The organism is Methylobacterium sp. 37f, assembly GCF_023093475.1.
Classification (GTDB): Bacteria; Pseudomonadota; Alphaproteobacteria; order Rhizobiales; family Beijerinckiaceae; genus Methylobacterium.
In genome coordinates this window covers 1-56414 of sequence record NZ_JAGHKN010000005.1, presented here as the reverse complement: position 1 = coordinate 56414, position 56414 = coordinate 1, and the positions used below count along the sequence as shown (strand labels likewise).

Sequence of the window (56414 nt, the reverse complement as noted above, 5' to 3'; positions counted from 1 at the left end):
CGCGCTCGATGATGTCGAGGATTTCGTTCCAGAGGTCGTCGATCGCCGCCCCGAGCCCGCGGGCTTCGAGCTGCGGCACGATGGTGCGCTCGGCGAAATAGGCGCGTTCCCGCTCCCATCCATCGCTGATCAGATTGCCATAGGCATCGACGAAGCATTCCTGCCGCCGGCGGAGGGCAAGCGTCGGCGCGTGCCCGCGCGCGATCCGCCGGATCAGTCGACGGATGCGCCGGGGACGGTCGAGATGGTGGAGAAGGATCGCGACGAGCGCGAGACCCGCACCGATGGCGCCGGGCTGGCCGAACCAGAGGGCGAAGCCCCCTCCCAAGACCGAAGTCCAGAACAGGCGCGCCACGAGACGCGATCGGTCCGACATGATGTGGTTTCAACCCCCGAAGGCGCCGGGGTCATCCGACCGCCGGCCTCATCGAGCCGGACCGTGCCAGCCGCGGGTTGCGCGTTCTCTAACGGAGTCGGATTGGCCGCCAGGAATTCCGTCCCGGCGTCTGAAGATGCGGTGCCCGAATACAGGGCGATGAGGTACAGAGCGTGCCCTTTTGCTTCGAAGATCGGTCTGGTCCAAGAGAAAAGCAACATTTCACGCGAGCCTGGACGCTCCATCGCCCGATTGGTCACTCGCTGTGGATAACGCCGCAAAGGCGGGAGCGTGATGCTCCGGCCTCTGCGCTGCGCCTTTCCGGCGTGGTCGCTTGCGATCCGGCTCAGGCCTGAGCGGCGAGGCGCGGACGACGTCCGCGCGGGAGCGGTGCGGACTTGGCTTCGATGTCGACGAGGACGTTGTCCTGCTTCCGGCGCTGCTGGCCCAGACCCATGTTCTTGGCCAGTTCCGAACGGGCGGCGGCATAGTTCGGCGCAACCATCGGATAGTCGCTCGGGAGACTCCACCGGGTGCGATACTGCTCGGGCGTCATCTCGTAGCGCGTCCGAAGATGGCGCTTCAGCGACTTGAACTTCTTACCGTCTTCCAGACAGACGATGTAGTCCGGGGTGATGGACCGCTTGACCGAAACGGCCGGGGTCAGCGGCTCGACCTTCTCTTCGACGCCGGACTGATTCAGCTTGCCGAGGGTCGCGTGAATAGACGCGATCAGGGCCGGCAGGTCCGCAATCGGAACCGAGTTGTTGCTTACGAACGCAGACACGATGTCTGCCGCAAGTTCGATGTAGTCGGGCAGGATTTCCGTCTCAGCACTCATTACCTGATCTCTCAATGCGCTTGTGAAGGTTGCGGACCCCGGTGGGAAGCTGCCGCCGGGGAGGTTTGGCAAGGGGCGTCATGGTTGTGACTTGCTTCTAGCTATGATGAAGCAAAGAAAAAGGCAAGAGGCTGTTTAGGTCTCGCATGGATAGACCGCGGCGTTTGCTAGTGAACTGGAATAGACCACCAACTGCATGCATTCTGAGAAACCGGCCTGGATTGGTCCAAAATTCTGCAGAACTACACAGATGCCCGTTGAGGGCTGTGAACGGTTCTGACGGGCGGGCATTTCGCTCGCAACGAATTTTGACGGGGTCGTTGATAGCGATCTGTTACAGATCAAAAGCGGGGTTCGATCTGACCGCAAACGGACCTTTAGAGCCGATATCGAGCAAAACCCGCCGGATGGCCTAAATTAGTCCTTGAATACAAAATCCAGACCCAAAATGGTTGGTCTCGCGGCCGGAAAAAGCCGCGATGCGCCGGCAGCGAGAATCCATCGCTCGAAGAAAAATCTACGTAGGTGTCATCGGGCCCGCACCGGCAGGTTTGGAATACTCTTGCAGGTGGCCGTAAGGTCTAGGCCTTATAACTCTAAGTTGCGCGGTCCGTAAGACTTGAACCGTTCCACGGTCCGCCAGATCTCATCGTCCTCGAGGAGGATCGGGCGCCCGACCTGCAGGGCGATCGCGTATTGCTGGCACAGCGCCTCGATCTCGACCGCGAGCCAGAGGGTCTTCTTCAGGTCAGGTCCGATGGCGATCATGCCGTGATTGGCCAGCAGGCAGGCTGTCCGGTCCTTCAGGGCGGCAAGAGCCAGGGCCGACAGGGCTTCCGTTCCATAAGGCGCATAGGGCGCGCATCGCACCGTCGGGCCGCCCGCTGCCGCGATCATGTAATGAACCGCCGGGATGTCCTGCCCGCACATCGCGAAAGCGGTGCAATGGGTCGGGTGGGCATGGACCACGGCGTTGATCTCCGGCCGCGCCACCAGGATATCGCGATGGAAGCGCCATTCCGACGACGGCGCGAGGCCGGGCGAAGCTTCTCCGGTGAAGGTCATGGCCACGATATGCTCCGGCTGCAGCACCTCGGCGGGGATGCCGGAGGGCGTGACCAGGAAGCCATCGGCGGACCGCACGGAGATGTTGCCGGAAGTGCCCTGACTTAAGCCGAGGGCGAGAAGGTCGCGCATCGCGGACACGAGACCGGCGCGCGCCGCGTTGTCGTTGGACTCGGGGAGGGGGGTCGGCATGCGGATCTCCAGGATGGGACGCCCTACCGTGCGGGCGCCGGCGGTCTATAACACCGGCTGCCGGGTGCGCCCGGCACCAGGCCGGGTCGGCCCGGTCCGTGGCGTCCTCCGGTTTCGGAGCGACGCGAGAATAGCCGTCCGATTCCCCGAGCAGAGGCAGTTCGGCCGATGAGTACCTACCGCTTCGAGGCTCTGGTCGCGCCCCGTGCGATCGCCCTTGCGGGCCTGGAGGATGGGCCCGACGGCTTGGCCGAGGCGGTCCTGGCGAATCTCCTGCGCGCGCAGTTCCTCGGCTCGATTCTCCGGATCGGCTCCGATGCGGCGTCCGGCGCATTTCCATCGTTCGCCGACCTGCCGGACGCCCCCGATCTCGTCATCCTGGCGACCCCCGCCGGTTCGATTCCCGAGCACATCGCGGATGCCGGCCGGCGGGGCGCGGCGGCCGCCGTCATCGTGACGCCGGATGTCGGCGCCGATCTCTGCGAGACGGCCAGGACGGAAGCCCGCCGGCACGGCCTGCGCCTGCTCGGTCCGGGCAGCATCGGTCTCTCGGTTCCCGGCGCCCGGTTGGATGCGAGCCTGCTGTCGCGCGCACCGAAGGCGGGGGACCTCGCCCTGGTCTCGCAATCGGGCACGGTCGCGGCCGGCATCGTCGAGTGGGCGGCGCGGCGTGACGTCGGCTTCTCCGCCGTGATGTCCCTCGGCTTGGCCTGCGATATCGACGTGGCCGACTGCCTCGATTACTTCGCCGCCGACATCCGCACCCGTGCGATCCTGCTTTCCCTCGATGGGGTAGTGGACGCGCGCAAGTTCATGTCCGCGGCGCGGGCCGCAGCGCGGGCCAAGCCCGTGGTCGTCCTGCGCGCGGGCCGCCACCGGGCGCCGCCGCGCCACGCGACGACGCATACCGGCGCGCTCGCCCGGCCCGATACGGTCTACGAGGCGGCGTTTCGACGGGCGGGCCTGCTCTCGGTCGATGGCCTCGACGCGATGTTCTCCGCGGTGGAAACTCTTGGGCGGCAGCGGCCCTTCCCCGGCCACCGCTTGGCGATCGTCGGCAATGGGCGGGGTATCGGTGCCCTGGCCGCCGACCGGCTCGCCGACCGGGGCGGCATCCTGGCTGCGGCGGGACGCCTAGGCAATCCGGTGGATCTCGGCGTCGCGGCGGGACCGGAGGCCTATGCGGATGCCCTGGCGCCGTTGCTGACCGACCCCGACAACGACGCGGTGCTGGCGGTCCACGTGCCGACGGCGCGCTCCGACGGCACCGCGGTGGCGACGGCCATCGCCGAGACGGTGAGTCGGGTCCGTCGCAGCGGGGCGCGCCGGAAGCCCGTCTTCGCCGTGACGATCGGCGAGGAGGCCGAAGCCGCGAGCCGGCTCGCGGCGGCCGGCATCCCGCGCTTTTCCACCGACGATGCCGCCGTCGAGGGGTTCCTGCACCTCGTCCGCTACCGCGAGGCGCAGGATGACCTGATGCGCACGCCGGATTCACTGCCGCGCGACTTCTCGCCGGATGTCGAGGCGGCCCGCGCCATCGTCGCCCGCGCCGTGGCCCAGGGCCAGACCTGGCTCGATCCCGTGGCGGTCGCCGACCTGCTGGCGGCCTACCGCATCGACAGCGTGCCCCTGACGCTGGCGCCCGACATCGATGCCGCCGCGACCGCAGCCTGGAGCATCATCGCGGCGGGCGGCGCCGTCGCGCTGAAGGTCGTCTCGCCCGACATCGTGCACAAGTCCGACGTGGGCGGCGTCCGCCTCGATCTCACCAGCGAGGCCGATGTGCGCACGGCGGCCGCCGATATCCTGGCGCGGGCCCGGCGGCTGGCGCCGGACGCACGGATCACCGGCTTCGCGGTTCAGCCGATGATCCGGCGCGGCAAGCAGCGGGAGCTGATCGCAGGCCTCGCCGAAGATCCGACCTTCGGGCCGGTGGTGGTGTTCGGGCGCGGCGGCACGGCGGTGGAGGTCATCGACGACCGGGCCCTCGGCCTGCCGCCCCTCGACCTGCGGCTCGCCTCCGAATTGATCGACCGCACCCGCGTCGCCCGGCGCCTCGCCGCTTATCGCGACGTCCCGGCGGTGGACCGCCACGCGGTGGCCCTGGTGCTGGTCAAGCTCGCGCAGATGGCCGCCGATTGCCCGGAGGTCCGCGAACTCGACATCAACCCGCTCCTGGCCGACGAGACCGGCGCCCTGGCTCTCGATGCTCGCGTGATGGTGGCGCCCGAGGCTCCGACGGGCCGCCGCGCGCGGGGCACCTATCATCCGCGCTTCGCGATCCGGCCCTACCCGGTCGAGTGGGAGCGCGTGCTGCACCTGAAGGGCGAGACCATCCGGGTGCGGCCGGTTCGACCCGAAGACGAGGCGCTGTTCCTCGCCTTCTTCCAATCGGTTAGTGCCGAGGATCTGCGCCTGCGCTTCTTCGCCCCGGTGCGCGACTTCAACCACGCCTTCCTGGCCAAGCTCACCCAGCTCGACTACGCCCGCGCCATCGCCTTCGTGGCCATCGATGACGCCACCGGGGCGATGCTCGGCGCCGTGCGGCTTCATGCCGACGCCAATCACGAGAGTGGCGAATACGCCATCCTGATCCACGGGGATCGCAAGGGCACGGGCCTCGGCCATGCCCTGATGAGCCTGATGATCGACTGGGCTCGCATCGAGGGATTGTCCCGGGTCGAGGGAACGGTTCTGCGGGAGAATCGGCCGATGCTCGCGGTGTGCAGGCAGCTCGGGTTCACCACGCGGCCCGACAGGGAGGATGCCGGCGTGGTCAAGGTCTCGCTGGCCCTGTAGGGCGTCTCAGGCTTGCGCGATCTGGCCTCCGATCAGGCCCGTTCCGAGATCCGGCGCACGCCGCCCGGGTCGGCGCTGGCGCTGAATTGCGACGGCGTCATTCCGTAATGCTGCCGGAACAGGCGGCTCATCTGGGCGGCGCTGCGAAACCCGGCCTCCTCGGCGAGCCGGGCGATGGGATGCGGCTGAGCCGGCGCGCTGAGAGCCGCCTTGACCTGCGCGAGGCGGGCCGAACGGATGTAGGATTCGACCCCGCCCACCGGCTGGAACATGGCGAACAGGCGTGAACGCGACGCGCCGATGCTGCGCGCCACATCGGTGGCGCTGAGATTGGGATCGGCCAGGGATGCCTCGATGTACAGGCAGGCCTTGCGGAACGACCGGGCCGGATCGGCATGCGACGTCCCGTGCCCGAGGGCGCCGGTGATGGCCTGGGCCATCAGGGTCGCAGTGTGCCCGAGGGTCTCGGCATCGAGGGCATCGCGATTCGGCAGGCGCTCGCGGAGGCGCAGCAGTTGCGCCGTGTAGGGCGCGGCGATCTCGGGTGGGATCACCAGGCCGTGCAGCTGATCCAGCCGGCCGAACCATCGTTTTGCGAAGGGGCGCGGCATGCTGACGAAGTTGCGTCGCTGCCGGGGAATGCCCTGGGCATCGCGGATGATCGTCGGTCGCGAGAAATCGATGACATAGACCGACCCCGTGCCGGCGCGGACTTCGCGCCCGTCGAAATTGCCGATGATGTCACCGGTCTCGATGTGCTGGAACACGATGACGTCGAGACCGTCATAGCCAAGCTTCTGCGCCGGACGGTGAAAGACGAAGGGCACCCCATCCATGAAATGGAAACGCAGGTGTTCAGTCCAGAAGCTCGTAATCTCCACCTGGAATGGAGCCACCAGCGGTGTGACCAGGGCCGAACTGGCGAACATGACCTGATAGACGTGAGCGGCTTCGTCCGGCGGATAATCGCGGCTGGAGAAATGCACGCGCCGCAACGGAAAGAGACCGTCTTTGGCCTGATGGTCCGGGGACAATGCGTGCAAGGCGGCGTTCACCACTGCGAGGCTTGGCGCTGACGACAACAATAGCGGATTCGCCGTTCAGTTCCCTCCCAGCAAGATAGGTGATTCCTCAAAACGGCGTCCCGGAGCGGCCTCCTCGAGGGGCGTCCCGGAGAGACCGGACGAATGGGAACGCACGGCCTTTCCACCGGTGCCGCGACGGCGGCAACGATTCGGCCCCAGCCGATGCGACAGGCCAGATCAGTCGGGGAAAAGATCGCGATAATCCGCAAAACAGCGCATCCAGATCGACCGCGCCCGGCACATCATTTGACTTTCGATTTGCTAATTGTCGCCTAAGCGCGTACAAAACCGCCATCAACCCAACGGCAGGACTTCTGCGGCGCGGTTTCGAAGCGGAACCGGGCTTACCCTTATTGGGCGTCGGATTGGTGATGGAGACGGCCGCGCATGATCGCGTGGATCTCCGGAAGATAAGCCCGCAAGGGCGAAGGAATACGATGGCTGTCGGTACTGTTAAGTGGTTCAACGAAACAAAGGGTTTCGGTTTCATTCAGCCGGATAACGGCGGAAGCGACGTGTTCGTGCACATCTCGGCTGTCGAGCGCGCTGGCCTTCGTGGCCTCGCCGAAGGCCAGAAGATCTCCTACGAGATGGAAACCGATAAGCGCAGCGGCAAGCAGTCCGCCGGTAGCCTCCAGACCGTCTGAATAAGGCGGGCCCCACGCGGAGCCCGACCTGTTTCGAGAGCCGCCTCCCGCATGGGAGGCGGCTCGCTTGTGTTCTAAGACCCTTTCCGAGGGGAGCGCGCCCAGCGCGGCCTCCCGCATAACAGGATCCTGTGTGAGCCAATTCAACCCGAACTCGATGACCGATCGCCTCAAGGCCGCGACGGAAGCCCGCGCCGCAGCGCTGGCCCGCTTCCGCGATCGTCCGCCTGCGGATGATCCGGCCGTGGTCGCCCGCAAGGCGGAGCGAGCCCAGATCGCCCGGGAGCGGGAGGTCCGCGTCGCGGCCCGCGAGCAGGCCCGCATCGAGGCCGAGGCCCAGCGCGCCGCCGAAGCCGAGGCAGAGCGGGAGCGTCTCGCTGCGGAAGAGATCCTTGCTGCCGAGGAGAAGGTCGCCCAGGCCGCAGCAGCCCGCCTCGAGCAGAAGGCGCAGCGCGATGCCCGTTATGCAGCCCGCAAGGCCAAGGCTCGTCGCTGAAGACAAGGCTTTTCGCTAAGGCCAAGGCATTTCGATAAGGCCAAGGCATTTCGATAAGGCGAAGTGTCGTTGCTAGGGCCAAGGCTCTTGAGAAAGGCCACGGCGCGTCGCCGATTTCAGCGCGTCGCCGAAAATCGTCCGACCGTGAGATCGATCTCGCGGTCGACGGCGGGTTCGCCCCGAACCTGCCGGCAATGATCTGTCCTCCTGGACCGGTCCGCATCACCGGGTCCGCCGAAGCCGGCGCACCCCCTTCGGCGTGACCTCTGTCCGCCGAGCCGCGATCGAGGAGATCCGCGCCATGTCCCACAAGTTCAAACTCGGCCAGCGCGTGCGCCGGGCCCAGATCGGCTACGCCTCCCCCAAGACCGACGTGTCCGACATCTTCGAGATCGTCCGTCTGGTGCCCGAGGACCAGACCGGCGAGCCATTCTACCGGATCAAGTCCGGGGCGAGCGAGCGCGCCGTCCGCGAAGGCGAGATCACCGAGGTCTGACGCCTGTTCCGCCCGGCGACTGTTCCCCGGTTGGGGAGGCGTCTCCGGGACTCTGCAGCATCGACGGGATGACCACCGGGACAGCTTCCGCTGTCCCGGTTTCCGTGGAACAGACTTCCCACCGCGTCAGGTCAGCACCACCACGCGGCTGCCGATCTCGACGCGGCCGTACAGGTCGATCACGTCCTGATTGATCATGCGGATGCAGCCCGACGACACGCTCTTGCCGATCGAATCCGGCTCCAGCGTACCGTGGATGCGATAGAGCGTGTCCTTGTTGCCCTGCCAGAGATAATGCGCCCGAGCCCCGAGCGGGTTGTGCGCGCCGCCCGGCACGCCGAGGCCGCTCTGGAGCTGTGACACCGACTTGGCGAGCTTCGGCGTGCGCGCGATCATCTCCTTCGGGGGATACCAGTCCGGCCACATCTGCTTCGAGTTCACCGTCGAGGCCCCGGACCACGAAAAGCCCTGCTTGCCGACGCCAACGCCGTAGCGACGCGCCCGGCCGTTCGGCTGCACCAGGATAAGGTGGTGCGCCCGCGGGTCGACCACGATGGTGCCGGGCGTTTCGGGGCCCGTATAGGCGATCTCCTGGCGCAGGAACGAGGGGTTCGTTTTGCGCCAGTTGAAGGCGTAGACTGGGAACGGCTCGTCGGTGATCGCCGCATAGGCGCGGTTGTAGTCGATCGGGCCATTGTCCACGGGCTTGGCCGGCGCGGCCTGTTGCGGCGAGGCCGGCGGAACCTGGCGCGGGGCGTAGAGATCCGCATCCGGATCGTCGACCACTGCGGCACGGCCCCGCTGCCCCCCCATCCGGTCGAGAGTGCGGTCCTGGCCGCGATCCGAATAGGGCACGTACTGGCCGCCCCGTCGGCGATAGAGCCGTCCCTCCTCGTCGCGATAGAGACGCTCGTCGTCATACGGGCCATTGCCGTCGAGGCCGTCGCCGAAGAGGCCACGGCTCTGGGCGAGGGCGGACCCGACGGGTGTGAGGAGCGCGAGGCTCGTCGTCGCCCCGGTGAGAAGCGTGCGGCGGGTCGTGTGGGACATGGAGGTCGCTCGGGCGGTCGTCGTTAAAATGGTTCGCTCGACGCCGGGCCTAGCAAGTCGTCACGCGCGCGTCACGTCACCTTGAGGATGGGCAGCCTTGCGTGACTACCAAAGGTCGTCGGCGATGCAAACCGAGCACAATGCCCACGGCTCGGCATCGATCTGGAGTTCTTCGAACAACCGCGTGAAGACTCTCCACGCGGCGACCGGCGGGAGACTTTCACCATGTCTTCAAAAAAGCCGTGGTCATCAGGTCCGACGCCGCGGGCAGCGGTTGTCAAAAGCGTGGCCGTGTCGCCATAGGAAGTGACCCGAAAGGGCCCCCCCTCAAAATCATGGAACGCGACCCGTGCCGGTCCCTCCGCATCACACCTTCCGCGCGCGTCCAGCGCTGCTCGCGGCGTTTCTGCTCGTCGCTCTGGTACCGGGGGAGGCTTCGGCGAACCGCACGCCGACGCCGACGCCGGCCGACGCGCGAGCCCCGGCGACCACCTGGACGTCGAGCGAGCCCGACAACGCCGCCTGTCAGCGCACGCGCCGCAAGTTGTGGCAAGCAGGCGAGGGCTGGATCGTCCGCGGCGTCACCGTGTGCCGTTGAGGCGGCTGGAGCGCCGCGGCGCCGTATCGGGACATGCGCAGGCTCGACCTCGCCGCCGCGACGACGTTCGGCCAAGGGGATGTCTCGACGATGGCTCTCGCCTCTCCGCATCTGGTCACGGCAGGACAGGTCGCGTTCCAGGGCCTCGTGGGCCATGATGATCGGCACGCCGAACCGTCAGTGCGCCGTCACGCGGGTGGTGGCGCACCACAAGGACGGCGGCTCGCCGCGGCGCGATCGAAGCGAAATCAACGTCGTTCGACGCCGCCCCGCAGGGATCGACCGGATTTCGTATGAACGGCCCTGCCGGATATAGGTGTTCGGGCATTGGCCTCGGCGAATTTTACGGTCTGCGCGTCGTTCTACGTAGGAAGATCGGCGGCACGCAGGTAAAGCTGCAGCGGCCACGCGTTCGCTCGTCGGATCGTCCGTGTCTGTCATGGGCGGCAACGCGTCTGTGCGACCGCGACCGGAGGGGCGATTGAGTAGGACCGGCGACGCGCCCGAGACCAGGTCCGCGGCCCTTGCGCGCTACGGCATCCTCGATACCGCCCCCGAGGCGGCGTTCGAGGACGTCGTCAGGCTGGCCTCGATGCTTCTCGAGATGCCGGTGTCCCTGGTTTCGCTGGTCGAGTCCGATCGGCAATGGTTCAAGGCCCGGATCGGCTTCGATCGCGCCGAGACCACGCTGGCGGAATCGATCTGCGCCCACGCCGTGCAGCAGGACGGCCTCTTCGTGATCCCGGACACCACCCGGGACCCGCGCACGGCGAACAACCCCCTGGTCACGGGCACGCCGCACGTTCGGTTCTACGCCGGCATGCCCCTGCACGCGCCCGAGGGGACGGCGCTCGGCACGCTCTGCGTGCTCGACGTGAAGCCGCGGGAACTCACCGAGGCGCAAGCCTTCATCCTGCGGACGCTGGCCGGGCAGGTGATGACCGAGCTGAACCTGCGGCGCGCGCTGCGGGAGCGCCGCGCGAGCGACCGGCACAACGCGGCGATCATCGAGAGCGCCATCGATTACGGCATCATCACCCTCGATCTCACCGGCCTCGTGACAAGCTGGAACGTCGGCGCCGAGCGCATCCTCGGCTGGACCGAGGCCGAGATCGTGGGGCGTCCGGCCGAACTCTTCTTCGCGGAGGAGGACCGCCTGCGCGGCCTGGCGGAGCACGAGATGCGGGTCGCGCGCGAGCTCGGACGGGCCAACGACGAGCGCTGGCACGTCCGCAAGGATGGAACGCGCTTCTGGGCGATGGGCGAGATGATGGCCCTGAAGGACGAGGATGGCAGCCATATCGGCTACCTCAAGATCCTGCGCGACCGCACCGCCCAGCGGCAGGCCGAGGACGCCCTGATCAAGCAGACGACGCTGCTCCAGACGGTCACCGACCATCTCAGCGAGGCCGTGATCCGCCTGACCCGCGACGACGTCGTCACCTTCGCCAACCCGGCGGCGGAAGCCATGCTCGGCTGGCCGAACGGCAGTCTGATCGGGCGCAACCTGCACGACACCGCGCATCACCACCACGCCGACGGCCGACCGTATCCGCGCGAGACCTGCGAGGTCGTGCGCTCGCTGAAGAGCGGGGAGGCCCTGCGCGAACGCGAGACCACGTTCTTCCGCCAGGACGGAACCCCCATCGACGTCGTCACCAACAACGCACCGATCATCGAGGATGGGCTGGTGCAGGGCGCGGTGCTGACCCTGACCGACATCACGGAGCGCAAGGCGGCGGGCGCCCGCCTGAGCCGGAGCGAGGAGCGCCTGGCGCTCGCCCTCAACGCCTCCGGCATGATCGGGACCTGGGACTGGGATCTGCGTGAGGACGTCATCTACGCGGACGCCAACTTCGCCCGGATCTACACCGTCGATCCGGAGCGCGCCGCCCTCGGTGCGCCGTTGGCGGACTACATCCGCAACTTCCATCCCGACGACATGGGCCGGTTCCAGGCGGAGCTGGATCGGCTCTTCGCGGGGGCAAGGGAATTCGCCTGCGAATATCGGATCGTCCAGCCCGACGGTTCGCATCGCTGGGTCATCGCGCGCGGAAGCCTGGTGCGGGCCGCCGACGGAACGCCGCTGCGCTTCCCCGGTGCCTCCGTCGACATCACCGAGCGTAAGCGTGCCGAGGAGCGCCAGGCCGCCCTGGTCGAACTGGGCGAGCGCCTGCGCGAATCGCAGGACCCGGCCGAGATCGCCTTCGTGGCCGCCGAGATTGCGGGACGCACCCTCGGTCTGACCCGAGCCGCCTACGGCACCCTCGATCCGTCCGGCGTTTATCTCGACGTTATCCGGGACTGGACGTTGCCGGGGGTGGCCAGCCTCGTGGGGCGGCATCGCTACGACGATTACGGCTCCTATCTGCCCGAGCTGCGCCAGGGCCGGGACGTGGTCATCGCGGATGTGGAGCAGGACCCGCGCACGGCCGGCTATCCCGAAGGGTTCCGCGCCCTCGACGTCCGCACCGTGATCAACCTGCCCCTGATGGAGCGCGGGCAACTGGTGGCGGTGTTCTGCCTGCATGATTCGAAGCGGCGCGACTGGACCCCGGACATCCTCGACTTCGTGCGCAACGTCGTCGACCGGACCCGTGCCGCCGTGGCCCGCCTCCGCGCCGAGGAGCAGCAGGAACTCGTCAATCGTGAACTCAGCCACCGCATGAAGAACCTGCTGGCGATGGTGCAGTCCATCGCCACCCAGACCATGCGGACGGCGGTCGACGTCGATACCGCCAAGGAAGTTCTGGCCGGCCGCCTGATCGCCCTGGGCCAAGCGCATGACCTCCTGATGGGCGGCGCTCTCGGCAGCACGCTGATCGGCCCGGTGGTGCGCGGCGCCCTGAAACTGCACGAGGACCAGGCCGGCCGCTTCCGCCTCGATGGCCCGGATCTCGAGATCGGCGCCAAGCCCGCCCTCTCGCTGGCGCTGATGCTGCACGAACTCGCCACCAACGCGGCCAAGTACGGGGCGCTCTCGCAGGAGACCGGGCATGTCTCCATCCGCTGGGAGGTCCGCGACGAAGCCGGCGAGCCGCACCTCGCCCTGTCCTGGACGGAGGTCGGCGGTCCGCCGGTGACGAAGCCGGCGCGCAAGGGCTTCGGGTCGCGCTTCATCGAGCGCGGGCTCGCCGGGCAGGTGGGCGGGACCATCGCGCTGGACTTCCCACCCGATGGCGTCACCTGCGCCATCGCGGCGCCACTCTCGGCCTTCCAGGCCGACAGCTGATCCCGGCGTCCATCGGCTTCCGACCCCGTCAGGCCCATTTCCTGGGCAGTGCCGCCTGACGCGCCATCGCACGACGGCGATCGATCACCGATGGGAGACCGTGAAGCCCTCGCGTCTGGCCTGGCACGTTCGGTGCTTCTGGGAGCCCGTTGCCGATCGGCGACGCGCGGGGCAACGGCGCTCCGCATGCGGACGGCGTGAGTCCGGATCCCTTGGCATGAGCGGTCGCCCGGCGGCCGTGAACCTCGAGACGCACTCCATGGCCAGCTTCAAGACCGTGATGAAATCCGGTCATCCCCCGACCCTGTTCGCCGCCTTCCTCTACTTCGATTTCTGCTTCGCCATCTGGGTGCTCAACGGCGCCATGGGCCCGTTCATCACCGAGACCTACAAGCTCACTCCGGCCCAGACCGGGTTCATGATCTCGCTGCCGATCCTGGCCGGTGCGATCATGCGTTTCCCGCTCGGTATCCTCGCCCAGTATATCGGGCGCAAGAACGCCGCCATCACTGAGATGAGCGTCATCATGCTGGCGATGGCCTTCGGCTTCTTCTACGTGGACACCTACGACGAAGTGCTGGCCATGGGCGTCCTTCTCGGTATCGCTGGGGCCTCGTTCGGCGTCGCCCTGTCCCTCGGCTCGGGTTGGTTTCCGAAGGAACACAAGGGCCTCGCCATGGGCATCGCCGGCGCCGGCAATTCCGGCACCGTGCTGGCCGTGCTGTTCGCGCCGCCGCTGGCCCAGGCCTATGGCTGGCAGGCCGTGTACGGCTTCGCCGGCTGCGTGATGGCGATCCCGCTGATCGTCATGATTGTCTTTGCCAAGGAGCCGCCGGACGCCGAGCACCAGTCCTTCAAGGAGCACATCTCCTGCCTGTTCCAGAAGGACGGCTGGGCCTTCAACCTCATCTACATCATTACCTTCGGCGGTTTCATCGGACTGTCGAACTTCTTGCCGACCTTCTTCTACGAGCAGTTCGCCGTCACCAAGGTCGAGGCCGGCCGCCTCACCATGCTGGCGGCCCTGATGGGCTCCGGCATCCGCGTCGCCGGCGGATACTTCGCCGATCGGCTCGGCGGTATCCTGGTCCTGTCCGTCGTGCTGATCGCCGCCGTCGGGTCGTTCCTGCTCCTGACCGCGACCCCGTCGCTGGCGCTGACCACGGCCCTGTTCATGCTGTGCTTCGCCGCGCTCGGGGCTGGCAACGGCGCCCTGTTCCAACTCGTGCCTCTGCGCTGGCCGGCGAACACGGCGGTGGCCGGTTCGATGATCGGCGAGGTGGGTGCCCTCGGTGGCGCGATCCTGCCCAACGTCATGGGCCTGTCGAAGCAGTATACCGGCTCTTTCGCCCTCGGCTTCGTCGGCTACGCCCTCTTCGCCGCGGTCGTGCTGGTCTGCCTCCTCGTGTGGCAGCGCAAGTGGGTCGGCACCTGGGTCGGCCCGCGCGGCAAGGTCCTGGAGCCGGCGGCTTCCGGACCGGCCGAGGCCGGACGCTTCGGCCAAGTGACTGCTTGAAGACCGTCACCGCTTGAGGATGGTCACGGCCTGAAGACCGTCAGCGCACGCGTGGGGCGGCTCAGCCGACCTCGCCCGAGACCAGCGCGAAGGTCAGGACATCGACCGACGCCGCGCCGCCGCGCAGCAACACCCGCGCGGCGGCATTGGCCGTCGCGCCCGTGGTCATGACATCGTCGATGAGAAGAACGCGTCGCCCTTGTAGCAGCGGCTGCTTGGCCTCGGGGACGCGAAAGGCGCCCTGAAGGTTGGTCGCCCGGGCGACCCGGCTCAGGCCCACCTGCGGGCGGGTCGCCTTCACCCGGGCGAGGTATCCGCATTCCACCGGTCGATTCGCGATCCGCCCGATCCTCTGCGCCAGGAGGGCGGACTGGTTGAAGCGGCGTCGCCATAGGCGCCAGCGATGCAGCGGCACCGGCACGAGGCAATCCGCCCGGGCGAGCAGGTCGGAGCCCGCACCTGCCATCATCCGCGCCAGCACGGCGGCGAGGTCCAGGCGGTCCTCGTATTTCAGGCGATGGACGAGGTCGCGGGCGACACCCTCGTAGAGCGCCACCGCACGGGCCTGAGCGAAGACCGGAGGCTCCGCGATGGCGCGGGGCGACAATAGGGTTCCGGTACCGTGGTCGACGGCGAAGGGTGTGCCGAACCGGTCGCAGAAGGGCCGTTCGATCAACCTCAGTCCCGCCCAGCAGCGGGCACACAGCGCATGCGGATCGGCGATGGCGCCGCCGCAGCCGGGGCAGGTCGGCGGGTAGACCAGGGCGAGGGCACCGCTCCAGGCGGCGCGCAGGCCTACGACGAACGGGCGAGCGGCAGGGGCCATGACGGCGACCCTACCGCCCGCATAGGAGGAATGCGACTCTCGGTTGTGATCAGTTGTTCTGTTGCGGCTGCGCCTGGTTCTGCTGGCGGTCGCGTTTGTTGGCCTGGTGGCGCCCGACCGCGCAACCCGCTGCCGCACCGAGGACGCCATGGCCTGCGACGTGCCCGGCGAGACCGCCGACCGCGGCGCCCTTCAGGCACCCCTTGGCGTCGGCTCCGGTGGTGGCGAGGCTGAGTCCCGCAAGAGCGAGGGTCGCGCCGAACAGGATAGACTTCATGGCGTCACGTCTCCTCGATTCGTCATCGAATCGTATCGCTTCAACGAGGAAGGCCCTACGGGCGTTCCGGTGTCGGCGCGGGTGGCGGTCGGAGCCTCGCCGCGCCATCTAAGATCGCGATGACCGCACCACCCCTCTTCGATACGGGCCTGGCCCGCCACCGCCTCGCCCGCGCCCACCGCGAGGGCTACGCCGATTTCCTGCTGCGGCGGGTGGTCGAGGATCTCGACGATCGTCTCGGAGCGGTGCTCCGAACCTTTCCCGAGGCTCTCGACCTCGCCACGCCGTCGCCCCTCGCCGCCGAGCACCTGCGCGCGGGCGGCCGGGTCGAGCGGATCACGCGTCTGGCGGCCCGGCCTGAGCCCGGCAGCGTCGTGGCCGATCCCGAGCTGCTGCCGCTGGCGCCCGGGCGCTTCGATCTCGCCGTCTCGCTCCTGGCTCTTCAGCACGTGAACGACCTTCCGGGCGCCCTGGCGCAGCTGCGCCGGAGCCTAAGGCCGGATGGGCTGTTCATCGGCTGCCTGCTCGGCGGCCGGACCCTGACCGAACTGCGGCAGGTGTTCGGACAGGCCGAGAGCGAGGTCGAGGGCGGCGTCAGCCCGCGCGTCGCTCCCTTCGCCGAGGTTCGCGAGATGGGAAGCCTGCTCCAGCGCGCCGGCTTCGCCCTGCCGGTGACCGATGTCGAGACCGTCACGGTCCGCTACCGGGACCTGTTCGCGCTCATGCGCGACCTGCGGGCGATGGGGCTGACCAACGTCCTGACCGAGCGTCGCCGGACGCCCCTGCGGCGCGAGACGCTCCTGCGGGCGGCCGCCCTCTACGCGGAGCGCTTCGCCGATCCGGATGGCCGCGTCCGCGCCAGTTTCGAGATCCTGTGGCTGTCCGGGTGGGCGCCGCACGAGAGCCAGCAGAAGCCGCTGAAACCCGGGACCGCCCAGGCCCGGCTCGCCGAAGCCCTGGGCACCACCGAACGCACAGCCGAGGAACCCGACGCATGAGACAGCCCGGCGCCGATCATCCGATCACCATCCTGCCGCATCCGGGGCGCATCCGTATCCGCCTCGCCGGCACCCTCCTGGCCGAGACCGACGCGGCCCTGATGCTCACGGAAGCGAATTATCCGCCCGTGGTCTACGTCCCGCGAGCCGATGCCCGCTGGGCGCATTTCACCCCCACGGCCCGCCGCACGCACTGCCCCTACAAGGGCGACGCCAGCTATTTCAGCCTGACCACCCCGGACGCCTCCCGTGCCGATGCGGTGTGGAGCTACGAGGCGCCCTATCCGGCCGTCGCCGCCATCGCGGGGCATCTCGCCTTCTATACCGACAAGATCGACCCGATCGAGCTGGCGTGAGGAACCCCGTCAGTCCCGCACCTGGGCCCAGAACGCGGACTTGCGGCCGTGCAGGCGGCGCAGCGAGGCCCGATACGCCTCCGGATCGGGGGTCAGGCGCCCTTCCTCGACCTGGGCCGCGAGGCTGTCGAGAGCGGTGAGATAGCGGGCGGCATGGCCGTAGGCCGCGCTGCGGCCATGCTCCAGGATGCTGTCGATGAGCAGGCGATAGAGTTCGCTCGCCACCGCCGGCTGCGTCCGCTCCAGCGCTTCGGCGGCCGGCACCAGGATTTCATAGCGGCTGCCGTCCCAGCTGCCGCGATGCTGCATCACCAGGCGGGCGGCGCGGTCGGGGTTCGGCCAGTGGATGAGGAAGGCCAGCGCGCGGTAGCGGTCCGCGAAGGCCTCGGCATGGTCGAAGGCCCGCTCCAGCGCCGCGTCGTCCTCGAAGTCCGGCAGCTTGGCGAGATAGGCCCGCAGCATCGCCGGATCGAGGCTGCGCTCGAATTCCTGCCAGCGCAGGGCCTGTGCGCCAGCCTTGTCCCCGAGGGTGTCGAGGATGCGGATCTCGACGGCCTGCCGCGCCCGCTCCGGGGCATGGTGATCGAACTGCCCCGTCAACAGCGCTTCGCGGGTGACGATGACCGGCCCGCGCTTCTGTGACCTGCGGATCCACTCGAGCGCTTCGGCCGCCCGATCCGCCGCCAGGAGCCGTTCGGCGATCCGGACCCGGTCCGGCTGTTCGGGCGACGCCTCCTTCTCGAAGGCGATGAAGGCGTCGACGTCGCCCGCCCGGTCCGCCAGGGCCTGCCGCATCCGGATGAAGCGGTTACGCCCCCATTGGGCCGTCCAGGCCTTCTCGCCGCCGGTTCGGGCCGGCGGCGCGGCGGGCGTCGCTACTTTCAAAGCCATGTCGAGGGCGGTGTGCGCCGTCTCGGGCAAGCGGGGGATCAGGTCGTGCATCAGGGTCTCGACGAAGCCATGACCGTCCGCGCCGAGCCGTGGCACCAGCCGTGCCGCGAAGGCGGCCGCCTCGTCGCCCGGGAGGTCGACGATCAGGCTCGCGGCCGCGTCGGCCGCGCGTTCATAGACGCCGTGGAGGCGCCCGCTCGAATCGTCCGCCCGCCCCAGGACATCGTCGGCGCCACCGAGAAAGCGGATCAGCCGGTCGAGGGCCGCCCGCGGGTCGAGGGCCGCGAGTTCGCTCACCACCGTCGTCAGCATGGCATCGAGATCGGCGGAGAAGGCGCGCTGCTTCTGCCAGTCGATATAACCCTGGCCGCGTTCGAGAGCGGTCAGGCGCCGGTCGACCAGGGCCGCGATGGCGTCCGGTCCCTGGAGGCTGGCGACCGCCGCCGTCACCAGCTTCTTGAAGGTCGGATTGCGCGCGGTCTCGGACAGAACGAGCTGGATCAGCCGCTCCAGCCCGAGTTCGGTCAGGGTCTCGGGACAGGGCGTGGTTTTTCGCGAGGCCCGCTTCGGCTTGCTGGGAACCGCTTTCGCGTGAGAGCCTTTCGCCGAAGCGCCTTTGGCGCTCGGTTTCCGCTGCCGGGACGCCTCGGGGGCTGGGGTGGCCTTGCGTGCCATGGTGCGCTGTCCTCCTCCCGGCGAGGCGGCGCGGGCCGCCGGAATGTCCTCAGGGCAAGTGGATCACGGTCCGAGCAGGTCCAGCAGGAAGGGAATCAGCGGTGCATCGGCCGGCGGCATCGGCTGGTCCTTCAGATCGCGCGGCCGCACCCACTTGAGCGCCTGCCCCTCCATCGCGCGCGGCAGGCCTTCCCAGCGCCGGCAGATGTAGAGCGGCATCAGCAGGTGGAAATCCGGGTAGGCGTGGCTCGCGAAGGTCAGGGGTGCCAGGCAGGCCTCCTGCACGGTGATGCCGAGTTCCTCGGCCAGTTCGCGGATCAGGGTCTCCTCCGGCCGCTCGCCCGGGTCGACCTTGCCGCCCGGGAACTCCCACAGGCCGGCGAGCTGCTTGCCCGGTGGCCGCTGGGCCAGGAGGACCCGCCCATCGACATCGACCAGCGCCACGGCGACCACCAGCAGGATGCGCAGGGGGGTGGCAGGATTCGCCCCGCTCATCGGGCGATCGCGAAGGTCGCCGAGACGTCGGCCGCGGTCTCGATGGTGCCGGCGACGAGGGGGACCGGAGCGCCGCCGCGCTTGGCCCGCATCGGCGCGGGCGCCGCGAAGGCCATCGGCGGGGGAGCGCCCGTGGCCGGGGACTGAATCGACACGACCCGTCCGAGGGTGACGCCCGCCGCTTCGGCCAGCCGCTCGGCCTGGAGGCGCGCATCCTTCATCGCCGCACTGCGCACGGCGCTCTCGGCGGCATCCGGATCGCGCAGGCCGAAGCCGACGCTGTCGATTCGGTTCGCGCCACCATCGAGAGCCCGGCGCATCAGATCGCCGAGGCGCCCCATGTCGGCGAGACGCACACGCACGGTGTTGCTGGCGCGGTAGCCGTCGGGTTTCTCGGCGAAGCTCCCGTCCGGCTGGCGCATCGAGCGGGTGGCCGGCTGCAGCGTCACCGCCGAGGTGCCGAGATCCGCTTCCGCGACCTTGAACTCGGCGGCGAGCGCCAGGATCGCCCTGGCGGCGGTGCTGGCGCCGTCGAGGGCGGCGGCCGGGGTCGCACCCCGGCTCTCGACGCCGATCTCGACCGAGGCGAAGTCCGGCGCCACCTCCGAGCGGGCGCGGCCGACGACGCTGATCTGCCCTTCCGTCGCGACGGGCCGGTCCTCGGCCCGGGCCTCAGTGCCAGGTCCGAAAAGCGCCAGGGCGAGAAGGAGCGCGGTGCGGCTGCGCCTCACGAGCGGTAATCCCCGTTGATCTCGATGTAGAGCTTGGTCAGGTCGCAGGTCCAGACACGGGCGCCGCCGTCGCCGAGGCCGAGGTCGACCCGCACGGTGACGTTCGGTTCGCGCATGACGGCGCTCGCGGCGTCCTCGCTGTAGTCGGGATCGCGCGCCCCCTCCCGGGCGACGCGCACGTCGCCGAACCAGATCGCCAGACGGTCGCGGTCGGCCGGCTCGCCGGCCTTGCCCACCGCCATGACCACACGGCCCCAATTGGCGTCCTCGCCCGCGATGGCGGTCTTCACCAGGGGCGAGTTGGCGATCGACATCGCAATGCGGTGGGCCGAGGCGTCGCTGCTGGCGCCAGACACCTGCACGGTGACGAACTTGCGCGCACCCTCGCCGTCCCTGGCGACGAGCTGGGCCAACTCCACCAGGAGGTCGTCGAGGGCGGTGCGGAAGTCGGCGAGTCGCGGATCGTCGGCGCCCGAGACGGCGGCATTGCCGGCCGCGCCGGTGGCGAACAGCATCAGCGTGTCGGAGGTCGAGGTGTCGCCGTCCACCGTCACGCAGTTGAAGCTGGTGGCGGTGCCGGCGGAGAGGAGCGTCTGCAGTACGTCCTGCGGCAGGGCGGCGTCGGTGAAGACGAAGCTCAGCATCGTCGCCATATCGGGGGCGATCATGCCCGCGCCCTTGGCGATGCCGTTGATCGTGATGGGGACGCCGTCGATGTTCGCCCGGCGCGTGGCGAGCTTCGGGAAGGTGTCGGTGGTCATGATCGCCTGGGCGGCCGCGGCCCAGGCGCTCGGCCCATCCTCGGTCCGCTGGGCGCAATCGGCCAGCACGCCCTCGAACTTGGTGGCGTCGAGGGGCTCGCCGATGACGCCGGTCGAAGCGATGAAGATCTCCTCCGGCCGGCACCGCGCGGCCTCGGCGGCAATACGTGCCGTGAGCGCCACGGCGTCGCGTCCCCGAAGGCCCGTGAAGGCGTTGGCGTTGCCGGAATTCACCACCAGCGTACGGGCGCCCGCACTGCCCAGGGCTTCGCGGCACCAATCCACCGGGGCGGACGGACACTTGGAACGGGTGAACACGCCGGCGGCCTGCGTGCCCTCGGCCAGCGCCACGTAGAGCACGTCGGTGCGGCCGGAATAGCGGATGCCGGCCTGCGCGGTGGCAATGCCGACGCCGCGGATCGGCGGCAGGTCCGGGTTCGACGTCGGCGCGAGTGGCGAGACGGGCGGGGATTTGGCGGATGACATGATGGAAGCTCCGGCTCTCGTCTCTACGGTCCCGCGCAGGCGTCGCGCGCGGTGTTGCCCCGTGGGCGCAGGTCCCGTCAACCGCGACGGTGGCTCTCGTGCCACGGTTTGGGCGGACGGCGAAGCGGGGCGGTTCGGATGGGAACGCCTCGGCGGTCGAAGACTTGAGGGAGGGCGCCGAGCCTCCCGGATGCGTCCGTCGCTAGACTTCGCCTGTCGGCAGGGCTTGTCTGTTCGAGCGAACGTGACATAGCATGCTGCGACGCACAGTTTCCGGGGTGATCGGCACGGATGTCCAGGCGCGAGTGGGGAGTCTCGACTATGGAACTACCAGCCTCGCCAGGTGGCGCCTACGGCGTCCAGGTTCTGATCGCGGGTCGGCAAAAGCATTGGCGTGACGAAGTCACGTCGCAGATCCGGCGCGCTGGCTATGCTGCCACCACGGTGGATTGCGGTGTCGACGCGATGACGGTGCTGGCCCTCGGTCTTCCGGTGGATGTCCTCGTGACGGATGTCAGCCTTCAGGGCGAGCTGTGTTGCCAGAAGCTGGTCCAGGAGGCCCGTGCCCTGCGGCCTCATCTGCGCATCGTGTTCGCGAGCGATCTGGAATCGCTGGAGAGCGACGTCGAACCGACCCGGCTGCTCGAGGAATTGTTCGACGGCGACCGCCCCGAAGCCCGCGCCGGCATCCTCGCGGTCCGGCGCATCGACAACGTCGCGAGCACGGTTCGTGACGCTCTGCGCAACTCCGCCTGATCGAATCGTCGCCACGTCGATTCACCATCCCGACCGTCGGACCCGCGCCCCGACCGCGTTTCCCGGGCGCCTTACTCCGGTTTCGTGACGGATCCCTGACAAGCCGCGTCGGAGGATTCCGGTCGCAGTGCGGAAATGCCCTCTTCATAAGAAAAAAACCCCCGGCGCCGAGGCCGAGGGCTTTCCTAACGGGTGGGGATCGCCGGAGCGGCGGTTACGGAGCCTTGTTCGTGTCCACAGGCTTGGAGTCCACAGGCCTCGAATCTGCAGGCTTGGTCTCCGCGTTGGCCTTGGCCTTGCCGAGATAGATGTATTCCGGCGCGGCGCGCAGTTGGTCCTTGTTGGTGTCGATGGTCGCCTTCAGGGTGGTGTCGTCGACGCGGGAGAGCTTGAGGGCACTCGGATCGATGGCGACGTACTTCGTGCCGATGCCGAGGAAGCCGCCGACGCCGACCACCCAGGACTTCACCGTGTTCTTGTCGTCGAGGACCACGTCGGCGATCTCGCCGATGGTCTCGCTGGCCCCGTTCTGGATGGTGAGGCCGATCAGCTTCGAGGTGACCATGTCGCTCTTGTTCTGCACCACGAAGGTGGGGCGCAGATCGTTGGCGAGGGTGGCGGGCGCAGCCTGCATCGGCGCCGAGGACGAGGTCGCCGGCGTCGTGGCGTCCGGCGATTGGGCGAGGGCAAAGGTGGCGCTGGCAGCGAGAAGGGTCGTGCCGAGCAACAGGCTGCGCATGGGCGAAGTCTCTCCGAGGGTCGAGTGTGGGGTCCGTAATGGCACACGCTCAAGTTCGAGCCTCCGTAAAAGGTTCCCGTCCGGCGGCACTGCCGATGGACGAACCCCGCGCCGGCGTTAGGTTGTCAGCGACGGGTGCGGTGGAACGGGTCCTCCGCCCAGACGGGTGTGGCGCGATGTCGAGCTTCCTGCCTTCCAATCTCAGCCGCCCCGGGACCGGGCGAACCCTGTCGCGGCGCCACGCCCTGGCGATCCTCGGCGGAGCGCTCGCCTGGGGCGTTCGGCCGGTGCTCGCCGGTGACCTCCGCGCCGGGGCCTTCGCGTTCGAGACGCCCGAGGGCGGCACCCTGCCGCTGTCGGCCTATGCCGGTCGGCCGATCCTGATCGTGAACACCGCCACCGCCTGCGGCTATGCCGGCCAGTTCTCCGGCCTGCAGGGCCTGTGGACCCGATTCGGCGATCGCGGCCTCACCGTGATCGCGGTGCCGTCCGCCGATTTCGGCAATCAGGAGCCGCTGGACGGCCTCGCCATCGCGGAGGCCGCGCGCAAGAATCACGGCGTCACCTTTCCGGTTACCGCCAAGACCCATGTGCGTGGTCCCGGCGCCCATCCGTTCTATCGCTGGGCCGCCGCCGAGAAGCCCGGCGCGACGCCGGGCTGGAACTTCCACAAGTACCTGATCGACCGCGACGGAAGCCTGATCGGCGCCTTCCCGTCCTCGGTCGAGCCCGCCGATCCGCGCATCGTCACGGCGATCGCCAATGCGCTGCCGGCCGCCTGATCCGGCTCGCGGAGACAAACCTCCTCGCTACCGGGGCTCACTACTGGGGAATGTCGCGCGGTGGGCGAAGGACCGGAGCCGGCTTGGCCGCCGAATTGGCCGCCGGTTTGGCGCGGCGGCTCCGCCGCGGCCCCTCGGCCGTAGCGCGGACCGGGGGTGAGGCGTAATTCGACGCGAAGGGGTTGGCCGGGGTGCGGTCGGCGCTGCCGAATAGGCTGAACTCGGCTCGGGCACCGCCCCCCGCGATCAGCAGCGGGACGGCGAGGGCGACTACCAGGGCGGGACGGGACGGGCGCATGCGGCTCCTGGCCTTGGCCGGATGGGAGGGGCGGGACGATCGCTCGCTTCGGACATCCTTTGCTCCGAGAGTGCAAGCCCCCACATCCGGCGCGCGATGTCAGACCGGCCTGTCCGGTTCGAGCCGTGTGAGAGAGGGCGAGATGAAAGCACATCGGTTCGAACACGCCGGGGCCGTCTTCGAGATCGTCTTCGAACGGGCGCCGGAAGGGTGGGTCGCCCATATTCGCCGTGCCGACAGCGCCACCACGCATGTGATCGGATTTCCGGACGGGCCGGGCTACGATCCGTCCGACGTGCGGGGCTCCCTGATCGTGGGCTGCGAGGCGGCCATTCCCACCCTGACCTGGATCACCCCGACGCGGCACTGAGGGGAACCTCCCGAACCGCTCCGTGTTCGACCTCCCGTATGCGTAAGCGCGCCCAGCGGGCGCACGTAACGGGGAAGGAACAGTCGATGTCCGAGATCACCTATCGCATCGTCGAACACGATGGCGGCTACGCCTACAAGGTCGGTGACGTGTTCTCCGAGACCTTTCCGAGCCATGACGAGGCTCTTCAGGCCGCCCAGGCGGCCGCGGCCGAGCAGCAGGTGCCCGGCTCGACGGAAGGCATCCGCTATCAGGACGGTCAAGGCAACTGGCACGACGAGACCGCCCAGAGCAACGATCGACCGACCGCCAAGGTGGTCGATTAAGTCGAAGCGCCCGATAAAAACCGGGAGGACCTGCGGCGCTCAGGCCGAGCGTCGCAGGTCCTCCCGGTCGGGAATCGTCCAGGTCGCCAGCGGCGGGCGCGCACCGGCTCCGGCCGCAGCCCGCTGCGGAGGCGCCCGCCGCGTGCAATTGCGTCCCGCCGATTTCGCCTCGTACAGGGCCGCATCGGCCGATTCGATCAGGTCCGCCGGAGTCTCCGCACCGTCCGGGCTCGCCGAGACGCCCACGCTTACGGTCACGTGCACGAGGCCGTCGTCGCGTCCCGCATGCGGCAGGGCCAGGGCGTTCAGCGACACGCGGATGCGCTCGGCCAGGGCAATGGCCGCGGTGGCGTCCAGCCTCGGCAGCAGCAGGGCGAATTCCTCGCCGCCGTAGCGCGCCACGAGGTCGGCGGCGTTGCCGGGCCGCGAGGTCAGCAGATCTGCGATCGCGCACAGGCAGTCGTCGCCCGCCCCGTGACCGTAATGGTCGTTGAAGCGCTTGAAATGGTCCACATCCACCAGCATCAGCGCGAAGGGTTCGCCGCGCCGGGAGCTGTGCCACAGGGCTTCGAGGCGCTGAGAAAACGCGCGCCGGTTGGCGAGGCCGGTCAGCGGGTCGGTCGTCGAGAGACGCGTGAGCCGGGCATTGGCCACCACGAGCTGCTGCGCACGCAGGGATTCCCTCAGGCTGTGCAGGTAATTGCGCCGGTGCGCCCGCTCGATCTGGTGGCAGGCCCCCAGGCTGAAAGCGATGCCGATCAGCATGTCGAGGCGCACCAGCCGGGCGAGATCGGGCGCGATCTCGGGATGGGCCGCGATGGCGAGGCCTCCGGCGATCGACACGACGCCGGAGATCAGGCACGCCCAGAAGAACCGCAGTGCCAGCGAGATGTTGGCGAAGATCACCGTCAGCCAGATCGCGGTGGCCGCGTGCGCGACGTTCGGCCCGGTGCCGAGCCACAGGATCAGGGCCGGGATCAGCGCGGCGACCAGGACGCTGAGGCTGCACAGGGCTTCGCGGGTCTCGGACCCGACCCGGCTCAGAGACCAGAACAGCGCCACCGCCACGGGCGTCATCAGGCAGAGCCGCAGGGCGAGGTTCAGGCCCGCCATGTCGGGCGTGGTGACGAAAGCCGCCCAGCCATAGAGGTGGAAGACGGCCAGCCCGATGAGGATGGACCGGCGCAGGTGACGCACGCGGCGCGGTCCCGTCTCCGTCTCGAACCGGGTTTCGAGTTCGGCCGGAAAGGCGAGGCGCCAGCGTGTGGCCCGCAGGGTCCGCTCGATGAGGGCGAGCCGGCGATCGCTCGCATGCAGGACGGGTTTGCGAGCGGAGACGTGGCGATAGGGAGCCCGGCGACAGGCTTGCGGGCCCGGATCGTCAGACGATCGGGCAGCGGACGAACGTGTCACGAATGGGGGAATCCAAGGTCGGGCGAGGGCTGCCCAGGGCTGAATCTGGCTCACAAGTCCTGTCGGCATGGTTTCCCTGATCGCTAAAATGCCGGCGATCGGCGAAAGCCGGTGGTCCTGCTGGACCGAGGGGCGCGAAATGGCCGATTGCCTCCCCCGGCCCATCTCGTGCATGGCTGGGTTGGACTGGATTCGGCGTTGCACGGGAGGGGGCCTGAACCGGTCCCGACCCGCGCGCACGGCGCACCGGTCCGATATCCCGAGCGCGACGACCGGCCCGGGATCACTACCCTTGGGAGCCTGCCCGTGACCGACTCGAACCCGCGCCAGCCCGACCACGCCATCGACCCGATCTTCACCGAGCGGTGGTCGCCGCGCGCCTTCGCGGGCGAGGCGGTGCCCGAGTCCGAATTGCTCCGGATGATCGAGGCCGCACGCTGGGCGCCGTCGTCCTACAACTCGCAGCCCTGGCGCTTCGTCTACGCCCTGCGCGGCACCCCCGAGTGGGAGACCTTCCTCGACCTGCTGGTGCCGGCCAACCGCAAGTGGGCGGAAGGCGCCGGCGCCCTCGTCATCCTGGTGTCGAGCAAGCTGATGAAGACCGGCGACGGCCTGAAGCCTTCGGCCAGCCATTCCCTCGACACCGGCGCCGCCTCGGCGAACTTCCAGCTTCAGGCGATCCGCCAGGGCTGGCACGTGCACGGCATGGGCGGGTTCGACAAGGAGCGCTCCGTCACCGTGCTCAAGGTGCCGGCGGACCATCAGGTCGAGGCGGCCTACGCCGTCGGGCGCGTGGCGAACCCGGCCGAACTCAGCGAGGAGCAGCGCACCAAGGAGGTGCCGAACGGACGTCGGCCGATCACCGACTTCGCCTTCGCCGGCACCTTCAAGGCGATCGACGCCTGAGCCGGATGCCGTGCTGAGACCCGCACCCGACTATGACGGTCTCGTCGCCGGTTTCGCCTGGGACATCCCGGAGCGCTACAACATCGGCGTCGATGTCTGCGACCGCTGGGCTGCCCGCGATCCGGGCCGCGTGGCGATCCAGGAAGTGGTCGGGACGCGGGTCTCGGAGACGACGTTCGCAGACCTGAAGGCGCAATCCGACCGGCTGGCCGCCGGATTGCGGGGCCGGGGCGTCGTCCCCGGCGACCGCATCGGCGTGCTGCTGCCGCAATCGGCCGCCGTGGTGGTCGCCCATTCGGCCGCCTACAAGCTCGGGGCCATCGCGCTGCCGCTCGCCGGCCTGTTCGGACCCGACGCCCTGCGCTACCGCCTCGCCGATGCGGGAGCCCGCGCCCTCGTCACCGACGCGGGCGGCCTCGCCAAGCTCGCGGCCATCCGGGCCGACCTGCCGGACCTCGACCTCGTGGTCTGCACCGACGGCGCCCTCGGGGAGGCCGTGGCCTGCGATGCCCTCATGGCGAAGGGATCCGGCGCGTTCACCGCCCGCGACACCCGGGCCGACGATCCCGCGCTGATGATCTACACCTCCGGCACCACCGGTCTCGCCAAGGGGGCTCTTCATGCCCACCGGGTGCTGCTCGGGCATCTGCCGGGCTTCTGCCTGATGCACGACTTCCCGCCGAAGGCCGGCGACCGGATGTGGACGCCGTCCGACTGGGCCTGGGCCGGCGGCCTCCTCAACGCGACGCTGCCGAGCTTGCATCTCGGCGTGCCGGTGGTGGCCTGTCCGAGCTTCCGCTTCGAGCCGGAGGCCGCGCTCCGGCTCATCGCCGAACGGGCGATCACCACCGCGTTCCTGCCTCCCACCGCCTTGCGCATGCTGCGCGGCGTCGCCGATCCGCGCGGGCGCTTCGATCTCTCCCGCCTGCGCAACATCGCCTCCGCCGGCGAGGCCCTGGGTCCGGACACCTTCGCCTGGGCCCAACGGGAACTCGGCCTCACCATCGGCGAGGCCTATGGCCAGACCGAGTGCAACCTCGTCCTCGCCGCCTGCCCCTCGGCCGGCGTGGCACGGGCCGGATCGACCGGCCGTCCGGTGCCGGGTCATCGGGTGGCGATCCTGCGGGCCGACGGGACCGAGGCCGCCGTCGACGAACCCGGGGAAATCGCCGTCGCCCGGCCCGACCCGGTGATGTTCCTGGGCTACTGGAACCAGCCGGAGGCGACCGAGAAGAAGTTTTCGGGCGACTGGATGCTCACCGGCGACACCGCCCGGCGCGACGCCGACGGCTACGTCCATTTCGTCGGGCGCGAGGACGACCTCATCACCTCGGCGGCCTACCGCATCGGCCCGGCCGAGATCGAGGATTGCCTCTGCGCGCACCCGGCCGTGGCGCTGGCCGCCGCCATCGGCAAGCCGGACCCGCTGCGCACCGAGATCGTGAAGGCCTATGTGGTCCTGCGCGACGGATTTGCCGCCTCCGACGCTCTCGCGGGCGAGATCCAGGCCTTCGTGCGCACCCGCCTCTCGGCCCACGAATATCCACGCGAGATCGCGTTTCGCGAGAGCCTGCCCATGACCACCACGGGCAAGATCATCCGGCGCCAGTTGCGCGACGAGGCGTGACCCTATCGGACCGAGATCTGGAAGCGCGCCCGGCGGACATTGCCCATCGGCCCGACGATTTCGATCGCGAATTCGTCCTCCCCGGAATAAGCGGGGGAGGGGGTGTAGGACACGAAGGTCGCCGGCACCTTGGGGGTGTTGCAGCGGGAGCGCGTGTTCAGGGCCGAGAAATTCGGAAAGTCGCTGCCGTGGCTGATTTCCACCCGGCCATCATGCGGCGCGTCGATCATGTTGATCGTGAACTGGCCGAGGGATCGGCAGGTCTGGTCGATGGCGGACATCGAGGAGACCCTGAGCGTACGTCCCGCCGCCATCACCTTCTGGAAGGTCGGCATCCCGAGCGAGACCGCGTCCGCGCTGACGGTTCCGAGAAGGCCGATCAGGATTGCCAGGGCCGTGGGACGGATCGAAGGCCGGGTCAAAGGCCGTATCATGGAGCACTCCGGGTCGATGGGGTCCCGACAGCGCAAACCTGCGCTCTGGACCGGCCCTTGGCAGCCACGTCCATGATCCCTTGGTACACGTTGGACGGGATTTGTCAGGGATTCCGCACGCAAGCGACGCACGGGCGCAGGCCTCGATCCTCGCATAAAGACATCTTTATATCTTGATTGCCTCCCGTCGCCCGCCCTGCTATAGCCCTCGCCGACACGCAACGAGAGACGGAGCGATTACGAAATGGCCCAGGATTACATCGTCAAGGACATCGGTCTGGCCGATTACGGCCGCAAGGAGATCTCGATCGCCGAGACCGAGATGCCGGGCCTGATGGCCACGCGCGAGGAGTTCGGTCCGTCGCAGCCGCTCAAGGGCGCGAAGATCGCCGGCTCGCTGCACATGACGATCCAGACGGCCGTGCTGATCGAGACCCTGAAGGCGCTCGGCGCCGACATCCGCTGGGTCTCCTGCAACATCTACTCGACCCAGGACCACGCCGCCGCCGCCATCGCGGCCGCCGGCATCCCGGTCTTCGCCATCAAGGGCGAGACCCTCGAGGAATACTGGGACTACACCTCGAAGCTGTTCGACTGGCATGACGGCGGCCTGCCGAACATGATCCTCGATGATGGCGGCGATGCCACCATGTTCGTGCACCTGGGCCTGCGCGCCGAGAACGGCGACACCGCCTTCCTCGACAAGCCGGAATCCGAGGAGGAGGAGATCTTCTTCGCGCTTCTGAAGAAGAAGCTCGCCGAGAAGCCGAAGGGCTGGTTCGCCGGTCTCGCCGACTCGATCAAGGGCGTCTCCGAGGAGACCACCACCGGCGTTCACCGCCTCTACAATCTCGCCAAGGAGGGCAAGCTGCTCTTCCCGGCGATCAACGTGAACGACGCCGTCACCAAGTCGAAGTTCGACAACCTCTACGGCTGCCGTGAGTCGCTGGTCGACGGCATCCGCCGCGGCACCGACGTGATGATGGCCGGCAAGGTCGCCATGGTTGCCGGCTTCGGCGACGTCGGCAAGGGTTCGGCCTCGTCGCTGCGCCATGCCGGCTGCCGCGTGCTGGTCTCCGAGGTCGATCCGATCTGCGCGCTCCAGGCCGCGATGGAAGGCTACGAAGTCGTCACGATGGAGGACGCCGCCCCGCGCGCCGACATCTTCGTGACCGCCACCGGCAACAAGGACATCATCACGATCGAGCACATGCGGGCCATGAAGGACCGTGCGATCGTCTGCAACATCGGCCACTTCGACAACGAGATTCAGGTCGCCGGCCTGAAGAACATGCAGTGGTCGAACATCAAGCCGCAGGTGGATGAGATCACCTTCCCCGACGGCCACCGCATCATCCTCCTGTCGGAGGGACGCCTGGTGAACCTCGGCAACGCCACCGGCCACCCGTCCTTCGTGATGTCGGCCTCGTTCACCAACCAGACCCTGGCCCAGATCGAACTCTGGACCAACCCGGGCAAGTACGAGAAGCAGGTCTACACCCTGCCGAAGGCCCTCGATGAGAAGGTGGCGCTCCTCCACCTCGAGAAGATCGGCGTGAAGCTCTCGAAGCTCCGTCCCGACCAGGCCGCCTATATCGGCGTCTCCGAGAACGGCCCGTTCAAGCCCGACCACTACCGCTACTGAGCCCGGTGCGGTGCCCTCCGGGGCACCGTCCGACGCTTGACGCGGCGCGCGAAGCCCGGCCATGTGCCGGGCTTCTTGCGTTTTGCGAGGCTTCTTGCGTTTTGCGACACGTATTGCGTTGCGCCGGGCCTGAGGGTGTTCGGACCCGCGGCGCGTTTCCGGGCGCCGCAGTGTGGCTTTTCTGCGCCCTCCGCCGCCCATCGCCCTTGAAGGCTCTAAAGTTAAGCTTAACCCTCTTCCGGGAGGATTCCGCCTCGCGCTAGTGTGGGCGGATTCCTCAGATGGAGTGGCTCGCAGCCGGCCTTCAGGCGGCTGCGGGAAGGGCGCGCTCTGGCGTCTCATCGAAGATTCGTGGAGGCGGGACGGATCATGAGGGTCGATCGAGCGGCGCGCATTCTGCTGTGCGTCGGCTCCCTTGTCGTCGCCGTCGCCGGCACTCCGGCGCGCGCGGCCGGACCGGGGATAGACGTCAGCGCTGTCGCATCGGGGGTCGGGCAGTACACGCACAACGCGGCCGGGCTCGCGATCCTCATCGGCCTGACGGTGTTCGCCACCATCGTCGCCCTGCTGCACATGCGCGAGCGCAGCCGCTGGACCCGGCGCGAGCGCGACCTCGTCAACGAACTCTCGGCGTTGCGCGAATCGCACGACCGTGCCGAGATGCTGCTCAACGCCGAGCGCCAGGTGCTGGTGACGTGGTCCGGCCGCGGAACGCCGACGGTCGAGGGTGATATCGGCCTCATCGACGGCAAGCGCGCCGCCGCCGGCCCGATTGCGGGCTTCCTCAGCTTCGAGACCTGGCTGCACGCGGTCGATGCCGATGCGCTCAACACGGCGGTCGAGGCCCTGCGAGCGCGCGGAACCGGGTTCCGCCTGAGCCTGCGCACCCAGTCCGGCCGCTTCATCGACGCGCATGGGCAGGCCCTGTCCGGCCGCGCGATCCTGCGCCTGCGCGAGACCACGGACGAGAAGCGCGAACTCATCGACCTGCGTCTCACCCTGTATGAGGCCAAGCGCGGCCTCTCCGCCCTGGGCAGCCTCCTCGACGCGATCCCGCAGCCGGTCTGGCGCCGCAACCGCGACGGCGCCCTGGCCTGGGTCAACCTCGCCTACGTGGCGGCGGTGGAGGCGGGGACCCGCGAGAACGCCCTCGAGGGCGGCGTCGAGCTGCTCGACCGGCAGGCGCGCGAGTTCATCGCCCGCGACGATGCCGCCCGGCTCGCCGCCGGCGGTCGCGCCGCCCATCGCCTTTCCGCCGTCGTGGCCGGCGGGCGCCGGACCCTGGACGTGACCGAGACCGCGATCGAGACCGGCCGCGTCGGCATCGCGGTCGACGTCTCGGAGCTGGAAAGCGTGCGCGCCGACCTCCAGCGCCAGATGGACGCCAATGTCCGCACCCTCGATCAGTTGCCGACCGCCGTGGCGATGTTCGACGCCCGCCAGCGCCTGATCTTCCACAACACCGCCTATCGCCAGCTCTGGGACCTCGATCAGGCTTTCCTCGACAGCCGCCCCCTCGACGGCGAGATCCTCGACCGGCTGCGGGCCCTGCGCAAGTTGCCCGAACAGGCCGACTTCAAGTCCTGGAAGGCCGACGTGCTGGCCGCCTATCGCGCGGTCGAGGCCAACGAAGCCTGGTGGTACCTGCCCGACGGGCGCTCCCTCCGGGTCGTCGCCGACCCCAACCCGCAGGGCGGCCTGACCTACCTGTTCGACGACGTTTCCGAGAACATGAAGCTCGAGTCGCGCTACAACGCGCTGATGCGGGTGCAGGCCGAGACCCTCGACACCCTCAAGGAGCCCGTGGCGGTGTTCGGCGCCGATGGCCGCCTCACCTTCGCCAACCGTGCCTTCGCCACCCTGTGGCGCCTCGACCCCGAGACCCTGGGCGAGCGTCCCCGGGTCGATGCGGTCATCGCCGCCTGCCAGACGCTCTCGCCCGACGAGGACCCGTGGATCGACATCCGCGGTGCCATCACGGGGCTCGAGAGCCGCGCCGGTCTGACCTGTCGCCTGGAGATCGTCGACGGCACGGTGCTGGATTGCGCCGCCCAGCCGCTGCCCGAGGGCGCGACCCTGCTCACCCTGATCGACGTCACCGCCAGTGTGAATGTCGAGCGCGCGCTGACCGACAAGAACGACGCCCTGGAGCGCACCTCGCAGCTGCGCGACACCTTCGTGAATCACGTCTCCTACGAGCTGCGCTCGCCGCTCACCAACATCATCGGCTTCACCCAGCTCCTCGGCGACGAGACGGTGGGCGCCCTCAACGAGCGCCAGCGCGAATATTCCGGTCACATCATGCGCTCGTCGGGCGCGCTGCTGGTGATGATCAACGACATCCTCGACCTCGCCTCCATCGATGCCGGCTCGCTCGAACTGTCCCGGGAGGTGGTCGACGTCCGTTCCACCGTCGACGCCGCCGTGCGCGGCCTGGAGGACCGGCTCGCCGATTCCGCCATCACCCTCGACCTCGACGTGCCCGACGACGTCGGCAGCTTCGTCGCCGACGGCAAGCGCGTGCGCCAGATCCTGTTCAATCTCCTGTCGAACGCGGTCGGCTTCTCGTCGCCGGGCCAGCAGGTCCGCGTCGAGGTCCGGCGCAACGCCGCCGAACTCACCCTGGCGGTGGTGGACCAGGGCCAGGGCATGCCGGACGAGGTCGCCGCGCGGGTGTTCGACCGGTTCGAGAGCAACACCCTGGGCACGCGCCATCGCGGGGTCGGGCTCGGTCTGTCGATCGTCCGGTCGTTCGTGGAACTGCATGGCGGCCGCGTCAGCCTGGAATCGGCCCCGGGCGCGGGCACCCGCGTCACCTGCACCTTTCCCATCAGCGAGCCGAGCGCGCGGCGGGATGCCGCCGAGTAGCGGCCTTCGTCGGACCAACGACTCGATGACCGTTGGGAAGGAGCCTTGGACCGACGGGAGGGAGCCTTCGTGGGTCCCGCGATTTGGTTAAGGATGCACCGGTATGACAGCGTGTCTCCGCGCGATCCGGGTCCGATCGCGACGGCGCACGGCCATGAAGGAGTTGGGCGTTGAACGAGGATGGTGCCGACACACCCCAGCGTGAGGTGAAATCGGCCTGGGAGATCATGCTCCCGGAGGAGGGCGCCACCGAGGATCTCGGCCGCTTCCTCGCTGAGTTCCTGGTGCCGGGCGACATCGTCGCCCTGTCCGGCGGCCTCGGCGGCGGCAAGACCACCCTGGCCCGCGCGCTGATCCGCGAACTGGTCGGCGATCCGGCTCTCGATGTGCCGAGCCCGACCTTCACGCTGATGCAGCCCTACGAAGCGGCCAACGGTCGCCCGATCGTGCATGCCGACCTGTACCGCCTGCGCAGCCCCGACGAACTCGTCGAACTCGGCTTCGACGAGATGGCCGAGACCGCCATCACGTTGGTGGAATGGCCCGAGCGCCTCGGCCCCCGCGACGCGCCGATGTTGTGGATCGATCTCTCGCTCCGGGCCGAGTTCGGCGATGGCGCCCGCTTCGCCCGCATCGACGGCAGCGGTGGCATGGACGCGCGACTCAAGCGGGCTCGCGCCCTCCGGCTCCTCCTGGTCCGCAGCGGCTGGGACGAGGCCACCCGCATCAACATGCAGGGCGATGCCTCGTCGCGCGCCTACGAGCGGCTGGTGAAGCCGGACGGGAAGAGCGCGGTGCTGATGATCTCGCCGCCCCGTCCGGACGGCCCGCCGGTGCGCAACGGCCGCCCCTACAGCGCCATCGTCAAGCTCGCCGAGACCGTGCATGCCTTCGTGGGCGTCGACCGGGGCCTGCGTGCCCTCGGCTTCTCGGCGCCGCGGATCTACGGCGAGGACCTCGCCGAGGGCCTGCTGATCATCGAGGACCTCGGCTCCGAGCCGGTGGTGGATGCCAATGGCCCCCGTCCGGAGCGCTACGCCGAGGCGGTGCGCCTGCTGGCGAAGCTCCACGCCACCGAACTCCCCGGCGTCCTGCCGGTGGCCGACGGGATCGACCACGTGCTCCCGCCCTATGACCTCGAAGCCCTGGTGTTCGAGACCGAGCTGCTGCCCGACTGGTACTGCCCGTCGGTCCGGGGCGCCGAGCTGCCCCATGCCGCCCGGTCCGAGTTCGTGGCCCTGTGGGCGGAGGTGCTCGACAGCATCAAGCCCGATCGCCCGACCTGGACTCTGCGCGACTATCACTCGCCGAACCTGATCTGGCTGCCGGACCGCGAGGGGCTGGAGCGCATCGGCGTCATCGACTTCCAGGACGCGGTCCTGGGTCATCCCGCCTACGATGTCGCCTCGCTGCTTCAGGACGCGCGGGTCGATGCGACCGCCGAGTTCGAACTGCGCCTGCTCGGGCTCTACGTCCGCGAGCGCCGGGCCCGCGAGCCCGAGTTCGACATGCAGACCTTCGCCCGGGCCTACGCGGTGCTGGCGGCCCAGCGCGCCACTAAGATCCTCGGCATCTTCGCCCGCCTCGACCGGCGCGACGGCAAGCCCGGCTACCTTGCCCACCTGCCGCGCATCGAGGCCTATCTCGCCCGCAACCTCAACCACCCGGCCCTGACCCGCCTGCGCCTGTGGCACGAGGCGCACCTGCCGCACCTCGTGCCGAAGGCCGCCCCGGACGCGGCCGAGGAGGCGTGAGACCCAGGATGCAGCCCCGCCTCACCCTCCTCACTCTCGGAGTTGCCGATCTCACCCGGGCCGTGCGCTTTTACGAGGCCTTGGGCTGGACGCGCTCGACCTATGCGACGGAGGGCGTCGCCTTCTTTCAGGTCGGCGGCCTCGTGCTGTCCCTGTATCCGCGCGCGGCCCTGGCCGGGGATGCGGGAATCGCCCCGCAGGGCCATGGCTTCCGGGGCTTCGCGCTCGCCTACAACACCGCGAGCCGGGCCGAGACGGACGCTGTGCTGACGCGGGCGGTCGAGGCGGGCGCCACCCTGGTGAAACCGGCGGAGGACGCGTTCTGGGGCGGCTATTCCGGCTACTTCTCCGATCCCGACGGTGCGCTCTGGGAGGTGGCCTGGAACCCGGACTTGCTGCCCCTGGCCGATGGCAGCGTACGCTTGCCCGCCTGAGCCGATCCCATCCCGACCCGACGAGACGAAGCCACCATGTCCGACGCTGCTCCCATCACCCGCGCCTTCGTCCTCGCGGCCGGACTCGGCAAGCGCATGCGCCCGATCACCGCGACGGTGCCCAAACCCCTGGTGGAGGTGGCTGGCCGCGCGCTGCTCGACCACGCCCTCGACCGGGCGGCTGAGGGCGGCATCACCGACGCCGTGGTCAACGTCCACTACCTCGCCGACCTGATCGAGGGCCATGTCGGCAAGCGCCGGACCGCGCCCGCGATCGTGATCTCGGACGAGCGTGAGTCTTTGCTGGAGACGGGCGGCGGGGTGAAGAAGGCGCTGCCGCTCCTCGGCGACACGCCCTTCGTCGTCTTCAACGCCGATTCGTTCTGGCTGGAGGGGCCGGAATCGAATCTCGGCCGCCTGATCGCCGCCTGGGACCCGGAGACGATGGACATCCTGCTCCTGGTCGCCCCCACCGCCACCAGCCTCGGCTACGAGGGCGGCGGCGATTTCGTCATGACCTCGTCCGGCGCTCTCGAGCGGCGCGGCGAACGAGAGGTGGCGCCCTTCATCTACGCGGGCGTCGCGATCCTGAAGCCGGCGCTGTTCGCGGACACGCCCGAGGGCGCGTTCTCCCTCAACCTGCTGTTCGACCGCGCCATCGCGGCCGGGCGCCTGTACGGGCTCCGCCTCGACGGACAATGGCTCCATGTCGGAACGCCGGAAGCGATCACCGCCGCCGAGGCCCGCGTGAAGTCGACGGCGCCGGTGGTCTGAAGCGCTCGGGGATCGTTAGGGCGCCGCATTCCTGGCAGCGCCATTTGGTGGCATGGATCATGGCATGCCGACCTCCGACGAATCCCACGTCTTCACCATTCCGCCTGCCGCGCCCTTCCTGCCGACCCTGGCCGAGGCCCTGATCTCCGGGCGGCTGGTCGGCGACATCGGCAGCGATCCCTACGCGCTCGCCTCCGTCACCGTCTATCTGCCGACCCAGAGGGCGGTGCGTGCCCTCTCGGCGATCCTGGCGGCGCGGCTGGGACAGGCGGCCCTCCTGCCGCGCATGGTACCCCTCGGCGAGGCGGACGAGGCGGAACTCGATCTTGCCGCCAATCCGCTCCTGGAGAACGGACCGGACCTGCTCGCCCCGGCCATGCCGCCTCTGGAGCGTCGGCTGATCCTGGCGCGCCTGGTGCAGAGCTGGGCCGAGGCGGTGGACCGCACCTTGCTGCCCATCGACGACGACGTGCCGTTCCTGGTGCCGTCCTCCCCGGCCGACGCGATCGGTCTCGCCGCCGACCTCGAACGCCTGATGGACGCCCTCACGGTGGAGGGCCTGCCCTGGGCCGAGATCGGAGGCGCGGTCGAGGCCGAGTACTCGCGCTATTTCGGCCTGACCCTGGATTTCGTGAAGATCGCCGCCGAGGCGTGGCCCGGTATCCTGGCCGAGCGCGGCATGAGCGACCCGGTGTCCCGTTCCCGCCGGCTCGTCCTGGCCGAGGCCGAGCGCCTCGCCCGCGAGCGCCCGGGCGACCCGGTGATCGTGGCCGGTTCGACCGGCTCGGTGCCGGCGACCGCCCGCCTCATCGGCGCGGTGGCGGGCCTGCCGCGTGGCGCCGTGGTGCTGCCGGGGCTCGATTCCGACCTCGATGCCTCCGGCTGGGACGCCATCGAGACCGGCGAGGGGTTCTCGCGGGAGATCGCCCACGGCCATCCCCAGGCGATCCTGCATCGCCTCCTCGGGCCGGGCTGTCTGAACCTGGACCGGTCGCGGGTGGTCGCCCTCGGCGACCCCTCCGCCGAGGGCCGCGCCCGCTTCGGCCTGCTGTCGCAGGCCCTGCGTCCGGCCGAGACCACCGAGGCCTGGGCCGATCTCGATCCGCCCGACCGCGCGGCCCTGGCGGAGGCCGGCATGCAGGGGCTCGCCGTGGTCGAGGCCACCGACGAGCGGGAGGAGGCGCTGATCATCGCCATCGCGCTCCGGGAGACCCTGGAAGTGCCGGGCGCCACGGCGGCCCTGGTCACGCCGGACCGGGCCCTGGCCGTACGGGTCGCGGCCGAACTGGCGCGCTGGGGGATCGTCGCCGAGGATTCCGGGGGCGAGGCCCTGTCGCGCAGCCGGGCCGGGCGTCTCGCCCGGCTCGCCGCGGAACTGGCCGCCGATCTGGAGCCGGCCCGGCTCATCACGCTCCTGTCGCACCCGTATGTCCGGCTCGGCCTGCCCCGCAGCGACGTGGTGCGGGCCGCCGCCGCCCTGGAGATCGGCACCCTGCGCGGCCCCGCCCCGGCGCCGGGCTTTGCGGGTCTGCGCGAGGCCCTGGCCGATCAGCGGGCCGCCACCGGACGGCGCCCGCGCGCCAAGCGCCGCCTGACTGAAAAGGACTGGGATCTGGCCGCCGATCTCCTGGATCGGTTGCAACTGGCCTTCACGGGATTTCTCGACGTCGACCATCGGGGCGTCGGGAATCTCGTCGCCTACGCGGCGAACCACCGTGCCACCTTCGACATGTTGATCGATGCGGCCGAAAGCGAGGCCGTCGACGACGCCTCCCTCGGGGTGCTCGACGCCCTGTTCGACGATCTGGAGATGGCCGAGCCCGGCCTTCTGCCCGGGCGCTTCGGCGATTATCCGGCCTTCTTCACCGCGCTCGCCCGCGAACGCCTGGTCGCCTGCAGCGACGGGCGCCCGCATCCGCGCCTGCGCATCCTCGGCCTGCTCGAAGCCCGCCTGATGAGCGTCGACCGCGTGGTGCTCGGTGGCCTCGACGAGGGCGTCTGGCCGATGAAGACGACCACCGACGCCTTCCTCAACCGGCCCATGCGCGAGCGCATCGGCCTCAACCCGCCCGAGCGCCGCATCGGCCAGAGCGCGCACGACTTCGTCCAGGCTCTGGGCCACCACGACGCCCTCGTCACCCGGGCGGCCAAGCGCGAGGGCGCGCCGACCGTGCCGTCGCGCTTCCTCCAGCGCCTGCGCGCCTTCAGCGGAGAGGCGTGCTGGAATCGGGCACTCGGGGCCGGGCGCCGCTTCTCGGCCTACGCGGCCGCCCTCGACCAGGGCACCGGCCCGGCCCAGCCGCGCCTGAAGCAGCCGCGGCCGAAGCCCGATCCGGCGCTGTTCCCGCGCTCGCTCAGCGTCACCGAGGTCGAGACCCTGGTGCGCGACCCCTACGTCATCTTCGCCCGGCACGTGCTCGGCCTCGACCCCCTCGATCCGGTGGCGGCCGAACCCGGCGCCGCCGATCGGGGCACGCTGATCCACGACATTCTCGGACAATTCGCCGAGGACCATCCCGAGGCCCTGCCGGACGCCGCCGTGGAGCGGCTGTTCAACCTCGCGCTCAACGCCTTCCGGCCGATCTCGGACACCTACCCGGAGCTCTATGCCGAGTGGTGGCCGCGCTACGAGCGGCTGGCGTCCAAATTCCTCGACTGGGAGACCGAGCGGCGCGCGGATGTGGCCAGGGTCCATCCCGAGATCTCGGGCAAGTGGGTGATCCCCATGGGAACCGAGAGCTTCACCCTGCGGGCCCGTGCCGACCGGATCGAGCGCCGCCGCGACGGAGGCGCCTGCATCGTCGACTTCAAGACCGGTTTGCCACCGAGCAACAAGGAGGTCTTCGCCGGTTTCTCGCCCCAACTCACCCTGGAGGCCGCCATGCTCATGGCGGGCGCCTTCGAGGGCTTCCCGGCCAGTACGCTGACGCCCGATCTCCTCTACGTCCACGCCTCGGGCGGCCGCAAACCGTTCGAGCCGTTGGCCGTGAAGGCCCCGCGCGGCGACGAGCGCGAGGTCCCGGCCATCGTGACCGAGCATGTCGCCCGCTTCCGCGGCCTGGTCGCCCGCTTTCTCACGGGCGAGGCCGCCTACACCTCGCGGCCCTACCCGAAATACGCCAAGTCCTACGGCGATTACGACCACCTGGCCCGGGTGCTCGAATGGTCCCTCGGCGGTGAGGGAGATGCGTAGTGTCAGTCCGTGAAGCCTTCGTCGTCGACGATCTCACCAAGGATTCGCAACGCCGCGCCGCCGATCCACGGGCCTCGGCCTGGGTCTCGGCCAATGCGGGGGCGGGCAAGACCAAGGTGCTCACCGACCGGGTCGTGCGCCTGCTCCTTGACGGGGCGCCACCGGCCCGCATCCTGTGCCTCACCTTTACCAAGGCGGCGGCCGCCAACATGTCGATCCGGGTGTTCCGCGTGCTCGGCCGCTGGGTCACCCTCGACGACGCCACCCTGACGGCGGAACTCACCGAGCTGACGGGCGAGCGCCCCTCGCGAAAGACGCTGCAGGTGGCGCGGCGCCTGTTCGCCCGCGCCGTCGAGACGCCGGGCGGCCTGAAGATCGAGACCCTGCACGCCCTGTGCGAGCGCCTGCTGCACATGTTCCCCTTCGAGGCGAACGTGCCGGCCCGCTTCGTCGTGCTGGACGAGACGCAGGCGGCGGACGCCTTCCTCATCGAGACGGGCAACGTCCTGGCCGACGCCATCGGGGGCGCCTATCCTGACCTGCGCGAAGCCCTGGCCATCGTCGGCCCCGAGGCGACGGGCGACGCCCTGCGCAAGGCGATCCGCAACGCGATGCGGGCGCGGGACGTGCTGGCCGACCGCTTCGGGCTCGACGGGTCGTTCGCCGCGCTCGCCGACGCTCTCGGGGTCCGGCCCGGCGACAGCGTGAAGGCCATCGAGGCCCGCATGCTCGACGGTGTTCTCGGCGATCTGACGGACGTCGCCGCGCGGATGCGCACCGGCAAGGCCACCGACGAGGGCATCGCCGAACGGCTGGTGCAGGTCGCGCGCGCCGAATCCCCGGCGGAGGCTCTGGAGATCTATCGCGGCGTCTTCTTCACCAAGGAGGGGCTGCCGAAAGCCGACAAGAGCCTCGGCACCAAGGCGGTGCCCGACGACGTCAAGCAGGCCCTGCGCGACGAGCGCGACCGGCTGGAGCCGCTGCAGGATACGTTGCGCGGTGTCCAGGCCCTTCAGCGCACCCGTGCCCTGTTCACCCTGGCGGCCGAGATCCACCGCCGGGTCGAGACGCAGAAGGCCCGCCTCGGGGCGCTCGATTTCGACGACCTGATCCACAAGACCCTCGACCTCCTCGGCCGTGTCGATTCCACCTGGGTGCTCTACAAGCTCGATCGCGGCGTCGACCACGTCCTCATCGACGAGGCGCAGGACACCAACCCGCACCAGTGGGAGATCCTGCGCCGCATCACCGCCGAGTTCGCGTCCGGCGAGGGCGCTCGCGAGGTGGCGCGCACCCGCTTCGCCGTGGGCGATCCGAAGCAGTCGATCTACAGCTTCCAAGGCGCCGAGCCGCGCGAGTTCGAGACCACGCGCCGGGAATGGCAGCGGGCCGCGCAAGGGGCCGATCTCGCCTTCTCGGACGTCCACCTGAACCTGTCGTTCCGCTCGGCCGGCGGCGTCCTGCGGGCGGTCGACGCCACCTTCAAGATCCCCGAGCACTACGAGGGCCTGTCCTTCGAGGACACCGCCGTCGGCACCACCCACAGCACGGCCCGGGCCTCGGCGCCGGGCGCGGTCGAACTCTGGCCGCTGGAGGAGCCGGCCGACGAGCCCGAGCCCGATGCCTGGGCGGCGCCGGTCGACGCGCCCGAGACCAACGCGCCCGCCATCGTCACCGCGCGCCGGGTCGCGCGGGCGGCCCTGACCTGGATCACCACCGGCGACGAGACCGGCCGGGTCTGGCGGCCCGGCGACATCCTCATCCTGGTGCGCAAGCGCTCGGCCGCCTTCGAGGAGGTGATCCGCGCCATGAAGGCCCTCGGCGTGCCCGTCGCCGGCCAGGATCGCCTCGACATCGCCGCCCATATCGCCGTCAACGATCTCGTGGCGGTGGGTCGGGCCGGGCTGCTGCCGGCCGACGACCTGACCCTGGCGGGCGCCCTCAAGACGCCGCTGGTCGGTTTTGACGACGACGACCTCGTCCGGATCGCGGCGCGCCGCGATCTGCACGAGACCCTGGAGGATGCCCTGGCGCGCCACGCCGCGGCCGGCGATCCGGCAGCGATCCGGGGGCACGAAGCCCTGCAATCCTGGATCGCTCTCGCCGCCTGCGAGGGGCCGTTCGGGTTCTACGCGACGCTGCTGGGGGCCCGGGGCGGGCGCCGCGCCCTGGTCTCACGCCTCGGCGGCGAGGCGGGCGACGCCATCGACGTCTTCCTGATGACGGCGGCGCAGGCCGAGCAGGGGCCGGATGCGCCCTCCCTCGGCGGATTTCTCGCCCGCTACGACATCGTCCCGGGACGCGGGGAGGGGGGCCACACGGTCAAGCGCGACCTCGATTCCGGGCGCGACGAGGTCCGGGTGATGACCGTCCACGGCGCCAAGGGGCTGGAGGCTCCGGTGGTGGTCGTCATCGACGGCTGCGAGGCGCTGGGCCGCAACGATCCGCCGCTGCTGCCGCTGCTGCCGGGGGCGCAGCGCTTCGGCCAGGGTGCCCGGCCGCTCCCGCCGGTCTGGGCCGGGGCCAAGGCGGGCGATTGCGACGCCGTCACGCAAGCCCGCGCCACCCTGCAGTCGCGCGCCCGCGAGGAGCACAACCGCCTCCTCTACGTGGCCATGACGCGGGCGGCCGACCGCCTCGTCATCGCGCCCTATCGCGGGCACGAGGCCCCGAGCGAGGCGGCCTGGTGCGAGATGATCCGCACCGGTCTGGAGCAGGAATTCGGGCCGGGCGACGCTTTGGAGACGCCGCACGGACCCGCGACCCTGTGGCGGGATGGCGGCACCGCGGCGCCGCACGCCGCTCCGGCATCGGCGGCGCCGGTCGCGCCGGGACTGCCGGCCTGGCTCGAAGCGCCGGTGGCGTCCGAGATCGAGGCGGCGCCGCCCGTGACCCCGTCCGGTGCCCTGGGGGCGGCCGACACCCGCCGCGAGCCGGGCCGCCGGCAGGCCGACAGCGAGGCACGCCGGCGCGGAACCCTGATCCATTCGCTGGTGGAGCACCTGCCGCGAATCGAGCCGGCCCAGCGCGAGGCCGCCGCCACCGCCTTCGTCCGCGCCCGCTCGCCGGGCCTCGATCGGGCCAAGCAGGCCGGCATCGTCGCCGCGACCTTGCGGCTGCTCGACGAACCCGGCCTCGCTCCGCTCTTAGCCCGGGAGGCGCGGGCCGAAGTCACCCTGTCCGGGCGCGTGCGGGTCGGGGGCGTGTCGCGCCCCGTCTTCGGCCGGGTCGATCGCCTGGCGCTGACCGACGAGTCCGTGCTGGTGGCGGATTTCAAGACCGGCCGGCCGCCCGCCGAGGGCGCGCCGCTGCCGCGCGCCGAGGCCGGGCAGATCGCCCTCTATGCCGCGCTGCTGGCCGAGATCTATCCGGGGCGCCGGGTGGTCCCGATGCTGGTCTGGACCTCCGGTCCGGTCATCCGCCGGCTCGACCCGACGGAGATCGCCGAAGCCCTCGACGCCCTGTCGCGCCGCGCGGCCTGAGCCGGCGGCGGAGTCTGAGGGGAGGGCGGGAGCCTAGCGGCGCCCGCCGGCCGCCCGCTTGGTTGGAGCCGCGCCGCCCGAATCCTCCTCGAAGAGTTCGGCGAGCTTTTCCGTCATCGCGCCGCCGAGTTCCTCGGCGTCGATGATGGTGACCGCGCGGCGGTAATAGCGTGTCACGTCGTGGCCGATGCCGATGGCGAGCAGCTCCACCGGCGAGCGGGTCTCGATGTCCTCGATCATCCAGCGCAGGTGGCGCTCGAGATAATTGCCCGGATTGACCGAGAGGGTCGAATCGTCGACCGGCGCGCCGTCCGAGATCACCATCAGGATCTTGCGCTGCTCCGGGCGGGCCAGGAGCCGCTTGTGCGCCCAGTCCAGGGCCTCGCCGTCGATGTTCTCCTTCAGCAGCCCCTCGCGCATCATCAGCCCGAGGTTCTTGCGCGCCCGGCGCCACGGGGCGTCGGCGCTCTTGTAGACGATGTGGCGCAGGTCGTTCAGACGTCCCGGCGCGTTCGGCTTGCCACCGGCCAGCCACGCCTCGCGCGATTGCCCACCCTTCCAGGCCCGAGTGGTGAAGCCCAGGATCTCGACCTTGACGCCGCAGCGCTCCAGCGTGCGGGCCAGGATGTCGGCGCAGGTCGCCGCCACGGTGATCGGACGCCCGCGCATCGAGCCGGAATTGTCCAGCAGGAGGGTCACGACGGTATCGCGGAAATTGGTGTCCTTCTCGCGCTTGAACGAGAGCGGCTGGTAGGGATCGGTGACCACGCGCACGAGACGGGCCGGATCGAGCTGGCCTTCCTCAAGGTCGAAGTCCCAGGCCCGGTTCTGCTGCGCCAGCAGGCGCCGCTGCAGGCGGTTCGCCAGGCGTCCGACCACGCCCTGGAGATGGGCGAGCTGCTTGTCGAGATAGGTGCGCAGGCGCGCCAGCTCCTCGACGTCGCAGAGATCCTCCGCGTGGATGATCTCGTCGAAGCGTGGATTGAAGACCTTGTACTCGGGTCCGCGCGGCTCGTTGGCCCGCTGCGACGGCGGCCGCCAGGCTTCGGAGGCTTCGTCGGATTCGGCGTTCTCGGCCTCGTCGGGCAGTTCGCCGGACGGAGCGTCGGCGGCCTCGGTGGCCCCCTCCTGCAACTCGTCGGAGGCCTCCTGCGAGGTCTCCATCTCGGAGCGGTCGCCCTGCGACTGCTCCTCGGCCTCCCCCTCGCTGGGAGTCTGCTCGTCGTCCTGCGACTCGTTCTCGTCCTCGTTGTCGTCGTCCTCGGGATCGAACGGGGTCTCGTCCGCCATGTCGAGGGAGCTGAGGAGGTCGCGCACCGAGCGGGCGAAGGCGCGCTGGTTCTCGATCGAACCGATCAACCCGTCGAGGTTCGGGCCGGCCTTCTCCTCGATATGCGAGCGCCAGAGATCGACGATCTTCCGGGCCGCGGCCGGGGGGGCGGCGCCGGTCAGGCGCTCGCGCACCATCAGGGCGACGGCATCCTCCATCGGCGCATCGGCGCGGTCGGTGATGTCCTCGTACTTGCCGCCGCGATGGTAGCGGTCCTCCAGCATCGCCGAGAGGTTCGAGGCGACGCCGGACATCCGGCGCGAGCCGATGGCCTCGACCCGGGCCTGCTCGACGGCATCGAACACCGCGCGGGCGCCGGCGTTCTCGGGCGCCAGCCGGCGGTGGACGGCGACGTCGTGACAGCCGAGGCGAAGCGCCATGGAGTCGGCGTTGCCGCGCAGGATCGCCACGTCCTCCGGCGTCAGCTTGCGCGGCGGCTCCGGCAGGCGCGCCTTGTCGCCGGTCAGGGCCGGGCGGTCGCTGGCATAGACCACCTCGATCTCGGAGCGCTTGGCGATGGCGCGCAGGCAGCCTGCCACCGAGCGCTTGAGCGGTTCGGCGACGGGCTCGCGCCGGTCGCCGGCTTTGCGGTTGGAGATCGACATGCGGGTCGATGGTATCCTCGAAGGAGCGGGACGGAGACTAGCTCAGGGCGACGTTCGACGCGCTCTCGGGCAGATCCTTGCCGAAGGCGCGCTGGTAGAACTCGGCCACCAGGGTGCGCTCGAGCTCGTCGCACTTGTTGAGGAAGGTCACCCGGAAGGCGAAGCCGATATCCTGGAAGATGTCGGCGTTCTCGGCCCAGGTGATCACCGTGCGGGGGCTCATGACGGTGGAGAGATCGCCGTTCATGAACGCGTTGCGGGTCAGGTCGGCGACCCGCACCATGCGGTTGACGATGTCGCGACCGCCGTCGCGCTGATAGTGCGCCGCCTTCGACAGCACGATGTCGACCTCGCGGTCATGGGCCAGGTAGTTCAGGGTGGTGACGATGGACCAGCGATCCATCTGGCCCTGATTGATCTGCTGCGTGCCGTGATAGAGGCCCGAGGTGTCGCCGAGGCCGACGGTGTTGGCGGTGGCGAACAGGCGGAAGGCCGGGTGAGGGCTGATCACCCGCTTCTGGTCGAGAAGTGTCAGGCGGCCCGACAGCTCCAGCACGCGCTGGATCACGAACATCACGTCCGGGCGGCCGGCATCGTACTCGTCGAACACCAGCGCGACGTTGTTCTGGAGCGCCCAGGGCAGGATGCCGTCCTGGAAGGCGGTGACCTGCTTGCCGTCCTTCAGCACGATCGCGTCCTTGCCGACGAGGTCGATGCGCGAGACGTGGCTGTCGAGGTTGATCCGGATGCAGGGCCAGTTCAGGCGCGCGGCGACCTGCTCGATATGGGTCGACTTGCCGGTCCCGTGATAGCCGGTGACCATGACGCGCCGGTTGCGGGCGAAGCCGGCGAGGATCGCCAGGGTGGTCTCGCGGTCGAAGATGTAGTCCGGGTCGAGATCGGGCACGTGCTCCTCGCGCTGCGAGAAGGCCGGCACCATGAGATCGAGGTCGATGCCGAAGGCCTCGCGCACGGAGACTTTCCGGTCGGGCAGCGAGGCGGGCGTGACGTCAGAGAGCATAAGGACCTCGTCGGGGCGCGGGCGCCGGGCTTCGGGCGCGGAACACGCAGGCTGTTCGGGCTTCGGGGTCTGACGGCTCGGGAACCGAGCCGCGCGCGACCGCCATCTAAAGGTCGGCGCCGGGCGACGCCAAGGGGTGACTCCGCACGATATAGGGCCTCGCGCGGCAATTGCCGCCCACCTTGAGCAGGGGAGCCCCGGAAAACGTGCATCGATCGTGCCGGAACTCTTCGGCCGGGTCGGTTCGGGGCTCCGGAACGTCGCCGGCGCGGGCGGGGGAACGCCTCAGCAGAGTCCCGCGGCCCGAAGCGCATCGTGCGCCCGGATGATGTCCCGCAACCGCTCCTCGAACGAGCGGTCGCCGCCATTGGCGTCCGGGTGGAAACGCTTCACCAGGGTCTTGTACTGGGCCTTGATGGCCGCCGAATCCGCGTTCTCGTCGAGGCCGAGCACGTCCAGCGCCTTCAGGGTGGCGGCCGAGTGCCGGGGCCGGCGCGGCTCGGGCGCGGCCTTGCGCCGGGCGGTCTCGCCGACGCCCTCGGCGCGCAGGATGTCCAGCGGATCGACATAGGCCCAGTCGCGCTTCGGGGCGGCCTTGCCCTTCTCGCCGGCGGTGGCGGGGTTCACCCCCATCGCCCAGGTCGGGCGATGCCCGATGATCGCGTCCTTCTGGAAGGCCTGCACGGCGGCGTCGTTCATGCCGTCGAAGTAGTTGTAGGTGGCGTTGTAGGCGCGCACGTGGTCCATGCAGAAGCGCCAGTACTGCCCTTCGGCCTTGCGCCCCTTGGGCGCGCGATAGAGGCCCGGATTCTTGCACCCCGGGGTCTCGCAGGTCTGGGTCGCAGCCGTCTTCGGCTCATCGCAGGACGGCTTGATGCGGATGCTGTCGAACAGGGGCGAGTTGAGATCCATGATGGGGCGATTATGAGGGGGTGGGTCCGAGACACAAGAGCGGCGGGCCTGATGCCGCATGCGGCTGTCGGGGGTTGACGCGGAACGCGGGTCGCCGAGGCTCCGGCGACCCATGACGTAACGCTCGGGAACGAACGAGGGAACCACCCGCCATGACTGAAAACGCGACCGCAATCCCCACCCTGAAGGCGTGGATCACCGAGACGCTGCAGGCCGAGCTGGCCCCGGTGGCCCTGCAGGTCATCGATGAATCCCACCTGCATGCGGGGCATATGGGCGCCCGGCCCGAGGGCGAGACGCATTTCCGATTGGATGTCGTGGCGGCGGCGTTCGAGGGCAAGAGCCGGGTGGACCGGCACAGGATCGTCAATGCGGCCCTCGATCCGGCCTTCAAGCGCGGTCTTCACGCCCTGGCGGTGCGCGCCCGCACCCCTGCCGAGGCGGCCTGATCGCGCAACGACGCCCCGAGCGAGAGACGAGACGCCGCCTTGGCCCTGCATTGCACGCCCCATATCGCCATCGACGAGGCGGAACTCGAGGAGACGTTCGTGCGCGCCTCCGGTCCCGGCGGCCAGAACGTCAACAAACTTTCCACCGCCGTGCAGCTGCGCTTCGACGCCCGGCGTTCGGCCTCCCTGCCCGACGCCGTGGCGGTGCGGCTGATGCGGCTGGCCGGCCGGCGCCTCACGGTGGACGGCGTCATCGTGATCAGCGCCCAGCGCTTCCGGACCCAGGATCGCAACCGGGCCGACGCCCGCGAGCGGCTGGCCGAACTCGTGGCCGAGGCGGCGGTGCCGCCGACGCCGCGCCGCGCCACGCGGCCGACTCTCGCCTCGAAGAAGCGCCGCCTCGACGACAAGTTGAAGCGGAGCGCGACCAAGCGCCTGCGCGGGAGCGGGGGTGCCGATTAGGGCGGTGGGACCGCCCCGACGCGGGCGGCGCCGATCAGGGCCGGACCGCCGCCGTGCCGTCCGGCGGGTGCGTCTCGACCTCGCCGCTGACATAGGCGCTGCCGGGCTTGGCGATGGTCAACCCGAGGGCGATGATCGCCAGGAGGGCCGAGACGGCCGCGGGAAACAGGAAGGCGTCCTCGCCGTAACGCATCTGCAGGAAGCCGCCGATGACCGCGCCGGTGCTGAGCGCCGCCCAGAGCGGCGCCTGGATCCAGAACGAGGGCGCCACCGTGCCGAGGAGCAGGTTCGCGAGGCCGGTTCCGAACCGCACCACCGCACCGGTCACGTAGGTGAGCGCGAGGCTGCGCCCGCCCTCGTCCTGCAGGGTCGCGTTCTGAAGGCCGAGCGCGATCACGATGGGATAGGCGTGGAGCGGGAACGCGAAGGTCCCGTGCGGGACGATCAGGCCGATGGTGAGCAGGACGGATTGCAGCAGGAGCAGCACCGACAGGCGCCAGCGCCCGACCCAGGCGGCGATCAAGGTTCCGGCAAAGGCGCCGAAGCAGAACAGCACGATGACGGAGGCGACCCGCGAGGTGCTCTCCCAGTCGAACCGGCTCACCGACACGCCGAAGCGCGTCGTGTTCCCGCTCATGAACGACATGAACAGCTGCGAGAATTCGAGGAAGCCGATGGAATCGGCGCAGCCCGCCACCGCCGAGAGCGCCAGCGCGAAGGGAATCCGCGTCGCGGCGCTCGCCGGAAACGACTTGTTCTGCGGCTCTGCCATGAGATCTCCAATGTGCTTGTGGGGCGTGCCGGTCTGCGCGGGGCGACACAGTCGGCGAAGGGCGGTCGGGACAGCACCGAGGCAAGCCGATGATGCCGTCAGGGGCGGCGCGACGCTGACGGGGCCCGGTGCGCCTGAAGCGCCCGGGTCCCGGCTGGCAACAGCGACGCTGAGTTTTGGTTCAACCGTGTTGCCCGCCCGGGTTCAAGGGGCGCAACGGGATCGTGATCGCCGCGCAGGCCGTGCCCTCACGACATGCCCTCACGACGTGCCATCACGACGCGCCACCACGATCCGGCCCGCCACGTCGGCCCCGTTCTCGCGGCGGATCACGGCAGGCGCGAGGGTCTCCGGCGTGAAGCCGGAACGCGTCAGGGTGTCCCGCACCAGGGGGTCCCCATGGGCGTAGCGGGCATCCGGCCCGAGCACCCATCCGTCGCCGGGGTGGGACTGGACCGTGAAGGCGAGGTGCCCGCCCGGCCGCAGAACCCGTGCGGCGCCGGCCAGCATCCCGACCATGTCGCCGACATAGATCAGGACGTCGGCCGCGGTGACGCAATCGGCGCTGCCGGCCGCTTCGGCCGCCAGGGCGGCGACGAGTTCACCCTCCACCAGCCGGTGATAGCCGCCGCGCCGGGCGGCCTCGGCCAGCATCCGGGGCGACAGGTCGATCCCGGTGAGATGGGTCGGCCGGTGGCCGAGGGCGGCGCCGACGAGCCCGGTGCCGCAACCGAGATCGATCACCCGGCCGAGCGGCGTGCCGCTCCCCACCAGCGCATCGAGGGCCTCCACCAGCAGGTCCGGCCCGCGATAGGCCAGGCCGCCGACGAGGTGGCGGTCGAAGCGCGGGGCATAGGCGTCGAACAGCGCCCGCACGTAGCCCGGCGAGATCGCCGTGAGGGCCGCGCCCGCGCCGATCCGCACCAGGGCGATGCGCGCGCCTTGCGCGTCGTCGGGGTCGATCTCCAGCGCATTGGCGTAGGCGCGCAGGGCGGCATGATGGTCGTCGGGCCGACCGGTCCGGCCGTGGCGGGCCTCGCGGGCGCGGCCGAGGAGGAACCAGGCCGGGGCGAAGCGGGGCGCGATCTCCAGGCATTGCTCGGCCATCTCGGCGGCGGCGTCGGGGTCGCCCTCGTCGAGGCAGGCCTGGGCATAGGCGTAGCGCCGGTCGGCGAGGAGGTCGCCGGAGGTGATCGTGCGGGACATGTGGCTGCGCGTGGGCCTCGGGCGCCCTATATGCCGCGCCGATGACATTCAGCGCCAGCGATCTTCTCACCCTGACCCGGGAGGGGCTGTACTGCCCCCTCGGTGGCTTCCACGTCGACCCGACCTGGCCGGTGCCCCGCGCCCTCATCACCCACGGCCATGCCGACCATGCCCGGGCGGGTCACGGCCGGGTGATGGCGACGCCCGAGACCCTGCGCATCATGGCGGTGCGCTACGGAGCCGATTTTTGCGAGAGCCGGCAGGAGGCGCCCCTGGGCGAGGCGATCCGCATCGGCGACGTCACCGTGCGCTTCGCCCCCGCCGGGCACGTGCTCGGCTCGGCCCAGATCGCGATCGAGGCGCAGGGCGTGCGGGTGGTGGTCTCGGGCGATTACAAGCGCGCCTACGATCCGACCTGCCTGCCGTTCGAGGTGGTGCCCTGCGATGTCTTCATCACCGAGGCGACCTTCGGCCTGCCGGTGTTCCGGATGCCGGACACCCGCGACGAGGTGCGCAAGCTCATCGATTCGGTGGCCCTGTTTCCCGAGCGCGCCCACATCGTCGGCGCCTACGCGCTCGGCAAGGCGCAGAGGGTGATGGCCCTGCTGCGGGAGGCCGGCTACGACCGGCCGATCTACCTGCACGGCGCCATGGAAAAGCTGACCGAGCTCTACAAGCAGGAGGGGATTGCGCTGGGCGAGACCCCCAAGGTGGTGGCCACCGAGCGCGGCAAGCTGCACGGCGCCATCGTGCTGTGCCCGCCCTCCTCGATTCAGGACGTATGGTCGAGAAAATTCCCCGACCCCGTCACGGCGTTCGCCTCCGGCTGGATGCGGGTGCGGGCCCGGGCGCGCCAGAAGGGCGTCGAACTCCCGCTCTGCATCTCCGACCATTCCGACTGGCCGGACCTGTGCCGCACGATCCGGGAGACCGGGGCCGGCGAGGTCTGGGTCACCCACGGGCAGGAGGACGCCCTGGTGCATTGGTGCGGGACGCAAGGCATCAAGGCCAAGCCCCTGCACCTGCTCGGCTACGGCGACGACGGCGAGTCCGAGCCGACCGCCGCAACCGAGGAGGCCGTGGCATGAACGACTTCGCCCATCTCCTCGACCGCCTCGCCTACGAGCCGCGCCGCAACGCCAAGCTGCGCCTACTGCAGGATTACTTCGCCCATGCCCCGGACCCGGAGCGCGGCTACGCCCTGGCGGCGATGACCGGCGGCCTGAGCTTTCGCGAGGCCAAGCCCGCGATGATCCGGGGGCTGGTGGAGGCCCGCGTCGATCCGGTGCTGTTCGGGCTCTCGCACAACTACGTCGGCGATCTCGCCGAGACCACGGCGCTGATCTGGCCGGCACCCCTGGCCCAGGATGGCGAGCCGGTCATCGGCCCCGGCCACAACAACCCGCCCCCGCACGTGCCCACCCTCGCCGAGGTGGTGGAGACCCTCGGCACCGTGAAGAAGGCGGACCTGCCCGCCCGGATCGCCGCGTGGCTCGATGCCCTCGACGAGACGGGGCGCTGGGCGCTCCTGAAGCTGATCACCGGCGCGCTCCGGGTCGGCGTCTCGGCCCGCCTCGCCAAGACCGCCATCGGGGCGCTCGGCGGCCACGAGGCCGATGCGGTCGAGGAGGTCTGGCACGGGCTCGAGCCTCCCTACGCCACCCTGTTCGCCTGGGTCGAGGGCCGGGCCGAGCGTCCCACCACCCTCAACCCGGCCCCGTTCCGGCCGCCGATGCTCTCGCACCCGATCGACGAGGAGGCGGATTTCGAAAAACTCGATCCGGCGGCGTTCTCCGGCGAGTGGAAATGGGACGGCATCCGGGTCCAGCTCGTCGGCGGACGGGACGAGGCCGGGGTGCAGGTGGCGCGGATCTATTCCCGCACCGGCGAGGACATCTCCGGCGCCTTCCCGGATCTGGCCGAGGCCATCACCTTCTCGGGCGCCATCGACGGCGAATTGCTGATCCTGCGCGAGGAGCGCGTGCAGAGTTTCAACGTGCTGCAGCAGCGCCTGAACCGAAAGGCCGTGACGCCGAAGCTGCTGGAGGAGTTTCCCGCCCATGTCCGCGCCTACGACCTGATGCAGGCGGAGGGCGAGGATTTGCGCCCACTGCCCTTCGAAGCGCGCCGGCAGCGGCTCGAGGCGTTCGTCGCCGCCCTCGACCACGCCCGCATCGACCTCTCGCCCCTGGTGCCCTTCACCACCTGGAACGAGCTGGCCGCCGCGCGCGCCGATCCGGCCGCTGTCGGCGCCGGCGAGGATGCCGACGCCATCGAGGGCGTCATGCTGAAAGCCCGCGACAGCGTCTATCTGCCGGGCCGGCCCAAGGGGCCGTGGTGGAAGTGGAAGCGCGAGCCGTTCCGCGTCGACACCGTGATGATGTACGCCCAGCGCGGGCACGGAAAGCGCTCGTCGTTCTATTCCGACTACACCTTCGGCGTCTGGCGCGACCGCGAGGACGGCACGCCCGAACTCGTGCCGGTCGGCAAGGCCTATCACGGCTTCACCGATGCCGAACTCGCCAAGCTCGACCGCTACGTCCGCAACAACACCACCAAGCGCTTCGGCCCGGTGCGCGAGGTGTCCTACGGCCTCGACCACGGCCTCGTGCTGGAGATCGCCTTCGAGGGCGTCCAGCGCTCGACCCGGCACAAGTCCGGCGTCGCCATGCGGTTTCCCCGGGTGGCCCGCATCCGCTGGGACAAGCCGGCGGCGGAGGCCGACCGGATCGACGCCCTGGAGACCATCCTGGCCCGCGGCGAGCGCGAGATCGCGCCGGGCGAAACCCTGACGGAGGCGCAAGGATGAGGCCGACGGGAAAAATCAGCGCGGTGCAGGGGTTCGCCAGCGGTGCGGCGACGCGTCAGGCCGGCGCCACGATCACGGTCTCGACCCCGGGCCAGGGCTTCACCGACATCACCCGGGCGGTGGCGGCGTTCCTGGCGCAGGGCGGGATCGCGGACGGCCTCGTCACGGTGTTCTGCCGGCACACCTCGGCCTCCCTGACGATCCAGGAGAACGCCGACCCGGACGTACAGACCGACCTCCTGACCGCCCTCGACGGCCTCGCCCCCCGCCATGCCGGCTACGTCCACGGTGCCGAGGGGCCGGACGACATGCCGGCCCATATCCGCACGATGGTGACGGATTCGAGCCTGTCGATCCCGGTGGCGGGCGGCCGCCTCGCGCTGGGGACGTGGCAGGGGATCTACCTCGTCGAGCACCGCGACCGGCCGCACCGGCGCGAGATCGTGCTGCAGGCGCTCGGGGCGTGATCGCCGGCGCCGCTCGCCGGTTGGGTCATCGCCGGTTCGGTCATCGCCGGATCAGGATCACCCCGCCGATCAGGAGCGCCACCCCGATCATGCGCGGCCCGTCGAGGGCGCGCTGAGCGAGGCCGAGCCAGCCGAAATGGTCGAACGCCACCGAGGCGAGCATCTGTCCGGTGACCAGCAGCGCCAGGAAGGTGGCGGCACCGAGCTGCGGCACCAGGATGGTGGCCAGGGCGATGAAGACCGCGCCGAAGAACCCGCCGCTCCAGGCCCACCAGGGAATGCGCGCCGCCAGGCCCGCCGCCGGCAGCGGATCGCGCAGGGCCAGGGCCAGCACCACCATCGACAGCAGCCCCACGAAGTAGCTCGCGAACCCGGCCCAGGCCGAGGAGTTCAGGGCGATCCGCAGGTTCGCGATCAACGCCTGCTGCACCACGATGCTGGCGCCCGCCATGATCGAGAGGGCGAGGGGAAGCACGAGGTTGAGCATGGGCCCGTGACCTTCTGGGGGACATGGTGCCGCGAGCCCGTTCGGGATCGGCTGGCTGGGGCGCCTTGACAACCACCGCCAAGCCATGCCGTCAAATGACGAGTTCGCTCGTTTCCATTCCGATCAGGCATGTCGCGGCTGGAAGGGTCCAACCAGCATAATCCGGCCGGTATAATCCGGCCGGAATGATCCAAATGGCATGATCAATCCCGCCCATCTCGATCTCTTCCGCGCCGTGATGCGCCATGGCGGCATGACGCGGGCCGCCGCGATCCTGGGCATCGGCCAGCCCCATGTCAGCCGCGCCATGGCGCAGCTCGAGGCTGAACTCGGGCTGTCCCTGTTCGTGCGAGGCCATGGCAGTGCCCGTCCGACGCCGGAAGGCGAAGCCTTCGCCCGCGAGGTCGAGAGAACCTATGCGGGGCTCGACCATCTCGCTGCCACGGCCCGCCAGATCCGAGAACTCGGCACCGGCCCGCTCAGGATCGCCTGTCAGCCCTCCCTCGCCTCACGGCTGCTGCCGCGGGCGATCCGCCGCCTCGTCGCCGAGCATCCGGGCGTGCGCGTCTCCGTCCATGTCCCGAGCCCCGAAACGATCTGGGCGTGGACCGCCTCCGGCCAATGCGATCTCGGGCTCACCCGGCCTCGTTCCGGTTATGCCGGCGTGATCAGCGAGTCGTTTCTCACGGTCGACGCGGTCTGCGCCGTCCCGCGCACGCACCCCTTGGCGCGCCAGCGCAGCATCGGGGTCGCGGACCTTGCCGGGGAGACGCTGATCGCGGGCGGCCCCGGCCTGTTCCAGGAGGCCGTCGCGGCGCGGTTCGCGGCCGCTGGCCTGACCCCGCGCTTCACCCTGATGGCCCAGTATACGGCGGCCCGTTGCGGCCTCGTCGCCGAGGGGCTGGGGCTCGCCGTGGTCGATCCCCTTCCGGCCCGCGAACTCACCGGCCTGCCGATCGTGCTGCGGCCGTTCCGGCCCGCCCTGCCGATCGACACGATGCTGATCCGTCCGGCGAGCCGGCCACCGGGGCATCTCGCGGAACGCCTGATCGCCTTCCTGCGGCTGGAGCGTGACCGGTTGCCGTCACGCTCTCCCCCTGAGCGCTTAGCCCCTGCGCACTCGGTCCCTGCGCACCCGGTCCCTGCGCACTCTCCGCCTGCCGATGCGGACGCCACCACCTCCGTCAGCGCGTGATCACCGAACCCACGCCCGGATTCACGGTTCTCGCAGCATCGGCGATGGGAACACGGACGATGGGAGGAACGCGATGAAGGCTCTGGTCTGGCACGGCGCCCAGGACATTCGCTGCGAATCTGTACCCGATCCGCGGATCGAGGACGATCGGGATGCGATCATCAAGGTCACGGCCTGCGCCATCTGCGGCTCCGACCTGCACCTCTACGACCACTTCATGCCCGGCATGGAGAAGGGCGACGTCATGGGCCACGAGTTCATGGGCGAGGTGGTCGAGACCGGCAAGGGCGTCAACGGCACCCTGCGCAAGGGCGAGCGGGTGGTGATCCCGTTCACCATCATCTGCGGCGAGTGCGACCAGTGCAAACGTGGCTTCTTCTCGGTCTGCGAGCGCTCGAACCGCAACAAGCACCTCGCCGCCAAGGCGTTCGGGCACACCACCGCCGGGCTGTTCGGCTACACCCACCTCACCGGCGGCTATCAGGGCGGGCAGGCCGAGTACGTCCGCGTGCCCTTCGCGGACAAGACCCACATCAAGGTGCCGGACGGGCTCACCGACGAGCAGGTCCTGTTCCTCGGCGACATCTTCCCGACCGGTTGGCAGGCGGCGGTGCAGGCCGACATCCAGCCCACCGACACGGTGGCGATCTGGGGCGCCGGTCCCGTCGGCCAGATGGCGATCCGCTCCGCGATCCTGCTCGGCGCCCGCCAGGTGGTGTGCATCGACCGGGTGCCCGAGCGCCTGGAGATGGCTCGCGCCGGCGGCGCCGTGACCATCGACAACAGCACCGAGAGCACCGTCGAGCGCCTGAACCAGCTCACCTCCGGCAAGGGCCCGGAGAAGTGCATCGACGCCGTCGGCATGGAGGCGCACGCCCCCCGGGCGCTGGAGCAAGTCTACGACCGGGTCAAACAGGCCATGATGCTGGAGAGCGACCGGGCCACGGTTCTGCGCGAGATGATCTATGTCTGTCGCCCGGCCGGCATCCTCTCGATTCCGGGCGTCTATGGCGGGCTCGTCGACAAGATCCCGATGGGCGCCCTGATGAACAAGGGGCTGACGCTCCGCACCGGGCAGACCCACGTCAACCGCTGGACCGACGATCTCGTCGCCCGCATCGCCGATGGCCAGATCGACCCGTCCTTCGTGATCACCCACCGGGGCGGACTGGCGGACGGTCCGGACCTCTACAAGACCTTCCGCGACAAGAAGGACAACTGCATCAAGGTCGTGCTCCGGCCCTGACCGTCCGCTCCCGTATCCAGACCGAATCAGGAGGCCCGCATGCCCGCATCCGCGTCCCGTCAGGAGCCGAGCGCCCACCGCGCACGCGGGGGAGCCGACGCCCCGTCCGCCCGGCTGTCCTCGGACCGCCGCCGCCGGCCCGATCCGTCCACCCGCCAAGTGGCGCGGGGCCTCGGCTGGTTCTCGCTCGCCCTCGGGGTCACGGAGGTCACCTGCGGCGACGCGATCGCCCGCTGGCTCGGCATGCCGCGCGCCGGTGCCCTGGTGCGGGCCTACGGTGTCCGCGAGATCGTCCAGGGCGCCGGCATCCTGGGCGCGCACGATCCGACGCCCTGGATCTGGGCTCGGGTCGCCGGAGACGGCCTCGACCTCGCCACCGTGCTGCCGGGCCTCACCGGCGATCCGCGTCATCGCGCCAACACCGCCGTCGCCCTCGGTGCGCTGGCCGGCGTCGGCGTGGTCGATCTGCTCTGCGCCCGGGCGCTCTCGGATGCGCCGCTGGCCCCCTCGGAGCCGGTGCGGGCGGATTACCGGAGCCGCAGCGGCTTTCCGAGGGGTGTCGCGGCGATGCGCGGCGCCGCCCGCGACGTCCGGCCCCGGGACTTCACCACGCCGGAAAGTCTGCGAGCGTGGAGCTAGAGCGGTTTCCACCTACTCCGGATCGTAACCGGCGGCAGCGAAGTAGTTTGCGCACTCGGTTGGGGTGAAGGCGTCGAGCAGATTGCCGACGACAGTCCAGAGCCGATCGACCGTGCGCTCGGCC

General features: G+C 69.8%; 50 protein-coding genes and 1 pseudogene (1 of these 51 running past the window's edge). 29 read left to right on the top strand and 22 right to left on the bottom strand.

Features of this window, described 5'->3' with window-relative positions; genetic code table 11:
• The 3 genes from J7U37_RS05030 to J7U37_RS05020 all read right to left on the bottom strand — a co-directional run.
• A protein-coding gene (locus J7U37_RS05030; RefSeq protein ID WP_247635010.1) for a restriction endonuclease crosses the window boundary here: on the bottom strand, positions 1-376 show its start. Its footprint begins 482 nt before the window's first position; the window shows 376 of its 858 coding nt (coding positions 1-376); its start codon is at positions 374-376; the stop codon falls past the left edge of the window.
• Positions 377-722: 346 nt separating this feature from the next.
• The gene (locus tag J7U37_RS05025) at positions 723-1217 is read right to left on the bottom strand and encodes a MucR family transcriptional regulator (RefSeq protein ID WP_247635077.1); all 495 of its coding nucleotides are present in this window, start codon (positions 1215-1217) and stop codon (positions 723-725) included.
• 588 nt (positions 1218-1805) lie between these two features.
• Entirely contained in the window at positions 1806-2474 is a 669-nt protein-coding gene (locus J7U37_RS05020; RefSeq protein WP_247635009.1) for a class II aldolase/adducin family protein, read from the bottom strand.
• A 168-nt stretch (positions 2475-2642) separates the two neighbouring features.
• Here J7U37_RS05020 and J7U37_RS05015 point away from each other — a divergent pair, with 168 nt between their 5' ends.
• Entirely contained in the window at positions 2643-5273 is a 2631-nt protein-coding gene (locus tag J7U37_RS05015; RefSeq protein ID WP_247635008.1) for a bifunctional acetate--CoA ligase family protein/GNAT family N-acetyltransferase, read from the top strand.
• Positions 5274-5305: 32 nt separating this feature from the next.
• On the opposite strand, the gene J7U37_RS25275 is transcribed toward J7U37_RS05015, so the two are convergent.
• Positions 5306-6259, bottom strand: a complete 954-nt coding sequence (locus J7U37_RS25275; RefSeq protein WP_247635007.1) for an AraC family transcriptional regulator — start codon at positions 6257-6259, stop codon at positions 5306-5308.
• 536 nt (positions 6260-6795) lie between these two features.
• Between J7U37_RS25275 and J7U37_RS05005 the strand changes: the two genes are divergently transcribed.
• From J7U37_RS05005 to J7U37_RS04995, 3 genes are all read left to right on the top strand, one after another.
• Positions 6796-7005, top strand: a complete 210-nt coding sequence (locus J7U37_RS05005; protein ID WP_056180031.1) for a cold-shock protein — start codon at positions 6796-6798, stop codon at positions 7003-7005.
• Positions 7006-7138: 133 nt separating this feature from the next.
• Positions 7139-7501, top strand: coding sequence for a DUF6481 family protein (locus tag J7U37_RS05000; protein WP_280138764.1), 363 nt, complete (start codon positions 7139-7141; stop codon positions 7499-7501).
• A 301-nt stretch (positions 7502-7802) separates the two neighbouring features.
• Positions 7803-7997 (top strand): hypothetical protein, encoded by a 195-nt coding sequence (locus J7U37_RS04995; RefSeq protein ID WP_056179212.1) that lies wholly within the window; start codon positions 7803-7805, stop codon positions 7995-7997.
• Between the two features lie 126 nt (positions 7998-8123).
• On the opposite strand, the gene J7U37_RS04990 is transcribed toward J7U37_RS04995, so the two are convergent.
• The gene (locus J7U37_RS04990) at positions 8124-9047 is read right to left on the bottom strand and encodes a L,D-transpeptidase (protein WP_056179215.1); all 924 of its coding nucleotides are present in this window, start codon (positions 9045-9047) and stop codon (positions 8124-8126) included.
• Between the two features lie 1079 nt (positions 9048-10126).
• Between J7U37_RS04990 and J7U37_RS04985 the strand changes: the two genes are divergently transcribed.
• Both J7U37_RS04985 and J7U37_RS04980 read left to right on the top strand, forming a co-directional pair.
• Positions 10127-12877: a PAS domain S-box protein gene (locus tag J7U37_RS04985; RefSeq protein WP_247635006.1), complete on the top strand. Its 2751-nt coding sequence runs from the start codon at positions 10127-10129 to the stop codon at positions 12875-12877.
• Positions 12878-13136: 259 nt separating this feature from the next.
• Positions 13137-14393: an MFS transporter gene (locus J7U37_RS04980; protein ID WP_056180039.1), complete on the top strand. Its 1257-nt coding sequence runs from the start codon at positions 13137-13139 to the stop codon at positions 14391-14393.
• A 61-nt stretch (positions 14394-14454) separates the two neighbouring features.
• On the opposite strand, the gene J7U37_RS04975 is transcribed toward J7U37_RS04980, so the two are convergent.
• The gene (locus J7U37_RS04975; protein WP_247635005.1) at positions 14455-15219 is read right to left on the bottom strand and encodes a ComF family protein; all 765 of its coding nucleotides are present in this window, start codon (positions 15217-15219) and stop codon (positions 14455-14457) included.
• A 49-nt stretch (positions 15220-15268) separates the two neighbouring features.
• A complete protein-coding gene (locus J7U37_RS04970) occupies positions 15269-15496 on the bottom strand; it encodes a hypothetical protein (protein ID WP_056179223.1) in 228 nt (75 codons plus the stop codon).
• A 119-nt stretch (positions 15497-15615) separates the two neighbouring features.
• Between J7U37_RS04970 and J7U37_RS04965 the strand changes: the two genes are divergently transcribed.
• Complete coding sequence (locus tag J7U37_RS04965) at positions 15616-16494, top strand: methyltransferase domain-containing protein (RefSeq protein WP_056179225.1); 879 nt, start codon at positions 15616-15618, stop codon at positions 16492-16494.
• On the top strand, positions 16491-16850 hold the full coding sequence (locus tag J7U37_RS04960) for a DUF427 domain-containing protein (protein WP_247635004.1): 360 nt from the start codon (positions 16491-16493) through the stop codon (positions 16848-16850). Before J7U37_RS04965 ends, J7U37_RS04960 begins: the two co-directional genes overlap by 4 nt.
• A gap of 9 nt (positions 16851-16859) precedes the next feature.
• Here the strand turns inward: J7U37_RS04960 and J7U37_RS04955 are convergent, their stop codons facing one another.
• From J7U37_RS04955 to argJ, 4 genes are all read right to left on the bottom strand, one after another.
• Positions 16860-18416, bottom strand: a complete 1557-nt coding sequence (locus J7U37_RS04955) for a DUF6880 family protein (RefSeq protein WP_247635003.1) — start codon at positions 18414-18416, stop codon at positions 16860-16862.
• Between the two features lie 63 nt (positions 18417-18479).
• Positions 18480-18911 carry an 8-oxo-dGTP diphosphatase MutT gene (gene mutT, locus J7U37_RS04950; RefSeq protein WP_247635002.1) on the bottom strand — a complete coding sequence of 144 codons (432 nt, stop codon included), beginning with the start codon at positions 18909-18911 and terminating at the stop codon, positions 18480-18482.
• Entirely contained in the window at positions 18908-19609 is a 702-nt protein-coding gene (locus J7U37_RS04945; RefSeq protein ID WP_247635076.1) for an SIMPL domain-containing protein, read from the bottom strand. The genes mutT and J7U37_RS04945 overlap by 4 nt, the downstream gene beginning before the upstream one ends.
• Before the next feature lie 29 nt (positions 19610-19638).
• Positions 19639-20889, bottom strand: coding sequence for a bifunctional glutamate N-acetyltransferase/amino-acid acetyltransferase ArgJ (gene argJ, locus J7U37_RS04940; protein WP_247635001.1), 1251 nt, complete (start codon positions 20887-20889; stop codon positions 19639-19641).
• Between the two features lie 321 nt (positions 20890-21210).
• Here argJ and J7U37_RS04935 point away from each other — a divergent pair, with 321 nt between their 5' ends.
• The gene (locus tag J7U37_RS04935) at positions 21211-21645 is read left to right on the top strand and encodes a histidine kinase (protein ID WP_056179252.1); all 435 of its coding nucleotides are present in this window, start codon (positions 21211-21213) and stop codon (positions 21643-21645) included.
• A 214-nt stretch (positions 21646-21859) separates the two neighbouring features.
• On the opposite strand, the gene J7U37_RS04930 is transcribed toward J7U37_RS04935, so the two are convergent.
• Positions 21860-22384, bottom strand: a complete 525-nt coding sequence (locus J7U37_RS04930) for a PRC-barrel domain-containing protein (RefSeq protein WP_056179255.1) — start codon at positions 22382-22384, stop codon at positions 21860-21862.
• 176 nt (positions 22385-22560) lie between these two features.
• On the opposite strand from J7U37_RS04930, the gene J7U37_RS04925 reads away from it, so the two are divergent.
• A complete protein-coding gene (locus J7U37_RS04925; RefSeq protein WP_056483987.1) occupies positions 22561-23166 on the top strand; it encodes a glutathione peroxidase in 606 nt (201 codons plus the stop codon).
• A 40-nt stretch (positions 23167-23206) separates the two neighbouring features.
• On the opposite strand, the gene J7U37_RS04920 is transcribed toward J7U37_RS04925, so the two are convergent.
• Positions 23207-23464, bottom strand: a complete 258-nt coding sequence (locus J7U37_RS04920) for a hypothetical protein (RefSeq protein ID WP_247635000.1) — start codon at positions 23462-23464, stop codon at positions 23207-23209.
• 142 nt (positions 23465-23606) lie between these two features.
• Here J7U37_RS04920 and J7U37_RS04915 point away from each other — a divergent pair, with 142 nt between their 5' ends.
• On the top strand, positions 23607-23834 hold the full coding sequence (locus J7U37_RS04915; RefSeq protein WP_247634999.1) for a hypothetical protein: 228 nt from the start codon (positions 23607-23609) through the stop codon (positions 23832-23834).
• Positions 23835-23920: 86 nt separating this feature from the next.
• On the top strand, positions 23921-24160 hold the full coding sequence (locus tag J7U37_RS04910; protein ID WP_247634998.1) for a hypothetical protein: 240 nt from the start codon (positions 23921-23923) through the stop codon (positions 24158-24160).
• Between the two features lie 39 nt (positions 24161-24199).
• On the opposite strand, the gene J7U37_RS25270 is transcribed toward J7U37_RS04910, so the two are convergent.
• Entirely contained in the window at positions 24200-25573 is a 1374-nt protein-coding gene (locus tag J7U37_RS25270) for a GGDEF domain-containing protein (RefSeq protein ID WP_056483996.1), read from the bottom strand.
• A 306-nt stretch (positions 25574-25879) separates the two neighbouring features.
• Here J7U37_RS25270 and J7U37_RS04900 point away from each other — a divergent pair, with 306 nt between their 5' ends.
• On the top strand, positions 25880-26479 hold the full coding sequence (locus J7U37_RS04900; protein ID WP_247634997.1) for a nitroreductase family protein: 600 nt from the start codon (positions 25880-25882) through the stop codon (positions 26477-26479).
• Positions 26480-26489: 10 nt separating this feature from the next.
• Positions 26490-28106: an AMP-binding protein gene (locus tag J7U37_RS04895; protein WP_247634996.1), complete on the top strand. Its 1617-nt coding sequence runs from the start codon at positions 26490-26492 to the stop codon at positions 28104-28106.
• 2 nt (positions 28107-28108) lie between these two features.
• Here the strand turns inward: J7U37_RS04895 and J7U37_RS04890 are convergent, their stop codons facing one another.
• Complete coding sequence (locus J7U37_RS04890) at positions 28109-28540, bottom strand: hypothetical protein (RefSeq protein WP_247634995.1); 432 nt, start codon at positions 28538-28540, stop codon at positions 28109-28111.
• Between the two features lie 244 nt (positions 28541-28784).
• Between J7U37_RS04890 and ahcY the strand changes: the two genes are divergently transcribed.
• The 7 genes from ahcY to addA all read left to right on the top strand — a co-directional run bounded on the left by ahcY (position 28785) and on the right by addA (position 42690).
• Positions 28785-30185: an adenosylhomocysteinase gene (gene ahcY, locus J7U37_RS04885; RefSeq protein ID WP_056484008.1), complete on the top strand. Its 1401-nt coding sequence runs from the start codon at positions 28785-28787 to the stop codon at positions 30183-30185.
• Positions 30186-30554: 369 nt separating this feature from the next.
• Entirely contained in the window at positions 30555-33053 is a 2499-nt protein-coding gene (locus J7U37_RS04880) for a PAS domain-containing sensor histidine kinase (protein ID WP_247634994.1), read from the top strand.
• 227 nt (positions 33054-33280) lie between these two features.
• A complete protein-coding gene (tsaE, locus tag J7U37_RS04875) occupies positions 33281-34807 on the top strand; it encodes a tRNA (adenosine(37)-N6)-threonylcarbamoyltransferase complex ATPase subunit type 1 TsaE (protein WP_247635075.1) in 1527 nt (508 codons plus the stop codon).
• Positions 34808-34815: 8 nt separating this feature from the next.
• Positions 34816-35241 carry a VOC family protein gene (locus J7U37_RS04870; protein ID WP_056179295.1) on the top strand — a complete coding sequence of 142 codons (426 nt, stop codon included), beginning with the start codon at positions 34816-34818 and terminating at the stop codon, positions 35239-35241.
• Between the two features lie 36 nt (positions 35242-35277).
• A complete protein-coding gene (locus J7U37_RS04865) occupies positions 35278-36015 on the top strand; it encodes a nucleotidyltransferase family protein (RefSeq protein ID WP_247634993.1) in 738 nt (245 codons plus the stop codon).
• Between the two features lie 64 nt (positions 36016-36079).
• Entirely contained in the window at positions 36080-39208 is a 3129-nt protein-coding gene (addB, locus tag J7U37_RS04860) for a double-strand break repair protein AddB (RefSeq protein WP_247634992.1), read from the top strand.
• Positions 39208-42690 carry a double-strand break repair helicase AddA gene (addA, locus tag J7U37_RS04855; RefSeq protein ID WP_247634991.1) on the top strand — a complete coding sequence of 1161 codons (3483 nt, stop codon included), beginning with the start codon at positions 39208-39210 and terminating at the stop codon, positions 42688-42690. The genes addB and addA overlap by 1 nt, the downstream gene beginning before the upstream one ends.
• Positions 42691-42723: 33 nt before the next feature.
• Here the strand turns inward: addA and cobT are convergent, their stop codons facing one another.
• The 3 genes from cobT to J7U37_RS04840 form a co-directional block, all read right to left on the bottom strand.
• Complete coding sequence (gene cobT, locus J7U37_RS04850) at positions 42724-44625, bottom strand: cobaltochelatase subunit CobT (RefSeq protein WP_247634990.1); 1902 nt, start codon at positions 44623-44625, stop codon at positions 42724-42726.
• Positions 44626-44662: 37 nt separating this feature from the next.
• Entirely contained in the window at positions 44663-45646 is a 984-nt protein-coding gene (gene cobS / locus J7U37_RS04845) for a cobaltochelatase subunit CobS (protein WP_056179310.1), read from the bottom strand.
• Positions 45647-45931: 285 nt separating this feature from the next.
• Positions 45932-46558 (bottom strand): DnaJ domain-containing protein, encoded by a 627-nt coding sequence (locus J7U37_RS04840; protein ID WP_056179313.1) that lies wholly within the window; start codon positions 46556-46558, stop codon positions 45932-45934.
• 152 nt (positions 46559-46710) lie between these two features.
• Here J7U37_RS04840 and J7U37_RS04835 point away from each other — a divergent pair, with 152 nt between their 5' ends.
• Together J7U37_RS04835 and arfB are read left to right on the top strand one after the other, a co-directional pair.
• On the top strand, positions 46711-47007 hold the full coding sequence (locus tag J7U37_RS04835; protein WP_056484023.1) for a BolA family protein: 297 nt from the start codon (positions 46711-46713) through the stop codon (positions 47005-47007).
• 39 nt (positions 47008-47046) lie between these two features.
• A complete protein-coding gene (gene arfB / locus J7U37_RS04830; RefSeq protein ID WP_247634989.1) occupies positions 47047-47469 on the top strand; it encodes an alternative ribosome rescue aminoacyl-tRNA hydrolase ArfB in 423 nt (140 codons plus the stop codon).
• A gap of 34 nt (positions 47470-47503) precedes the next feature.
• Here arfB and J7U37_RS04825 read toward each other — a convergent pair whose 3' ends face one another.
• Entirely contained in the window at positions 47504-48241 is a 738-nt protein-coding gene (locus J7U37_RS04825; protein WP_056179325.1) for a YoaK family protein, read from the bottom strand.
• A 261-nt stretch (positions 48242-48502) separates the two neighbouring features.
• Positions 48503-49447: a methyltransferase domain-containing protein gene (locus J7U37_RS04820; RefSeq protein WP_247634988.1), complete on the bottom strand. Its 945-nt coding sequence runs from the start codon at positions 49445-49447 to the stop codon at positions 48503-48505.
• Between the two features lie 41 nt (positions 49448-49488).
• Between J7U37_RS04820 and J7U37_RS04815 the strand changes: the two genes are divergently transcribed.
• The 3 genes from J7U37_RS04815 to J7U37_RS04805 are packed head-to-tail and all read left to right on the top strand — an operon-like array spanning position 49489 to position 52723.
• The gene (locus tag J7U37_RS04815) at positions 49489-50535 is read left to right on the top strand and encodes a ligase-associated DNA damage response exonuclease (protein WP_247634987.1); all 1047 of its coding nucleotides are present in this window, start codon (positions 49489-49491) and stop codon (positions 50533-50535) included.
• Entirely contained in the window at positions 50532-52256 is a 1725-nt protein-coding gene (locus tag J7U37_RS04810) for a cisplatin damage response ATP-dependent DNA ligase (protein WP_247634986.1), read from the top strand. The genes J7U37_RS04815 and J7U37_RS04810 overlap by 4 nt, the downstream gene beginning before the upstream one ends.
• On the top strand, positions 52253-52723 hold the full coding sequence (locus J7U37_RS04805; RefSeq protein WP_056484035.1) for a secondary thiamine-phosphate synthase enzyme YjbQ: 471 nt from the start codon (positions 52253-52255) through the stop codon (positions 52721-52723). The genes J7U37_RS04810 and J7U37_RS04805 overlap by 4 nt, the downstream gene beginning before the upstream one ends.
• 40 nt (positions 52724-52763) lie before the next feature.
• On the opposite strand, the gene J7U37_RS04800 is transcribed toward J7U37_RS04805, so the two are convergent.
• Positions 52764-53210 carry a DMT family transporter gene (locus tag J7U37_RS04800; protein ID WP_056179343.1) on the bottom strand — a complete coding sequence of 149 codons (447 nt, stop codon included), beginning with the start codon at positions 53208-53210 and terminating at the stop codon, positions 52764-52766.
• 199 nt (positions 53211-53409) lie between these two features.
• Here J7U37_RS04800 and J7U37_RS04795 point away from each other — a divergent pair, with 199 nt between their 5' ends.
• The 3 genes from J7U37_RS04795 (at position 53410) to J7U37_RS04785 (ending at position 56290) form a co-directional block, all read left to right on the top strand.
• Positions 53410-54405: a LysR family transcriptional regulator gene (locus J7U37_RS04795; protein WP_247634985.1), complete on the top strand. Its 996-nt coding sequence runs from the start codon at positions 53410-53412 to the stop codon at positions 54403-54405.
• Positions 54406-54478: 73 nt separating this feature from the next.
• Positions 54479-55651, top strand: coding sequence for a zinc-dependent alcohol dehydrogenase (locus tag J7U37_RS04790; RefSeq protein ID WP_056179346.1), 1173 nt, complete (start codon positions 54479-54481; stop codon positions 55649-55651).
• 39 nt (positions 55652-55690) lie between these two features.
• Positions 55691-56290, top strand: coding sequence for a hypothetical protein (locus J7U37_RS04785; protein WP_056179350.1), 600 nt, complete (start codon positions 55691-55693; stop codon positions 56288-56290).
• 12 nt (positions 56291-56302) lie between these two features.
• Here J7U37_RS04785 and J7U37_RS04780 read toward each other — a convergent pair.
• A pseudogene (locus tag J7U37_RS04780) lies at positions 56303-56414 on the bottom strand (IS630 family transposase); the annotation flags it as partial.

Bases quoted from the DNA above. Each gene is read 5' to 3' on its own strand.
- J7U37_RS05025 (WP_247635077.1), bottom strand. From the start codon at position 1,217: ATGAGTGCTGAGACGGAAATCCTGCCCGACTACATCGAACTTGCGGCA.
- J7U37_RS05020 (WP_247635009.1), bottom strand. From the start codon at position 2,474: ATGCCGACCCCCCTCCCCGAGTCCAACGACAACGCGGCGCGCGCCGGT.
- J7U37_RS05015 (WP_247635008.1), top strand. From the start codon at position 2,643: ATGAGTACCTACCGCTTCGAGGCTCTGGTCGCGCCCCGTGCGATCGCC.
- J7U37_RS05005 (WP_056180031.1), top strand. From the start codon at position 6,796: ATGGCTGTCGGTACTGTTAAGTGGTTCAACGAAACAAAGGGTTTCGGT.
- J7U37_RS04995 (WP_056179212.1), top strand. From the start codon at position 7,803: ATGTCCCACAAGTTCAAACTCGGCCAGCGCGTGCGCCGGGCCCAGATC.
- J7U37_RS04990 (WP_056179215.1), bottom strand. From the start codon at position 9,047: ATGTCCCACACGACCCGCCGCACGCTTCTCACCGGGGCGACGACGAGC.
- J7U37_RS04980 (WP_056180039.1), top strand. From the start codon at position 13,137: ATGGCCAGCTTCAAGACCGTGATGAAATCCGGTCATCCCCCGACCCTG.
- J7U37_RS04975 (WP_247635005.1), bottom strand. From the start codon at position 15,219: ATGGCCCCTGCCGCTCGCCCGTTCGTCGTAGGCCTGCGCGCCGCCTGG.
- J7U37_RS04970 (WP_056179223.1), bottom strand. From the start codon at position 15,496: ATGAAGTCTATCCTGTTCGGCGCGACCCTCGCTCTTGCGGGACTCAGC.
- J7U37_RS04965 (WP_056179225.1), top strand. From the start codon at position 15,616: ATGACCGCACCACCCCTCTTCGATACGGGCCTGGCCCGCCACCGCCTC.
- J7U37_RS04960 (WP_247635004.1), top strand. From the start codon at position 16,491: ATGAGACAGCCCGGCGCCGATCATCCGATCACCATCCTGCCGCATCCG.
- J7U37_RS04955 (WP_247635003.1), bottom strand. From the start codon at position 18,416: ATGGCACGCAAGGCCACCCCAGCCCCCGAGGCGTCCCGGCAGCGGAAA.
- mutT (WP_247635002.1), bottom strand. From the start codon at position 18,911: ATGAGCGGGGCGAATCCTGCCACCCCCCTGCGCATCCTGCTGGTGGTC.
- argJ (WP_247635001.1), bottom strand. From the start codon at position 20,889: ATGTCATCCGCCAAATCCCCGCCCGTCTCGCCACTCGCGCCGACGTCG.
- J7U37_RS04935 (WP_056179252.1), top strand. From the start codon at position 21,211: ATGGAACTACCAGCCTCGCCAGGTGGCGCCTACGGCGTCCAGGTTCTG.
- J7U37_RS04930 (WP_056179255.1), bottom strand. From the start codon at position 22,384: ATGCGCAGCCTGTTGCTCGGCACGACCCTTCTCGCTGCCAGCGCCACC.
- J7U37_RS04925 (WP_056483987.1), top strand. From the start codon at position 22,561: ATGTCGAGCTTCCTGCCTTCCAATCTCAGCCGCCCCGGGACCGGGCGA.
- J7U37_RS04920 (WP_247635000.1), bottom strand. From the start codon at position 23,464: ATGCGCCCGTCCCGTCCCGCCCTGGTAGTCGCCCTCGCCGTCCCGCTG.
- J7U37_RS04915 (WP_247634999.1), top strand. From the start codon at position 23,607: ATGAAAGCACATCGGTTCGAACACGCCGGGGCCGTCTTCGAGATCGTC.
- J7U37_RS04910 (WP_247634998.1), top strand. From the start codon at position 23,921: ATGTCCGAGATCACCTATCGCATCGTCGAACACGATGGCGGCTACGCC.
- J7U37_RS04890 (WP_247634995.1), bottom strand. From the start codon at position 28,540: ATGATACGGCCTTTGACCCGGCCTTCGATCCGTCCCACGGCCCTGGCA.
- ahcY (WP_056484008.1), top strand. From the start codon at position 28,785: ATGGCCCAGGATTACATCGTCAAGGACATCGGTCTGGCCGATTACGGC.
- J7U37_RS04880 (WP_247634994.1), top strand. From the start codon at position 30,555: ATGAGGGTCGATCGAGCGGCGCGCATTCTGCTGTGCGTCGGCTCCCTT.
- tsaE (WP_247635075.1), top strand. From the start codon at position 33,281: ATGCTCCCGGAGGAGGGCGCCACCGAGGATCTCGGCCGCTTCCTCGCT.
- J7U37_RS04870 (WP_056179295.1), top strand. From the start codon at position 34,816: ATGCAGCCCCGCCTCACCCTCCTCACTCTCGGAGTTGCCGATCTCACC.
- J7U37_RS04865 (WP_247634993.1), top strand. From the start codon at position 35,278: ATGTCCGACGCTGCTCCCATCACCCGCGCCTTCGTCCTCGCGGCCGGA.
- addB (WP_247634992.1), top strand. From the start codon at position 36,080: ATGCCGACCTCCGACGAATCCCACGTCTTCACCATTCCGCCTGCCGCG.
- cobT (WP_247634990.1), bottom strand. From the start codon at position 44,625: ATGTCGATCTCCAACCGCAAAGCCGGCGACCGGCGCGAGCCCGTCGCC.
- cobS (WP_056179310.1), bottom strand. From the start codon at position 45,646: ATGCTCTCTGACGTCACGCCCGCCTCGCTGCCCGACCGGAAAGTCTCC.
- J7U37_RS04840 (WP_056179313.1), bottom strand. From the start codon at position 46,558: ATGGATCTCAACTCGCCCCTGTTCGACAGCATCCGCATCAAGCCGTCC.
- J7U37_RS04835 (WP_056484023.1), top strand. From the start codon at position 46,711: ATGACTGAAAACGCGACCGCAATCCCCACCCTGAAGGCGTGGATCACC.
- J7U37_RS04825 (WP_056179325.1), bottom strand. From the start codon at position 48,241: ATGGCAGAGCCGCAGAACAAGTCGTTTCCGGCGAGCGCCGCGACGCGG.
- J7U37_RS04820 (WP_247634988.1), bottom strand. From the start codon at position 49,447: ATGTCCCGCACGATCACCTCCGGCGACCTCCTCGCCGACCGGCGCTAC.
- J7U37_RS04815 (WP_247634987.1), top strand. From the start codon at position 49,489: ATGACATTCAGCGCCAGCGATCTTCTCACCCTGACCCGGGAGGGGCTG.
- J7U37_RS04810 (WP_247634986.1), top strand. From the start codon at position 50,532: ATGAACGACTTCGCCCATCTCCTCGACCGCCTCGCCTACGAGCCGCGC.
- J7U37_RS04805 (WP_056484035.1), top strand. From the start codon at position 52,253: ATGAGGCCGACGGGAAAAATCAGCGCGGTGCAGGGGTTCGCCAGCGGT.
- J7U37_RS04800 (WP_056179343.1), bottom strand. From the start codon at position 53,210: ATGCTCAACCTCGTGCTTCCCCTCGCCCTCTCGATCATGGCGGGCGCC.
- J7U37_RS04795 (WP_247634985.1), top strand. From the start codon at position 53,410: ATGATCAATCCCGCCCATCTCGATCTCTTCCGCGCCGTGATGCGCCAT.
- J7U37_RS04790 (WP_056179346.1), top strand. From the start codon at position 54,479: ATGAAGGCTCTGGTCTGGCACGGCGCCCAGGACATTCGCTGCGAATCT.
- J7U37_RS04785 (WP_056179350.1), top strand. From the start codon at position 55,691: ATGCCCGCATCCGCGTCCCGTCAGGAGCCGAGCGCCCACCGCGCACGC.